This is a genomic window from Citrobacter sp. Cpo065 (assembly GCF_030332805.1).
GTDB classification, from domain to species: Bacteria; Pseudomonadota; Gammaproteobacteria; order Enterobacterales; family Enterobacteriaceae; genus Citrobacter; species Citrobacter portucalensis.
The window spans coordinates 1-57,671 of the sequence record NZ_JAOWHC010000029.1 but is presented as its reverse complement, the minus strand read 5'-3'; the positions used below and the strand labels follow the sequence as shown (position 1 = coordinate 57,671).

The window sequence follows — 57,671 nt, the reverse complement described above, 5'->3', positions numbered from 1 at the left end:
GCCCTCTTTGATCAAGAACAGTGTGACCAGAAAACTCACCACCAGCAAGGCGGCGGTAATACAGAATACCGCTCGTAAGCCAACATGATCGGCGATAAAGCCTCCCATCAGCGGTCCGCCAATGACGCCGCTAATTTGCGCCGTAGAGAGCGTACTCAGCGCCCAGCCGCTGCGCTCGCGTGGAACCTGTGACGCAACCAGCGCCATCGCATTAGGAATATAGCCGGAGGTTAACCCCATCACCCCGCGCAGCAGAAAAAGCTGCCAGACGTTAGTGGCAAATGCCTGTAGCAAAATCGCAATGGCCATCCCCAGTGAGGCCCGCAGCAGCATCAGCTTGCGTCCTTTACGGTCGGCCAGACTGCCCCACATCGGAGAAACAATGGCTGAAATCAGAAAGGTGACGCTGAACGTTAATCCGGACCACATTGATAGCGCTTCATGCGAGGTCACGCCCAGTTGGGAGATATAGAGTGGTAAAAAAGGCAAGATTTGGCTAATCGCCAGTCCGGTAAAAAAACACCCGAACCAAACGGAAATAAGGTTAACTCTCCAGGATTCCATAAGGACTCATAACGATAATTAGCTGAAAACTGCGAGCAGCTTAACAAATTACTTAGCCGAATAAGGGTCTACAGGTGCGATAAATCACAGTTTAGGATTTTATCTTCCCGCTCATCATATTTGTGATATAGCTCACATCAAACCCATAATATAAACAGGGGATTGTGCTTCCCGCGCGATCTGCGTGTATGTCCCCTTCTAATCCCCTGTCATTCGCCAAAACAATCTGCCAGAAGCCGAAGAAACCTGCGTTTTGTCGTGGTAATGTATGTGCTTTGCATTCATGGAATGGGTTTTTAAGATGGCAAAGTTGCGGGTAGGAATCGTATTTGGTGGTAAATCAGCGGAACATGAAGTGTCATTGCAATCGGCAAAAAATATTGTCGATGCCATCGACAAGACTCGCTTTGACGTTGTGCTGTTAGGTATTGATAAACAAGGGCAATGGCACGTCAGCGATGCCAGTAACTATCTGCTCAATTCAAACGATCCGGCGCATATTGCGTTGCGACCTTCTGAGACCAGCCTGGCGCAGGTACCGGGTAAACAAGAGCACCAGTTGATCGATGCACAAAACGGTCAACCGCTGCCGACGGTCGATGTTATTTTCCCGATCGTACACGGTACTTTGGGTGAAGATGGCTCTCTGCAGGGCATGCTGCGCGTGGCGAACCTGCCGTTTGTCGGTTCTGATGTGCTGGGTTCTGCTGCCTGTATGGATAAAGACGTGACCAAACGTCTGCTGCGTGATGCCGGGTTAAATATCGCGCCATTTATTACGCTCACTCGAGCGAATCGCAACAGCATCAGCTTTAGTGAAGTGGAATCCCGCCTGGGTCTGCCGCTGTTTGTAAAACCGGCCAACCAGGGATCGTCCGTTGGCGTCAGTAAAGTAACCAGCGAAGCCCAATACGATCAGGCCGTCGCGCTGGCATTTGAATTCGATCATAAAGTCGTTGTGGAGCAAGGGATCAAAGGCCGCGAGATCGAATGTGCGGTACTGGGCAACGATCATCCGCAGGCCAGTACCTGTGGTGAGATCGTGCTGAACAGCGATTTTTACGCTTACGACACTAAATACATTGACGATAACGGTGCCAAAGTTGTCGTTCCGGCAGCAATTGCGCCAGAGATTAACGATAAGATCCGCGAAATCGCCATTCAGGCCTACCAGACTCTGGGCTGTGCCGGCATGGCGCGCGTGGACGTCTTCTTAACTGCTGAAAACGACGTTGTGATCAATGAGATCAACACGCTGCCTGGCTTTACCAACATCAGTATGTATCCGAAGCTGTGGCAGGCGAGCGGTTTAGGCTATACCGATTTGATCACTCGCCTGATCGAACTGGCGCTGGAACGCCATGCTGCGGATAGCGCGCTGAAAACCAGTATGTAAACCCGTCAGGATGCCTTATAGAGCTATTGGGCATCCTTTGCTTCATCATCTTCAACGCGGCGACGGATGATTAATCCGGCCAGCCAAAAGCTAATCACCCAGGTCACCAGCCCCACCGCATAAGTTTGCCATCCCTGCGCTTCAAAACCTAATAACCCCACCACGCCATTCAGAATAAAGATAAGCCCAATAGCGAAGGCATAGTAGTGCCAGTCTCGGCGGATTTTTACAGGCAGGTTCATAACAGCTCCGGTGGAAATACAACACAGGGAGGCATCCTCGCACATTTCCCCGAGGGCGTCTGTGGCCTGTGCGGAATTTCTTAAATGTAACTCAGTTTAACTTAAGGTTACATAATTGTGACCGCCAACAAAAAACCGAAATCCAGGAATAATCTCTACCTGAAATTACCATCATTCTGATATTGACATTGCCGATCACCTGTCAGACTCACTCTCAGTTCCAGGCATTACGTCAAAAAAAGCAGGTTATTTCCGGAGGTCTTTATGGCTGATTTTACGCTCTCAAAATCCCTGTTTAAGGGCAAGCATCGGGATCCCTCCTCCCTGCCCGGCAACATTGCGTATGCCGTATTTGTGCTGTTTTGCTTCTGGGCGGGTGCACAGATTTTAAATCTGTTGGCCCACGCGCCCGGCATCTATGAAGAACTGATGCAGCTGCAAATGCAGGAGACAGGACGCCCGCGGGTTGAAATCGGTTTAGGCGTCGGTACCCTCTTTGGACTGATCCCCTTCCTGGCCGGAAGCCTGATTCTTGGCGTCATAGCGGCGGTCATGCGCTGGCGTCACCGTCATCATAAAGATGACTGATTCATACACTTCGCCCGACGATCGTCCACCCGTTTAGCAAACCACGCAGTAGTCAGATTACGCGTGATCTTCGGGCTTTCCAGTTGAATGCCCGGCAGCATTTCACGGGGTAACGTTTTCCCGGTCTTCGCTTCCGCCAGCTTATAAACCTTTTCGTACAATGCGGTTTTTTCAAAGGCCAGGCTGTCACCTTTTTGCAGTTGACGGCGGATCTCACTCTCGCTCATCCCTAGCTTCCCGGCCAGTTTACGTACCGCCAGCTCCGTTTTGCCCGGCTCACTGCTGCCATAGAGAATCAGATCCCCGTCCATCGCCAGCTTCACTCCGCTGGCTTTACTGACCGCATTCTGGAAAGCTGCATTGCGGCTCGCATACCATCCGGCATTAAAATCGGCGAAGCGGAAGATTGGCGCACTGTAATTCGCTGGGTAGTTGAGCAGATGATACGTACCGAACCACAACCCACCACGGCGGCTAAACACTTCCTGACGTACCGTCCCAGCCATTTTCCACGGATACCCGCTGGTGTGCTGCTCAGCAAACGCGATACTGACCTGCATTGGACCACCGGTATGTACCGGATTAAGCGATCCGAACAATGTCTGCCCCATCGGCACCATGTTGATGAAATCATCAAAGATGGCGCTAAGCTGTTTTTCCGTCTTCACCGTATCCAGACGCTCGCTGTAGCTTTTCCCCGTTGGCGAGTTAATCTTTAGCGCGGTATGCACGACAAACAGCGGGATATGCATGCGTTCTGCGCGACGGTCAATCTCTTTCCAGGCGATTTTGCTTAAACCAGGAACAGCCGGATCGGCCTGGAAGTTTGACTCCTGCTGCGCAACCGCCAGCACCGAACAGATATTTTCAACCGTTGGTGCCAGCTTCTGGCTTTCAAAGGTCTTTGCCAAATCCTGCGCCCATGCGTCCCGGTCTTTCACGCTGGCGGGCATTTTCTGGCGCACCACGCTCGCCACATCGACGGCTTTCTCCCCTTTTTTTAGCGGCTGCGCGGGTTGACTACTGCATCCCACCAGCACTAATGCTGCCAGACCGGACAAGGGGTAAAGACGGGAAACCGTCGACATAACATCTCCTTTTGTTAACTAAGAGTATGGGTAACTTCCTGAATTTCCTGACCATCAAGCTCGCGCTCAAAGCTGCGCAGACGCTTATAAATAGACATCAGTTCCACTAACGTTGTCCAGGAGTTAATCAAATACTGGAACGAGCCGCGCACCTGGCCAAATACGTTGGTGATTTGCGTCATCAGGCCGAGCGTAATCGTACCGGCAACAATTGACGGAAACAGCAGGAACAAACCGAAAACGTTATCAACCTGCAGGTAAAGAATACGGGCGATATTGAAGTACATATAGTGAAAATAGAGACGGAAGTAGTTTTGCCGTACCGCATGGAACAGTTCACGCACCGTCGGTGGCGTCGCACGGTTGCCATCATCTTCGCCATAGACCAATTCTTTACGATAGGCCGCTTCCACGCGCTGGTTTTTAAACTCCAGCCCGGGAAGTTTTATCCCGACCACGGCCAGTAAACCGGTTCCCATCAGCGACCAGACAATCGCGGCAATCACCAGGCCATAAGGCACATGTCCAACAATCGGCAGGTCAGGAACATGGGCAGAGAGTGTAACCAGTACAGGCAGGAAGGCAATCAGCGTCATAATTGCGTTGATAAAGCTGACGCCCATATCTTCCAGCGTAGAAGCAAAACGCATGGTGTCTTCCTGCACACGCTGCGCTGCGCCTTCGATGTGACGCAAATGCTGCCAGTGTGCCATATAGTGTTCGTTCATCGCGGTACGCCAGCGGAACACATAGTGGCTAACGAAGAAGTTGTTCATCACACCAATGACCACGGCTATCAGCGCAATGCCGAGAAAAACGCCCACTTCATGATAGAACTGCTCAATCTTCACCTTGTGTGGTGCGCTGAGCGCAGTTTGAATCAGGTCATAAAATGGCGCATACCAGGCGTTGACGGCGACGCCGACTTCAACCAGAAACCAGGTCACAAAAATAATCAGCGATGTGCCCAGAATAGACCAGTACTGCCAGCGATGTGGGCTGTAGAGAAACCAGAACAGCGCGAACACCCCGACACAAAGAATGTAGTACGCATAAAAAATCAGGTAATCCAACGACCAGAAACGCGCTGCGCTAATAGGTACGTCTCCCGACGCGCCGGTAATATGTGCAACCCAGGCTCCCCCACCTGCTTGCCAGAATACAACGGCGACGAGTGCCCAAATAAATGCCGAAATAAAGAACGGCCCCGGCTTTGGGAAAAAAGACTTAAACATAGTGCTCTCCTGCTAACTTCTTATCGTTATGACGACTGCTGTGCATTTGCCACCGTAGAGTGCGGAGGCCAGACGGCTTACGCCCAAAAACACAAGCTGAAACCGACAATTGTGACCAAAACCGAGGCACTTAGTTCGCACCTCGGTTATGAAGAATTGTTTCTGTGGTTTTCACACTCGACAACGTTCCAGTATGTGCAGATTATCACAGCGTGAGATCACAAAAGCGAACATCCGCAATCCAGGAAACTCCTGTGTTTACTCATCGTTACGTTTTTCCCACTATCATTGGTTGATAAGCGCTTTGCAATACGCCGATGAGTAGTATAAATACGCATACGCACGACATCCTTTTTCACTTTCTCTAACTCATGGACACCACCGTTGAAACGTAGTCTGCTTTTTTCTGCCGCGCTGTGTGCGGCGTCATTGACATCTGTCCAGGCGGCACAGCCTATAACCGATCCGGTCTTCGCCTCTGATATCGTTGATCGTTATGCCGACCATATATTTTACGGCAGTGGTGCTACGGGGATGGCGCTCGTGGTGATTGATGGTAATCAGCGTGTATTTCGCAGTTTTGGTGAAACACGCCCCGGCAATAATGTTCACCCGCAACTGGATTCCGTAATCCGCATTGCCTCAATTACCAAATTAATGACCAGCGAAATGCTGGTGAAATTACTCGATCAGGGCACGGTCAAACTCAACGATCCATTGAGTAAATATGCACCTCCTGGCGCACGCGTACCCACTTATCAAGGAACACCAATTACGCTGGTGAATCTGGCGACGCATACCAGCGCACTGCCGCGCGAACAGCCAGGCGGCGCGGCCAAGCGCCCGGTGTTTGTCTGGCCAACCCGCGAGCAGCGCTGGAGCTATCTCTCAACGGCAACGCTTAAAGCCGCGCCTGGATCGCAGGCTTCTTATTCCAACCTGGCGTTTGATCTGCTGGCCGATGCGCTGGGTACCGCGTCCGGTAAGCCTTATCCGCAGCTGTTTGAAGAAAAAATCACCCGTCCGCTGGGGATGAAAGACACCACCTTTACGCCGTCCCCCGATCAGTGTCGACGCCTGATGGTCGCGGAAAAAGGTGCCAGTCCTTGTAACAATACGCTGGCAGCGATGGGCAGCGGCGGCGTCTATTCAACGCCTGGCGATATGATGCGCTGGATGCAGCAGTATCTCTCTTCTGACTTTTATCATCGTAGCCAGCAGGCCGACCGGATGCAGACGCTGATTTACCAGCGTACGCAGTTAACTAAAGTGGTGGGAATGGACGTTCCAGGCAGAGCCGATGCGCTTGGTTTGGGCTGGGTCTACATGGCGCCGAAGAATGGCAGACCGGGAATTATTCAAAAAACCGGTGGCGGCGGTGGCTTCATTACCTATATGGCGATGATCCCACAGCAAAACGTTGGGGCATTTGTCGTAGTGACGCGCTCTCCGCTGACCCGTTTTACCAATATGAGCGACGGTATCAACGAACTGGTTGCGGAATTGAGCGGGTACAAGCCACAGGTCATTCCTGCATCCTGATTCAATACTCAAAAGGCAAACGGTTAATGCACACCAGTTTGCCTTTATTCATTTCAATGTAACCGCCTTTACGCAATGCTGCGAGAACCTCAGCGACAACCGAGCGTGAAATTCGTGTGCGTTGGTGAATATAGTTCATAACGCCAATGCGTGAACGAAGGGCTTCATCCCATTTCGTCATAGAGATCAATGTCGCGCGGATCTGATCGTAGGAGTTGTTGCCGATCAACTGCAGATCGCGTAATTCAAGCATGGAGTTTTGCCATGCCAACCAACAAAAAGCTTCACGCCAAAGCTGGCACTCTTCAATTATATTAATTGTTTGCGAGGCGGGTAGATGGTATCCCGTACAATCGCTTTCCGTGATTAATCTGTATTGTATATCTGTTTTTATCACACCATCTGAAAGCCCCATAATAAACGGTGCCTGCGCAATACCGACCAGCACATTCTCCCCTCGCCTCAGGGAAATTACACCATTTAAAATGATAAAGGTATCGTCACTGTTTATATCACTGGAATAAATTATTTCTTTATCGTTATCACACTCAAAGTGTTTGCCATATTTTGACAAACATTTATCAAGCTTACCAAATTCCACAAGCGGTTTATTTGCAGACAACATTTGGGCATCCCTTGCAATAAATGCCCGTCAAATCCGTGACGGGCATTTTTCTGAGTTAGATTATCTTTTCTTTAACAACAAGAGATGTCTTACCAGGTATATTTAACACCAACATTTGCAGACCAGTCTTGATCAACATCGCCACCACCGAGGTAGTTAGCATCGGTGTATGCGCTGAAGTTTTTGGTAAAGCTGAACTGAGTACCCAGTCCAACACGTACCGCAGAACCTTCTACACCGTTGTCGATAGAGTCGCCGTTTACGTCAGAATCGTTGTTAGAGTCGTCGTAAACGTAGGCCAGTTTGAAGTACGGGGTCAGCGCCTGGTCGTCGCTATAAGCGAAGGTATAACCTGCATCGACACCGAGTTCATAACGCATGCTGTCATAAGACTGACCGTCAACTTTCATGTCGTTGCTCAGCTTATAGTCATCACCAGACTGGAACAGACCGGATACGCTGCCGTATGGCGTTACGTAACCTGCGTCACCCAGCTTCAGGTCATAACCCAGTTTCAAGCCAAAGCCCCAGGCATCAGAAGAGGTGCTGCCATCAACATACTGACCGTTGCTCATGTTAGCAGTCAAATCGTTGTTGAAGTGAGAGTAGCTTAAGTTACCGTCAACAAAGATGTTGTTGGCAAAGTGAGCAGAAGAGTAGATGTAGGCAGTCTGGCTATCCTGATCCACCTGACCGGTACGGTCGCTCATATCACCTTTCGCGAAGCCTGCTGCAGCACCGACAATCCACTTAGCGTTGTTACCATCAATTTTGGAATCAACACCGACCATGATGCCGTTAACATCCTGATCGTAGTTAATGGTGCCGTTATCTGCATCGAAGCTACCACCGAAGTAGCTTACCCATGCGCCACCGTTATCAACCAGACCATGACGCGCGTTAGTCAGACGAGTACCAACGGTATCTTGTTCCAGGTTCCAGATATTGGTGTTAGCAGACGGAATGCTCAGCGCCATGTTCGCGTAGTCTGTCAGTTCCATCTGCTGCAGAACAACGGTGTTACCCTGCTGCTGTGCCTGATAGGTGTAAGCACCCAGGTCAGCTTTGTTAGCTGCAGAGAAGGTCGCAGTGCTGTTCGCGTCGTTAACGTAGACCAGCTCGTTACCCTTGTAATCCGCAACAGAACCTGCGCCAGTCGCGTTGTCGATACGGACTTTATAGTTACCAGTTGCCGCCGCTACGTGGTCACCATAGTTATCAACTTCAGACTGATCGCCTGAGGTGTCGGAATCGCCGTTACCGTTGATAGTCAGATGACCATCAGAGTTCATCGCGATCACGCCATAACCGTAGTTAGACTGAGATTTATCGTTAGTGCGATCGTTGGTCAGATCAGCATTCAGCACATAGTCAGTGCTGTTGATGTCGAAAACACCCGCGTTAACATGGTTATAAGCGTCGGTGTAGCTAGTCAGGTTCAGGGTATCAACCTGCAGTGCATTACCGGTACTGTTACCCACATCCAGAACGCCGTTATTAGTGACGTTAATGGTGTTTGCATACAGCGCAGCTTCAAGCACATTCCAGCCAGCAGAAACATCATCGGCGATTGTGACAGTACTGTTGTCGATAGACAGCGTATCCGTCGCAACATGACCATCTTCGTTGATGTTCAGTGCTGAAGCACCAGTCAGAGAGATGGAGTCAGCAACCAGCTCAGAATCACCCACGTTGACGACAGAACCGCTGTTGATGCTCAGGGTATCAATCAGGGAAGTTTTGGTGGTATCCCACTGTGAAGCACCGTTCAGCGTGACGTTGAACAGGCCGCTCTGGTAGACAGCGTTGCCCACTACATGACCATTTTCGTCATAAGAAGTTGTGTCGCTATCAATACCGTAGGTTGAATCCGGCCACAGGCTGTTAGCAGTGATGTCGATCAGCGTAGCGGTGGCTTCAGTACCCGCATCGTAGCTGTCATAAACTCCGTCACCATCGGCGTCAACCTGGTGCACGGACATTGCCGCGCCGACCCACTTACTGCCGTTGTTCAGGGTCAGATCCAGACGGTCAGTACCGTCCCAACCATTGGTATCCAGGTCAGCATCGGTATCACGATAAGTGTCAGCACCGTTCGGGAAGAAGTTCTCATCGAAGTTGCTGGAGAACAGCACATCACCCATCAGTGTGGAATTGTTAAATGTTGCGGTGGTCTGCATCGCGTTATCCGCATTTGGATTAGCAATAACCGCTAATGCAATATCGTCAGCATCCCTGTAATTACCGCTGTAGTCGCTTGCATTGCTGGTGTTACCAAACCAACCGGTGGTGCCTTCGTCAGTCAATGAACCAGAGGTCAGAGTAGAATCGCTGACAGCGATGGTGTTGTTAAACACTTCACTGCTGTTTACGCCAGTGCTGACGGTATTATCGTCAATATCTGCCCACTCGTAACCCTGAGTCAGGGTAATGCCAGCAACGTGAGAGTTGGCGGAGATAGACAGATCAACTTCTTGATCCAGCGTGATAGCCGTACCCAGGTTATAAACGTCGACAACGTGTGTGTCAGCTGCGTCATTATACGTACCGTTGTAGGTGTAATGTTCGTAGTTGTCATCGATAGTTGAGTTGATGACGTTCATCGCCAGGCGATCGTAGTAATAGTCAGTACCCGTACGGTTAGTACAATCCGTGGTCATACATTCGGATGTCACCATACCGTGAATGGTGCTGTTTTTAATCGTCAGGCTATTGTTATTGGTGTTAGTAGACAGCCCATCATCCAGATAATAAGTAGAAATAACGCCGTTGACAGTGGCGTTATTGATTACCGGATAAATATCACCGTTATAAATACTATCGGTATCGTAATTGTTCCAACCGACATATCCATCATAATAGACGCCATCCGCATAGGATGCGTCATTATAATGAGCAAACGTTGTGTAGGTGGTCCCAGAGATATCAGTTGAAGCATTCGCCTGAGAAGTGATTGCCAAAGTGCAGGCTAATGCTAATTGTGAGACTACAAGTTTCTTTTTCCAAGTGTGCATTTGTCATCCCTCCTCAGGGACGTAATATAGTTGATCCATCAATTATCAATGCAAAGAAAACATTTTATGTTTCGCGGGGAAGATTATGCGGTTTCACAAAGGAAAGGTTCAATTATTCTTTGGTTTAAGTCCGATTACGGACAATAGACATGCAAATTATTCGAAACAGCAAATAAACGTAAAAATCATTTTTATTTTAGACAGTTACATGTAAAACCATTGGCAAAACAATATATTGAACTTATGATTAACTTAAAAATTAAACGTCAGTAAATAAATACCGTTAAATCTCGCCACTTAATTAAAAATTAAATTAAACTAAATTCACCATAAAACTAATCACTATTTAAAATAGTCATAATTGCAAAAATAGAGATAACACATAATACCAAGCATTGATAACATCAACATAACCTCGGCATAACGCCAACTTTCGTAACCCCCTCGCCCTCAGGTTCGGGTATACTACGGCCTTCGATTCCACAAACATCAGGCATACCATGACAGACCTAATCCAACGCCCTCGTCGCCTGCGCAAATCCCCTGCGCTGCGCGCTATGTTTGAAGAGACAACACTCAGCTTAAATGACCTGGTGTTGCCGATCTTTGTTGAAGAAGAACTCGACGATTACAAAGCTATCGACGCCATGCCCGGCGTGATGCGCATACCAGAGAAACACCTGGCGCGCGAAATCGAACGTATTGCTAATGCAGGCATCCGCTCGGTCATGACCTTCGGGATTTCTCATCACACCGATGAGACCGGCAGCGATGCCTGGAAAGAAGACGGTCTGGTGGCGCGCATGTCGCGTATCTGTAAGCAGACCGTACCGGAAATGATCGTCATGTCCGATACCTGTTTCTGTGAATACACCTCGCACGGTCACTGCGGCGTATTATGCGAACACGGCGTTGATAACGACTTAACCCTTGCCAACCTCGGCAAGCAGGCAGTCGTTGCCGCAGCAGCGGGCGCAGATTTCATCGCCCCTTCCGCCGCAATGGACGGCCAGGTACAGGCGATTCGCCAGGCGCTGGACGCCGCGGGCTTCACCGATACTGCGATCATGTCCTACTCCACCAAGTTTGCCTCTTCTTTCTACGGCCCGTTCCGTGAAGCCGCAGGCACGGCGCTGAAAGGCGATCGTAAAACGTATCAAATGAACCCGATGAATCGCCGTGAAGCGATTCGCGAATCGCTGCTGGATGAAGCCCAGGGCGCAGACTGCCTGATGGTGAAACCGGCTGGCGCGTATCTCGATATTCTGCGTGATATCCGCGAGCGCACCGAGCTGCCGATTGGCGCTTATCAGGTCAGCGGTGAATACGCGATGATCAAATTCGCGGCGATGGCAGGTGCAATAGATGAAGAGAAAGTGGTTCTGGAAAGCTTAGGCTCGATCAAACGCGCTGGCGCGGATCTGATCTTCAGTTACTTCGCACTGGATCTGGCTGAGAAGAAAATCCTGCGCTAACCACTTTGTTGCCGAATGGCGACTTCACCTTATCGGGCCGACAGTTCCAGGCCCGATAAGTAAAACCCCACCAACAATCACCCTGCCCGATAAAAAGGCTGATCCCCGAGGATCGTCGCCCGGTGCATAATACGCCGCTGCGGCAGATAATCCGCATTGGCATAATGTTGCGTGACGCGATTATCCCAAATCGCCACATCGTTGGGCTGCCAGCGCCAGCGCACCTGAAACTCCGGTTTGGTGATATGGGCGAATAAAAAGCTTAGTAACGCCTCGCTCTCTTTTTCCGTCACATCGACAATTCGCGTAGTAAATCCCTCATTCACAAACAGTGCCTGTTTACCGCTTACCGGATGGGTCCGCACCACCGGATGTAGCAATGGCGGATGTTTCGCCACCGCATCCAGCCAGCGCTGATGCTCCTCTGGTGTCTTGCGGTATTTATATTCCTGGAACGATTTACGGAAATCATGCTCTGCCCGCAGGCCACTCAGCAACTGACGAAACGGCTCAGACAATGCCTCATAAGCAGCAATTCCGCTGGTCCATAGAGTGTCTCCCCCGGCCGATGGCAGCTCTTTTGCTGCCAGAATCGCCCCGGCAGGCGGCGTGTCGATAAAGGTGACATCGGTGTGCCAGTTGTCGTTATCCGGCGGATTATCGTTATGGGTATCCAGCACGATAATTTCCTCTACCCCTTCGGCATGTGGATAGACAGGGTGAATATGCAGATCGCCGAAACGCAGCGCCAGTGCCCGCTGCTGTTGTGGCGTAATCACCTGCTGCCGCAGAAACACCACCTGGTGGCGCAGTACCGCATGATAAAGCTGTTCAAACTGATTATCGCTCAGCGGGCGCGTCAAATCCGCACCAGTGATTTGTGCGCCAATGTACGGCCCCAGCGGGGTAATGCTCAGACGTTCACTCATTGTACTTCTCCATGCCAGGGCGTCAGGCGACGCTGAAGCGCGCGCAGACCCAGTTCTAAAATAAATGCGATAACGGCAATGACCGCGATCCCTGCCAGCACCACATCCGTTGCCAGAAACTCACCGGCTGACTGCACCATAAATCCTAACCCTCGCGTGGCAGCGATCAGTTCAGCTGCCACCAGCGTCGACCAACCCACGCCAAGCCCGATGCGTAACCCGGTGAGGATCTCCGGTAATGCCCCCGGCAAAATAACAAACCACAGCACCTGCGCACGGCTGGCCCCCAGCGACTGCGCGGCGCGCACTCTCACCTGCTGCGCACTTTTCACCCCCGCCAACGCCGACATCGCCACAGGGGCGAAAATCGCCAGATAGATCAGCAGGATCTTGGAGGTTTCACCGATGCCAAACCAAATGACCATCAGCGGTAAATAGGCCAGGGGAGGAACCGGGCGATACAGTTCAATGATCGGATCGAGAATGCCGCGCATCGTAGGACTCAGCCCCATCGCGATCCCAACCGGAACGCCCAGCAGCACTGCCGCCAGCAGTGCGATAACAATACGCGTCAGACTCGCCGCCAGATGTTGCCACAGCGTGGCATCCATAAACCCTTGCGGCCCGGCAATGACGATCAGCTTTTGTAAAACCTGTCCCGGAGGCGGTAAAAACAGCGGACTGATTAACTGCAGCGCCGCCACCGTCCACCACACCGCCAGAATGACGGCCAACGTACCAAGGCTTAAGGTAATCTGCCGCGAGAACGGCCAGCGCCAGTTCAGCACCCGCTGGCGACGGGGTTTATCATTAATCACCACGCTCATGAGAATGCCTCCCGTTGTTCAAAGACCCGACCTAACACGTACTCGCGCATGGCGATAAACAGCGGATCGGACTTAATGCTGCGGCTCGACTCTCCGGCCACAAAGCGACGGGCGAAATTGAGCGGCAGACGTTCCAGTACCCGGCCTGGTCCTGGGGACAGCAATACCAGCTCTGTCGCCATAAACACCGCTTCTTCAATATCGTGGGTAATCAGCAGCACCTGTTTGCCAGTCTCATGCCACAGCTTCAACAGTAGGGTTTGCATCTGCTCGCGGGTAAAGGCGTCGAGCGCACCAAAGGGTTCATCCAGCAGCAACAGCTGCGGATTGGCCGCCAGCGCCCGCGCAATGCCAACGCGCTGACGTTGCCCACCGGAAAGTTGCCAGATAAAGCGTTTTCCCGCGCCCTCCAGCCCGACTTTCTGCAACATCTCCAGAGCAATACGCTGACGCTGCGGCTTGTCCACGCCCGCCAGCTGCTGCCCAAAAGCCACGTTGTCCTGCACGTTACGCCAGGGCAGCAGACCTTCGTTCTGGAACACGACCCCGCGATCTGCCCCCGGACCATCAACCCTGTTACCCGCCAGCGTGATGCTGCCATGCTGATACGGCACAAACCCGGCAATCAGATTTAACAACGTGGTTTTCCCACAACCGGAAGGCCCGAGTACCACCAGCAGTTCACCGCTATCGAGCGTCAGGTTGATATCCTCCAGCGCCGGTTTTCCACCGTAGCTGGCGGCAAGATGAGAGATTTGCAGCATCATCGCCTCCTTATTTATTGCACGAAGCGATCGGTCACGTACTGGCTGTAATCTGTCGCGACAGCGGGGACTTTGCCCTGCTCTTTAAGGAACTGCGCGGTGTCGATAATCGCTTTGTTCACCGGGCCGGTTAGCTCAGCGGTTTGCTGTTGCGGTGTCAGGTAAGTGTTACCTTTCACCAGCCCCGGAACATCCGCCTCCGGTACGCCGCTCAAACGCGACAGTTTGCTGATATTCTCCGGCTGTTTCAGCCATTCATCAGGATTAGCGATATAAGGCTGCTGGGCATCGATAGCGCTTTTGGCAAAGGCTTTCACCACCTCAGGATGCTTCTCGGCAAAATCTTTGCGCACCACCCACACGTCCAGCGTCGGTGCCCCCCACTCGCCAACCTGCGAGGAGTCGGTTAACACCTTTCCGTCTTTTTCCAACGCGCTGACCGCAGGTGCCCAGACATACGCACCATCAATATCTCCGCGCTGCCATGCGGCAATAATCGCCGGTGGTTGCAGGTTCACAATCTCCACCTGGCCGGGTTTAATCCCCCAATGTTTCAACGCCGCCAGCAGGCTGTAATGGGTGGTGGAAATAAACGGCACGGCAATGCGTTTGCCAATCAAATCTTCCGGTTTACTGATGTTTTTCTTCACCACCAGCGCCTCAGAATTGCCAAGCTTTGATGCCAGCAGGAAAACCTCAATAGGCACCTGCTGACTGGCAGCGACCGCCAGCGGGCTGGAGCCAAGATTACCGATCTGCACATCACCGGATGCCAGCGCACGAACGATGCTCGCCCCGCTGTCGAATTTGCGCCAGTCAACGGTCGCCCCGCTCTCTTTGGCAAACGTGTTATCCGCCTGCGCCACTTTGGCAGGTTCGGCGGAGGTCTGATAAGCAACGGTGACGTTCACCGCCTGCGCCTGAAATGCGATGAATGCCAGTACGGCAAGAAATGCGTTACGCGATGAAATAGCCATGATTGTCTGCTCCCCTGTCTTGTTATGGAGGCAGTATTTCGTTGCGGCACATTTTGATAAAGGAATTAAAAATTCTGGCTAAGAACAAAGCGTTTTTAGAAAAAAAGCGGCAATAGTTAGCTATTTCGCTCATTACGGAACGTAGGCCGGATAAGGCGCTTGCGCCGCCATCCGGCAATCAATGCCTGATGCGCTGCGCTTATCAGGCCTACACTCGCTGTAAATTATTGCGATTTTGTTACATTCGTTACATATCCGCGCCACGATGATTGCCAGCGCGGCGCTGGCAGGCATCATAGAGGCCATTGTCAGCAAGAGAGCAATATCATGATTCATGTTGTGCTGGTGGATGACCATGTGGTGGTGCGTTCCGGCTTTGCGCAATTACTCAGTCTCGAAGACGATCTGAACGTTACCGGTCAGTACAGCAGCGCGGCGGAGGCCTGGCCTGCACTTCTGCATGATGATGTCAGCGTCGCGGTAATGGATATCGCCATGCCGGATGAAAATGGCCTGAGCCTGTTAAAACGACTGCGGGCGCAGAAGCCCGGTTTTCGCGCCATTATTCTCAGCATTTATGACTCGCCCACGTTTGTGCAAAGCGCGCTGGACGCAGGCGCCAGCGGTTACCTGACCAAACGCTGCGGCCCGGAAGAACTGGTGCAGGCTGTACGCTCAGTAGGCATGGGCGGCCATTACCTGTGCGCCGATGCGCTGCGTGCACTACGCGGCGGCGAGCAACCCGCGCAGGTCCTGGAGGTTCTGACCCCGCGCGAGCGTGAAGTGTTTGATCTGTTGGTTAAAGGTGACAGCGTAAAAGAGATCGCCTTCAAGCTCGACCTCAGCCACAAGACGGTGCACGTTCATCGGGCGAACGTGCTGGGCAAACTGCAATGCCACAGCACCATCGATCTGGTGCATTTTGCCCTCGACCACCAACTATTGACGGGGCATTAATGTCGCGTAGCCTTCGGCATTGGGTTATTTCTCTGTTTATTCTGCTGGCCTGGGGATCGGGCTGGTTGATGCTGTGGACGCTGGGATTTTACCTGACCCACAACGGCCAGCAGGCGGCGCTATTTCTGCCGCACGGCGTCTATCTCGCGCTGTTAATTCTACTTTCTCGCCGTTACTGGCCCGCGCTGATACTGCCGCCGGTGTTGATGTTGTTCTGGCTGCACAGCGAGCAATTATTGAATGGCTATATCCTGCTGGCTGCGCCGTTAATTAGTCTGATTCCGGCGAGCATCGGCCAGTCATACTGGCACCGCTTTCCCCTTTACTGGCAACGCTTAACGCTGCTGCTGGCCGCCGTAACGCTCACCTCATTGCTCAATACCGCCCTGCTTTCACCGTTTATCCAGAGCCCGGCAACGCTGATTGGCCTGGCGTCGTTTACCGGCGGCGTGTTGCTGACGCCGTTTGTTTATCTGATCTATGAATTTCTGCGCCAGCAGCACCGCTATCATCTGCTCGGGCTGGATACCACCAATCCCCCGCTGCGCACCTCGCTTATCATCTGGTGTAGCCTGTTTTTTATTATTGGCATCGGTACTCAGATGGTGCTGTCGCCGGAGATCGAGCGCCTGTTGCTGATCGTGGTGTTTTTACCAAACGTGGTGATGGCGTGGAAATTTGGCTGGCAGGGCGGCGTGTTGTCAGGATTGCTCGGCAGTATGATGATCACTATCGCCCGGCAAATCGGCGTCGGGTTCAGTAACTTACTGGAGCTGGAGATTTTCCTCGCCACCCAGGCTCTGCTGGGTATAGGGCTGGGGATCGCCATCAGCCGCCAGCAGCATCTGGCGCAAAACCTGCACCATTATCGCCAGCGTCTGGAAACCGAACTGGCGGCGCGTCGCGCGCTGACCGAACAGCTGATCCGCACCGAAGAAAACACGCGCAAAAGCCTGGCGCGGGAACTGCACGACGAAATTGGTCAGAACATCACCGCCATTCAAATTCAGTCGCAACTGGTCAAACGCGCACCGGGTCGTGAGCAAACGCTTGAGGCTGCGAATCAAATCAACGACCTGGCCCGGCGTATTCACCACTCCACCCGTCAGTTGCTACGCCAGCTGCGCCCCCCCGCGCTCGATGAACTGTCTTTTAAAGATGCACTACATCATCTGGTGAATGAATTTGCTTTTGCTGAACGGGGTATTCGCTGCCGTTTTGATTATCAGCTAGAAAATACGCCAGAAAACGAAACGGTGCGCTTCACGCTGTATCGCCTGTTGCAGGAGTTACTCAATAACGTCTGCAAACATGCCGATGCCAGCGATGTGTCGATTACGCTGCGCCAGCGGGAACATTGCTTGTTTCTGGACGTCGCTGACAACGGCGTTGGTATTCTGCCAGAAAAAATTCCCGGTTTCGGTATCCAGGGGATGCGTGAGCGGGTGAGTGCCCTTGGCGGTGAACTGACGCTCGAATCAAACAACGGCACGCGAGTAATTGTTAACCTGCCCACAAATTTGCAACAAACCAGCCGCTAACCAGGAAAAAGTCTTAGTCACTGCGGACTTTCTCTCATCCCCTTTTGCTTTCACTTTCCTATAGTCAGCACAAACGGAGACTGCCATGCATACACGCTCAGCCAGCGAAACAGACCAACAATACCGGGCGCTACGCCCCCGGCTGCTGATGTGTATGGTAATTGGTTACGCCGCGTTTTATCTGACGCGCAAAAGCGTTAACTACGTCCTCCCGGCGCTGCAAACGGATCTGGGTCTGGATAAAGGCGATATCGGCCTGCTTGGGTCACTGTTTTATCTGACCTATGGTCTGTCGAAATTCACCGCCGGGCTGTGGCACGACAGCCACGGACAACGCGCGTTTATGGGTATTGGTCTGTTTGCCACCGGCGTTTTAAACGTGCTGTTCGCCTTTGGTGAATCTCTGACGCTGCTGTTGGTGGTCTGGACGCTGAACGGATTTTTTCAGGGCTGGGGCTGGCCGCCCTGTGCCCGACTACTGACCCACTGGTACTCGCGCAACGAACGTGGCTTCTGGTGGGGCTGCTGGAATATGTCGATCAACATCGGTGGCGCCATTATCCCGCTGATTAGCGCTTTTGCCGCCCACTGGTGGGGCTGGCAGGCGGCCATGCTGGCACCGGGGATAATCAGTATGGCACTGGGAATCTGGCTCACCCTGCAATTGAAAGGTACGCCCCAGGAAGAAGGATTACCCACGGTTGGGGAATGGCGGCATGACCCGCTGGAGCTACGTCAGGAGCAGCAAAGCCCGCCGATGGGGCTGTGGCAAATGTTGCGCACTACCATGCTGAAAAATCCGATGATCTGGCTGCTCGGCGTGTCGTATGTGTTGGTCTATTTGATCCGCATTGCGCTCAACGACTGGGGCAACATCTGGCTGACGGAAAGCCACGGCGTAAATCTGCTCAGCGCTAATGCCACGGTGATGCTATTCGAAGTTGGCGGTTTGCTGGGGGCGCTGTTTGCCGGATGGGGATCGGATCTGCTGTTCAGCGGTCAGCGTGCGCCGATGATTTTGCTGTTCACGCTGGGGCTGATGGTTTCCGTCGCCGCGCTGTGGCTGGCACCAGTGCACCACTACGCGTTACTGGCAGTGTGTTTCTTTACCGTGGGCTTTTTTGTGTTTGGCCCACAGATGCTAATTGGCCTCGCAGCCGTTGAATGCGGACACAAAGCGGCGGCAGGTTCAATTACCGGTTTTCTCGGGCTTTTCGCCTATCTGGGGGCCGCGCTGGCGGGTTGGCCGCTGTCGTTGGTCATAGAACATTACGGCTGGTCGGGAATGTTCAGTTTGCTCTCGGTTGCCGCTGTCTTTATGGGTTTATTGCTGATGCCGTTGCTCATTGCGGGCATTACCCCTTCTCTCAGTCAAAGGATAAAACAATGAAACTGACGCTTACCTCTACCCTGATTGCTTCCGCTCTGACGCTGGCGGCCTTCAGCAACGCAGCCCAGGCGCAGGGCCGTCTGGTGGTGTATTGCAGCGCCACCAACGAGATGTGCGAAACCGAAACCAAAGCCTTCGGTGAAAAATATGATGTGAAAACCTCATTCATTCGCAACGGCTCTGGCAGTACGCTGGCGAAAGTGGATGCAGAGAAGAAAAACCCGCAGGCGGATGTGTGGTACGGCGGTACGCTGGATCCGCAATCCCAGGCCGGTGAAATGGGTCTGCTGCAGCCGTATAAATCACCAAACCTCGAACAGATCATGGAGAAATTCCGCGATCCCGCGAAGGTCAAAGGTAACCTCTCTTCGGCGGTTTACGTCGGTATTCTGGGCTTTGGCGTCAACACCCAGCGCCTGAAAGAGAAAAACCTGCCGGTGCCAAAATGCTGGAAGGATCTGACCAAACCGGAATATAAAGGCGAAATCCAGATTGCTGACCCGCAAAGCTCCGGTACCGCCTACACCGCGCTGGCGACCTTTGCTCAACTGTGGGGTGAAGATCAGGCCTTTGATTACCTGAAACAGCTCAACGCCAACGTCTCTCAATACACCAAATCCGGCATTGCCCCGGCGCGTAACGCCGCCCGCGGCGAAACGGCTATCGGCATTGGCTTCCTGCACGACTATTCGCTGGAAAAAGAACAGGGCGCACCGCTGGAGCTGATTTCTCCATGCGAAGGCACCGGTTATGAAATCGGCGGCGTCAGCATCCTGAAAGGTGCGCGCAACATCGACAACGCCAAACTGTTCGTTGACTGGGTGCTGTCGAAAGACGCGCAAGAGCTGGCGTGGAAGAAAGGCAAATCCTATCAGATCCTGACCAACACCACTGCCGAGACCTCTCCTAACTCGCTGAAGCTCGACGACCTGAAGCTTATCAATTACGACATGGATAAGTACGGCTCGACTGACGTACGTAAGGCGTTGATCAATAAGTGGGTTAGCGAAGTTAAGATGGGTAAATAAGCCCACGTTGCGTTCATTTGCCGGGTGCGGTCTAAACGCCTTACCCGGCCTACATTACCGGAAACGCTATGTCACACACACTTGCACTCCATCCCGTGAAAAAACGGGATGCGATATTTCTTTGGGTTTTGCTCGGCTGGCTGGCGTTTGCCCTGCTGCCTAGCTGGAGCCTGGACTACGGTCTGCTGGAGTCTACGCGGGAAGAAATACTCGCCGCCTACGGCTGGTCGCAGTTCAATATCAGTTGGCTGTGGTATCTGCTGCCAAGCCTGCTGCTGGTGCGCCCATTCCATGAAGCCAGGCGCGAACAGCGCAGCCGCCATTGTCTTGACGCGGGTTGGGCATTTTTCTGTATGGCCTTTATTGTCGCCAGCGCCACCCTTGAGGGTCGCGGCTTAGGCTATGCCACCATCGTGCTGTTTGTGGCGCTTGGCGCAATCATGACCCTGGCGCTCACCCGCCTCGAATGGCTGGGCGGTGACCGTTTCGTCATCGGCTCGCTTACCGCGATTGTCGCGCTGATCGGTATTTTTATCGTCTGGCCAAGCATCGCCATTTTCATTCCGATGTTCACCAACGACGCCGGGGAATTTGCCCCGCTGGCGTTTATGAATGTGCTGTCGCAGGCACATATCATTCAGGTGATCCTCAACTCGATTATGCTGTCGATTGCCGTCGGCGTCGGCTGTACCTTCTTTGGTCTGGTACTGGCTATCTACACCACCCGTATCGCCAGACGTAGCGCCATAATCGGACGTATCTTCTCGATTTTGCCGATCGTCACTCCGCCGTTTGTCGTCGGTTTAGGCGTCACGCTGATGATGGGACGCTCCGGTTACATCACCGAGTTTATGGTCGAATGGTTTGGTTTAACCAACACCAACTGGCTGTATGGCTTTACCGGCATCTGGCTGGCGCAGGTTCTGGCCTTTACGCCGATGGCGTTTATGATCCTCGACGGAGCAATCAAAACCATTCATCCGTCGCTGGAAGAAGCGTCATACACCCTGCGTGCCAGCCGCTGGCAGACCTTTAACGGCGTGTTTGTCCCGCTGCTAAAACCCGCACTGGCTAACGCCTTTTTGATTGTGGTCGTGCAGTCGCTGGCCGACTTTAGTAACCCGCTGGTGCTCGGCGGTAACTTCGACGTGCTGGCAACGCAAATCTACTTCTACATCACCGGTTCGCAGCTTGACTACCAGGCCGCCAGTACGCTGGGTGCCTTCCTGCTGCTGTTTTCGCTGCTGGTGTTCTGCGTGCAGTATATGTGGATTGGTAAACGCTCATACGTCACCGTTTCCGGCAAATCCTACCGGGGCGACGTACAGCCGTTGCCGGTAACGCTGGTATGGAGTGTGGTCGCGCTGCTGGCAATGTGGATTGCCTTTAACGCCCTGCTCTACGGCAGCATTTTCTATGGTAGCTTCACCGTCAACTGGGGCGTGGACTACACCCTGACGCTGGCGAACTTTACCAAACTGTTCGGTCAGGGGATGAGCGACGGCGCGTGGCCTTCACTGCTCGACACCCTGCTCTACGCCGGGATTGCCGCGCCGATCACCGCGATCTTCGGCCTGCTGATCGCATGGATCGTGGTGCGCCAGCAGTTTAAAGGTAAGAAGACCATCGAGTTCACCACCATGCTGTGCTTTGCCGTTCCGGGCACCGTCGCGGGCGTGTCGTACATTCTGGCCTTTAACAGCGCCCCGGTGTACCTCACTGGTACGGCGGCGATTGTCATTATCTCGATGGTAATGCGTAACGTCCCGGTCGGCATTCGCGCGGGCATCGCGGGCTTGGGCCAAATCGATAAATCGCTCGATGAAGCCTCACTCAGCCTGCGCGCAGGTTCCCTGCGTACCATTACGCACATCCTACTGCCGCTGCTGCGCCCGGCGATCCTCTCGGCGCTGATTTACAGCTTTGTGCGCGCCATTACCACCGTTAGCGCCATCGTGTTCCTCGTCACGCCGGATACCCGCGTAGCGACGGCCTACATCCTGAACCGCGTGGAAGATGGCGAATACGGTGTAGCGATTGCCTACGGTTCCATTCTGATCGTGGTGATGCTGGCGATTATTTTCATCTTTGACTGGCTGATCGGTGAATCACGTACCTCCCGTTCAAAAGCCAAAAACCAGGCGTAATGGAGCGTACTATGACTCAGAAAAATTTCGTTGAACTGCGCAACGTCACTAAACGATTTGGCAGTAATACGGTAATCGACAATATCAACCTCACCATCCCGCAGGGGCAAATGGTGACGCTGCTCGGCCCGTCCGGCTGCGGCAAAACCACTATTTTGCGCCTGGTTGCCGGGCTGGAAAAACTGAGCGAAGGGCAAATTTTCATTGATGGCGAAGACGTCACCCATCGCTCTATTCAGCAGCGCGATATCTGCATGGTGTTTCAGTCCTATGCCCTGTTCCCGCATATGTCGCTGGGAGAGAATGTCGGTTATGGCCTGAAAATGCTCGGCGTACCGCGCGCAGAGCTGAAAGCCCGCGTCAAAGAGGCGTTGGCGATGGTGGATCTGGAAGGATTCGAAGACCGCTTTGTCGATCAGATCTCCGGCGGGCAGCAGCAGCGCGTGGCGCTGGCCCGCGCGCTGATCCTCAAGCCGAAAGTGCTGCTGTTTGATGAGCCGTTGAGTAACCTCGACGCCAACCTGCGTCGCAGCATGCGCGACAAGATCCGCGAGCTGCAAAAGCAGTTTGATATCACCTCGCTGTACGTCACCCACGATCAGAGCGAAGCCTTTGCGGTTTCTGATACCGTGCTGGTGATGAACAAGGGACACATCATGCAGATCGGCTCACCGCAGGATCTTTACCGCCAGCCCGCCTCCCGCTTTATGGCGAGCTTTATGGGCGATGCCAACCTGTTCCCGGCAACCTTCAGCGACGGATACGTTGATATCTACGGCTATCATCTGCCGCGCCCGCTGCACTTTGGTACACAGGGTGAAGGGATGGTCGGTGTGCGCCCGGAAGCGATCACACTCAGCGATCGCGGCGAAGAGAGCCAGCGCTGCGTGATCCGCCATGTCGCCTATATGGGGCCGCAGTATGAAGTGACGGTGGAATGGCACGGGCAGGAGATTTTATTGCAGGTCAACGCTACGCGTCTGCAACCGGACGTCGGCGAGCAGTATTATCTCGAAATCCATCCGTACGGCATGTTTGTTCTGGCGGATGCGGCATAACGTTTTGTGGCTTTGTAGGCCGGATAAGGCGCTTGTGCCGCCATCCGGCAATGCCTGATGCGCTGCGCTTATCAGGCCTACAATGAACGATGTAGGCCCGATAAACCCTCAGCTGCGCGCTTTTAGCGCGGCGATATCCGCAGGCGTGGTGCGACAGCACCCGCCAATCAACCGTGCGCCAGCGGCCTGCCACTGCGGCAGATAATCCGCCAGCTGCGCACAATGCTCACCGTGATGATGCCAGGTTTTGCTCACCGCATCGTACTGCTCGCCCGAGTTCGGATACACCACCAGCGGCAGCGCCGTTAAGCCGTGTAAATGCTGCAACGCAGCGGTGGTGTTTTCCAGCGCAATGCAGTTAATGCCTAGCGCCACCACCTGCGGATAACCCGCCAGCAACGCAACCACGTCACGCAGCGGCGTACCGTCGCTCAGGTGCTCGCTGTCGCGCAGGGTAAATGAGAACCACGCCCGCGCACGCGGATATGCGGTCAACAGCTCAGCCAACGCCTCAATCTCGGCAAAATTCGGCAGGGTTTCACAGGCCAGCAGATCGGCCCCGGCATCCAACAAGGCTTCCACGCGCGGGCGATGAAACGCCTGAAATGCCTCAACGCTACAATGATAATCGCCACGGTATTCAGAGCCATCCGCCAGATACGCGCCGTAAGGCCCGACGGATCCCGCCACCAGCAGCGTTCCCGCCTGCGGGTTCTCTGCCAGATACGCTTCACGGGCTTTACGCGCCAGCTCCACGCTTTTGCCAATCAGCGCTTTCGACTGCGCTTCATCCAGACCTCGCGCGGCGAAGCCCGCCGGCGTCGCCTGATAGCTGGCAGTGATCGCGCATTGCGCCCCCGCCCGGTAGTAATCAAGATGCACTTCGCGGATAAGCTCCGGGTTTTCTACCAGCACTTTGGCTGACCACAGGCTGTCGGCTAAGTTACACCCTCGCGCTTCCAGCTCCGTCGCCATCGCGCCATCCAGCAGCAGGATATCCTGTTTATCAAGGAGAGCGCGTAACGGATTATTCTGCGACATGTTCTGGCTCCTGTTTTGCGTTTCGGGGTTGAGTAAGGAAATAAGCACCATAGCACAACGCAACAAACGGTAACCCGCACCACAACGCAATTCTCTGCGCTGGATCGAATGCCAGCCCTACACAGGCCACCAGGCACAGCACAAAACCTAATACCGGCACCAGCGGATACCACGGCGCGCGATAATGTAATTCACTCAATGCCTTACCTTGTTGCAGATGACGGCGACGAAAAACAAAATGCGAGGCGCAGATACTCAGCCACACCGCCACCACCGCAAACCCGGAGATTGCCGACAGCGCAACAAATACAGTGTCCGGGGCCACCACGCTGGAAAACAGCGCCAGCACACCACCGAGCATACTGACCGACAGCGCCGTCAGTGGAACGCCGTTTTTCGTTACTCGCGCAAAACAGGCCGGTAGCGTACGTTCATTCGACAGCGACCACAGCATGCGCCCGGAGGCATATAACCCGGAGTTCGCTGCAGAAAGAATAGCCGTCAGGATCACGAAGTTAAAAATATCAGCGGCGTACGGGATCCCTACTTTCTCAAACACCAGCACAAACGGGCTTTTCTCCACGCCCGCCTGCTGCATCGGGATCAGCGCCGCCAATACAAACACGGTGCCGATAAAGAAAATAATCAGTCGCGCGATGGTAGTACGAATCGCTACCGGGATAACTTTGCGCGGGTTTTCCGTTTCACCGGCGGCAATGCCGATAAGCTCGGTACCCGAAAAAGCAAAGTTCACTGCAACCATAGTCATCAGAATCGGTAAGCCACCGTGCGGGAACCAGCCTTCCGCCGTGATATTACTCAGCCCCGGCGCGGGCGAGCCATCCTGCATCGGAATAAAGCCGAAAATCGCCGCCCCACCGAGGATGATAAAGGCGATGATAGTGACCACCTTGACCAGGGAGAACCAGAACTCCCCTTCGGCAAAAAAGCGCGTGGAGATAACATTCAGACCAAAAATAATCGCGCAGAACACCACGCACCAGACCCATACCGGCACCTGTGGAAACCAGTACTGCATACAGAATCCGGCGGCGGTAAAGCTCGAACCCAGCGCCACGGTCCAGGTCAGCCAGTAGAGCCAGGCCACGGTATACCCGGTAGCCGGACCAAGATAGCGCGCGGCATAAACGTGAAACGCCCCGGTCTCCGGCATCGCGACCGACAGCTCGCCCAGACACTGCATAACCAGCCAGACCACCAGCGCGCCAATCAGATAGGCCAGCAGCGTTCCCGCCGCTCCAGTGGTGGAAATGATGTACCCGGTATTGAAGAATAATCCTGTGCCAATCACGCCGCCCAGGGAAAGCATAATCAGGTGACGCGTTTTCATTGTGCGCTTCAGTGGCGCATTTTGTTGTGTTGTTTGCATATAACCTTCTAAACGTATGGACATCTAAACATCCAAAGAAGGTTTGTTATACCGCGTTTGTTAACAGAATGCAAAGTCAACCCTGCACCAGACGCAGATGCCCGCGCCGGGCGCTTAATAGCGGGTGGGGATTAATAATCAGATACAAAAAGGGCCGCCAGCTCATAACGCCTCCGTTGCCATGTTTTATCTAAACTTTGGCAACACAGTTGACTGACGGCGTTAACCCGGAAGTGGGAATCAAATCTCCCCACTCCCACAACCGGATGAGTGCTTAAGCACCGCTGGCAGGGATCGGCATCTGTGATTTGCGGCTCATCAGAATAAATACCGCCAGGCCTGCCAGCAAAATGCCCGGCGCAGAAGCCGCCATCACCCCTACCGTTCCGGTACCGAGCGCTAACATTTTCCCTGCCAGCAGCGGGCCGCTCATCGCCCCCAGACGCCCGACTGCGACGGCGGTTCCCACGCCTGTGGCGCGGATCTGCGTGCTGTAAAACAGCGGCGCCAGCGCATACAACACGCTTTGCCCGCCGGTGGCGAACATCCCCGCCACAAATCCCGCCATTAGCATGCCGCTCAATGACGACACCGTACCCAGCGCCAGCAGTGAAGCCAACATCCCGGTGTAGATCAGCAGCGACATCACCACCGGGCGCAGTTTATCCATTAACGCCCCGAGAATTAACGTGCCGCTGGCCGCGCCAATTTGCAGAGCAAACATTACGCCTGCCGCCTGCGATGGTCGAAAGCCCTGCTCCACCAGCAGCATCGGCAGCCAGTTGATCAGCATATACACCACCAGCAGGGTGAAGAAATAGCACAACCACAGCAGCAGCGTGGCACTCGCCGTCGCTGGCGCAAACAGGGCACGCAGCGGTGCGGCGGCCACTTGCGTTTGTTGGGTATAAACCTGTGATTCCGGCAGCCAGCGCATCAACAGCGGCACGAGCAGCAGCGGGATCACCCCGCCTACCCAGAACACCGTTTGCCAGGCGGAGGCCAGGCCGCTAAACCCGAGCGCTGCCGCCAGCGCCGCGCCAATCGGCACACCGCAGTACATCAGGCTCACCGCCGTACCGCGAAAACGCGGGCCCGCCGCCTCGGAAGTCAGCGCGATCAGATTCGGCAACGCCGCGCCCAGCCCGACGCCGGTCATCAGACGGGCAAACACCAGCGATGAGAAATCCCAGGAAATCGCCGTCGCCAGCGAGAACAGGCCGAACAGCGCCACAGAGGCAATGAGAATACGCTTGCGGCCATAGCGGTCGGCCAGCATGCCGCCCACCAGCGCGCCGGGCAGCAGCCCGAGAATGCCCGCACTGAAGATCCAGCCCATCTGCATTTTATCCAGCGCAAACGCGTGGGCGATACCGACGGCAGCGATACCGGCGGCCTGTAAATCCAGCCCTTCCATCAGGGCAACTAAAAAGCAAAGCCCAACGGTCAACGTCAGGCGGTAAGATGCGGGGGTACGGGTCGTCATAAGATGTCCCTCTGAGGTCACGATGCAGGTGAATCGCGGCTGATACGTTGCCAGCCGCGTAATCATTTTTATTTGCGGTTGCGCAGGTCCAGCGCTACGTCGACGATCATATCTTCCTGGCCGCCCACCATCCGACGTTTGCCCAGTTCCACCAGAATATCTACCGCGCTCAGGTCATAGCGTGCTGCCGCCACTTCGCAATGACGCAGGAAGCTGGAGTACACCCCGGCATAGCCCAGCGCCAGCGTTTCACGATCCACCCGCACCGGGCGGTCTTGTAGTGGGCGCACTAAATCGTCGGCGGCGTCCATCAGTGCGTAGAGATCGGTGCCGTGCTGCCAACCAAGCTTATCCGCAGCGGCGATAAATACCTCCAATGGCGCGTTGCCCGCGCCTGCGCCCATCCCGGCCAGGCTGGCGTCGATACGGTCACACCCCTCTTCTACCGCGGCAATGGAGTTCGCCACCCCAAGACTCAGGTTGTGATGCGCATGCATTCCGGTTTCTGTTTCCGGCTTCAGCACCGCTTTCAGTGCGCGGAAGCGGGCGCGAATATCGCTCATGTTCATTGCGCCGCCGGAATCGACCACATAAATACAGGTCGCGCCGTAGTTTTCCATCAGCTTCGCCTGCTGCGCCAGGTTCTCCGGTGTGGTCATATGGCTCATCATCAGAAAACCGACGGTATCCATGCCAAGCTCACGCGCATACTGAATATGCTGGGCCGACACATCCGCTTCAGTGCAGTGGGTCGCCACGCGCACTACCCGTGCGCCGGCCTGATATGCATTTTTCAGGTCATGAATAGTGCCGATACCCGGCAGCAACAGCGTGGCAATTTTGGCATGCTTCACCACGTCCGCCGCCGCTTCAATCCACTCCAGGTCGCTGTGCGCACCAAAGCCGTAGTTAAAGCTGGAACCTTGTAAACCGTCGCCGTGGGCCACTTCAATAGAATCAACCCGTGCGTCGTCCAGCGCTTTGGCTATCTGGCGCACATTCTCCAGCGAATATTGATGACGAATAGCGTGCATACCGTCGCGCAGGGTCACGTCAGAGATATAGAGTTTTTTACCGTTCATGCTGCTTCTCCTGCCTGACGAGCGAGGGACTGCGCCATCTTCTCAGCGGTCGCCAGCGCGCTGGAGGTCATAATGTCGAGGTTGCCCGCGTAGGCTGGTAAATAGTGCGCCGCGCCTTCCACTTCCAGATACACCGCGGTTTTCAGCCCAGAGAACTGGCCGATACCCGGCAGATTCACCGGTTTATCTTCCGGGATGACTTCAAACTGGACACGCTGTTTCAGGCGATAGCCCGGCACGTAGGCCTGCACCGCCGCCGCCATCTCATTAATCGACGCTTCAACTTCAACCTCAGAGGATGCTTCGCTCAGCACATACACCGTGTCACGCATCATCAGCGGCGGCTCGGCCGGGTTAAGGACAATAATGGCTTTGCCTTTTGCCGCGCCGCCGACCACTTCAATCGCCTTCGAGGTAGTTTCGGTAAACTCGTCGATATTGGCGCGGGTACCCGGCCCCGCCGATTTACTGGCGATCGAGGCGATAATCTCGGCGTAATGGACTTTTGCCACGCGAGAAACTGCCGCCACCATTGGGATGGTTGCCTGTCCGCCGCAGGTCACCATATTGACGTTCTGCTGATCAACGTTGGCTGCCAGATTCACCACCGGCACGCAGTAAGGACCGATTGCCGCGGGCGTCAGGTCGATCAGGCGGATGCCTGGTTTAACGGCACGTAGCGCGGCGTCGTTCTTCACATGCGCGCCTGCGCTGGTGGCGTCAAACACAATGTCGATATCGGCGAATTCCGGCATGGCGATAAGCCCTGTCACCCCTTCATGGGTGGTGGCAACGCCCATGCGTCGAGCACGCGCCAGGCCATCAGATTCTGGATCGATACCGACCATCACAGCCATTTCCAGATGCACGCCGTGACGCAGAATTTTTATCATCAAATCGGTACCGATGTTGCCGGAGCCGATAATGGCGACTTTACGCTTACTCATGACTGACTTCCTTTTGTAACCGCCGCTGAAAAGGTGGCGGCGACTGAACCAATACCGTCGATATGGGCTTCGAAACGATCGCCCGCATTCACCGCCACCATCGGACCTAACGCTCCGGTGAGAATAATGTCTCCGGCACGCAGCGGCTCGCCGAGGCTGGCCATTTTGCGCGCCAGCCAGACGGCGGCGTTGATCGGATGTCCCAGGCATTCGCTGCCGCGCCCGCTGGAGACCTCTTCGTTGTTGCGCGTCATTTTCATCGCGCAGTTTTTCAGATCTAATCCTGCCGGACGCTGTGCCGGACCGCCGAGCACATACACGCCACAGGAGGCGTTATCCGCCACGGTATCAACAAATTTGATCGACCAGTCGCGGATACGGCTGCCGACCACTTCCAGCGCGGGAAGTACCCACTCTATGGCGTTGTAAAGCTCGTCAAAAGTGGTGTCGGTATTGGGCAGATCGCGGTTCAGCACCAGCGCAATTTCGGCTTCAATACGCGGTTGCAGCACACGGGAAAACGGGATGGTTTCGTTATCGCCATAACACATATCAGCAAACAGCGTACCGAAGTCCGGTTGATCGACACCCAGCTGTTGCTGCACTTTCGGGTGCGTCAGCCCCACTTTGCGCCCGACCACGCGACGCCCGCGCGCCACGTCGTACTGTACATTGATGCGCTGAATGGCGTAGGCCGCTTCGGCGTTATCCACACCAATTAATTCACGCAGCGGGGCGATGGCTTCCCCTTTTTCTTCAGCCTGACGTAAATCGGCGGCTAGCTGCTCAAGATTACGATTCGTCATGTCCGTTCCTTAAGGGCGTGTGAGGAAATTCAGCACCAGCTGGTTAAAGGCATCCGCATGTTCCCACTGCGCCCAGTGCCCGCAGTCGCGGTAGATATGCAGCTCAGAACCGGCAATTCCGGAGAGCAGGCGCAGACCGGCATCCATCGGTACAAAGCGGTCATTGCGTCCCCAGACAATCAGAGTCTGAGCTTTGATTTCACCCAGACGCGGGCTGAAATCCGGGAACTGTTTCGGGTTGGCCTCCAGGCTCTGGACAAAGTTTTCCAGGTGATCGCGACGCGACAGCATGTTATTCAGGCGTGCCTCAAACAACGCCTCGGTCAGGTCGCTGGTGTCGAAGACAAAGATCTCCATCATCAGCTTCAGATTCTCGATGGTCGGCTCGCGATACAGCTGATTCAGGCGCTTGATACCTTCGGTCGGCATCGGGGTAAACAGGCTCATGCCGCCCGTTCCGCCGCCCATTAGCACCAGTTTGCCCACGCGCTCCGGCCAGCTCAGGGTAAACGCCACAGCACTGTGACCGCCCATCGAGTTACCCAGCAGGTGGACTTTTTGAATATCCAACTGATCGACCACGCTTTTCAGGATGCGGGCGTTGAGATCGGATCGCGAACCGCGGTTAACGATCCCATCGCTTTTGCCCCAGCCAGGACAATCCAACAGGATCACCCGGTATCCGGCCTGTACCAGCGGATCGATATTGCGGCTGAAGTTTGCCCAGCCCGTCGCGCCAGGACCGGATCCGTGCAGCAGCACGACGGTCTCTTCACCCTGCCCACAGTCATTGAAATGCACGCGTAGGGTTTCGCCTGCTTCCTGCACCTCCAGAAAACGACTGGTAGCGGCTTCGGTTTGCGGTTGGTAATTCATGATGTTCTCCTGCATATTCAGTTCTGTTTTAGTTCTGCGTAGTGGCGCTCAGGGAGCCGAATCCGGCGATCCACTCCGGGATCGGGCGGTAATAACGGCCTTCGCTGCGCCAGTTGCCAAAGGCAGAAATGGCGGCAAAGGCGGCAACCCAGGTTTTAACTTCGTGCGTTGATTTGCCCGCCATCGCGGACAGCTCTTCGTTACTGACCGCGTCCAGCTCCTGCAAACGCCCCTGCTCAAGCAGGGACATAAAACGGTTATCCCAGACAGGGTTAAGCGGGTGTAGCGTGTTTTGATCGACCACAAACTTCTCGGCGGCGCTGATCACCCGCTGCTGGCGCAGCTCGCGCTCGTTTTCAGGTAACTGTTTGCCGCTGCCGAGCAGGCGGTCACGCATATGGGTATCAGCCTTCGCCAGCTCCGGTACCGGCGGCTGATGCGACAGACCACCGGAGCCTAAAAACAGCACGCGCTTATTCAGCGAGCTGGCGAAACGGCCAATCGCTTCACCGAGCATGCGGGTACGCTGAAAGCCCGGCAGCGGCGTTGCGACGCCGTTAATAAACACTGGCAGCACCGGCACCTTATCCAGGCCGCCGAGCAAAAACTCCAGCGGCTGCGCGAAGCCATGATCGACCTGCATGTTGTAGGACACGGCGAGATCGATACCGCTTTTCATTACCGCGTGGGCGCAGGCTTCAGCCAGATCTGTCGGCACCGGTAATTCCCCCGCCGCACTACCAAAATCGCCGATCGCTGTAGCTCCAACGCCTAAACAGAACGGCGGCATCACGTCGTAGAAAAATCCGTTGTAGTGATCGGGGGCAAACAGCACGACCAGTTCAGGTTCGAACGCCGCAATACGTGCCCGAGCACTGGCGATCACGCCGTTAACCTCGTCGAGCACAGCCTGTGCCGGGTCGACATAGCCCACCAGCGGCGAGTGGGAAAGACAGTGAAGATAAGCGTGCATATCAGGCAACCTTTTCAACAGGAATGTCGGCAGTAGCGCGAGTGAGCGTCATCACCGACGCCAGTTTATTCAGGGTGCTGCCCAGGGTTTGCGGAATGGCGATGGCGGCCACGAAGCGGTCCGGGCGCATGACTACCAGCGCGGCGTTGTGCTGGGCAAACCACGCGCGCAGGCGGTTTTGCGTATCGCCTATGCGGGTAACGCCGTCGTGGTTATCCTGATCGGTATGTATCTGCGTATCCGGCACGACCTGGATAAAACGCGTCCCCAGCGCCTGCCATTGTTGGATCTGCGCCTCGCTCATGCCCCATAGTGGGTTACAGCCCCAGCCAATCACCGCGAAATTCGGTCCGATGACGTTGTCGAGCAACGTCACTTCGCCCGATTCCAGCGTCACCTTCGGCTGGATAAACATCTTGCCGACCGGTGAAGTTTTCGCGTCGCCTTCACGCACCAGCGCCCCGGCGTGGTACTGCGGCATCGGCTTAAACCGCATTTCAAGGAAGTAGCGTTTGACCGGCGGAATATAGTTCAACAGCCAGGAAACACCATCGCGTACCGCGCCGTGCCAGCGTTTGGGCGGCGCAAGTACGTTGCCAGCGGTCACGGAGAGGTCGATCATCGCTTTGGCGTGGTCGCGGCGTTCCTGCTGGTAGGTATCCAACAGCGCATCGTCGGCTTTACCGTTAATCACCAGTGCCAGTTTCCACGCCAGGTTGAAAGCATCGCGCATGCCGCTGTTGTATCCCTGACCCTGCCAGACCGGCATAATGTGCGCCGCATCGCCCGCCAGCAGCACGCGGTCAATACGAAAACGTTCGGCCAGACGAGCATTATGGGTATACACGCGCTGGCGGATCAGCTCGACGTTGTCCGGGTTCGGCAGCACTTTGCTCAGTAACTGGCGCATATTCTGCGGCTCGCTAAGCTGCGCTTCGGTTTCCCCCGGCATAACCATAAACTCAAAACGGCGCACCGCGTGCGGCAGCGCGGCGGAGACATACGGGCGCACCGGATCGCAGCACAAATACACATGCGGCGTGCTGAGCGGATCGTTGGCGATATCCACCACAATCCACTGATTCGGCGCGGTTTTACCTTCAAACGGCACGTTCAGAGAACGTCTGACGTTGCTGCCGCCGCCGTCGCAGGCCACCAGCCACTGAGCCTTCACCGTTTCACGTTGACCGTCTGGCGCTTTCAGATTTAGCGTCACTTCGCCGTTTTGTTGGCTGAAGGCCTCCAGCTCGCGGGAGAACAGGCAGCGCACGTTGGGAAAACGCGACAACCCTTCCAACATCACCGCGTCCACCTGCGGCTGAATAAACGCATTACGACGCGACCAGCCAAATTCGTCGGTCATCGGCTGGATATCAGCAAAGCAACGGCCTTTTGGGGTGAGAAAGCGCATTGCGTGCCACGGTGTGGTGTGCGGCAAAACGTTCTCGACCAGCCCCACAGACTGCATAGTGCGCAGCGCTTCATCGTCAATGCCGATGGCGCGAGGATAGTCGATCAGCGTGTCGAGCTTCTCCACTACCAACACCTCAATGCCCATCTGCCCAAGATAGTTGGCCATCATCAGCCCTACCGGACCAGCACCGGCAATCGCCACCTGCGCGGTATGCTGCACAGCGGGTTGGATATCCGGGTTTTTTGTTGTCATTTCAGAACCTCACGACTCGGACAAAACGCAATTGTGGCCCCTGGTGAGGCGCAATTTGTTTTGTTAAAAATATGTGAATAATTTTTGTTGTGCGGTCAGTATAGAAGCGAGTTTTTGCGCTACAATCAAAACATGCCAGGATGTGCACTAAGTGCACAACGTTGTTTTACCTGTAGATTTGTCAATGAATATGAAAAATGACGAGAGCACTGAGTACAAAACCGTACGCGGATTAACGCGCGGATTAATGTTATTAAATATGTTAAACCGGCTCGATGGTGGGGCCAGTGTTGGCTTGCTTGCTGAGTTAAGCGGCCTGCATCGCACCACGGTCAGACGGCTGCTGGAAACCCTGCAGGATGAGGGTTACGTCCGGCGCAGCCTGTCCGATGACAGCTTTCGCTTAACCATTAAAGTCCGCCAGCTCAGCGAGGGGTTTCGTGACGAGCAGTGGATTTCTGCACTCGCCGCCCCGCTGCTGGGAGATTTGCTGCGCGAGGTCATCTGGCCGACCGACGTTTCCACGCTGGATGTGGACGCGATGGTGGTACGTGAAACCACCCACCGTTTCAGCCGTCTGTCGTTTCACCGGGCGATGGTAGGGCGTCGTTTGCCACTGCTGAAAACCGCATCCGGCCTGACCTGGCTGGCATTTTGCCCGGAGAATGAACGGCAGGAACTGATTGAAATGCTTGCCTCCCGATCGGGAGAAGAGTTCCAGCTTGCGCGCGAGCCGCTGAAGCTCAATGCCATTTTGACCCGCGCGCGAAAAGACGGTTTTGGGCAGAACTTTCGCGGTTGGGATCAGGAGGAGAAAATCGCTTCTATCGCCGTCCCCATCCGCAGCGAACAGCGGGTGATCGGCTGCCTGAATTTGGTGTATATGGCCAGCGCCATGACCATCGAACAGGCCGCGGAAAAGCATCTTCCGGCCTTACAAAAGGTGGCGAAACAGATAGAGGACGGCGTCGAATCGCAGGAGATTTTGGTTGCCGGGAGGTGAGATGGATCACAGTTATGCGGATCATCTGATTGATAGCTGGCATAACTCACTATCCGGCCGATAAAACTCTGTGACCCCTTGCCCAAAAAATATCTTCATTACATAGTGTGCATTCGTTTTCTGCCAGGAGGCTGCATGTTAAAGGTCATTGCTGAGGATTTCATCAAACCTGAGTATATTGAAACTGTTCTCCCGTTGTATCGTGAGCTAATAGCGGCAACGAAGAAAGAACCGCACTGCATTGCTTACGACCTCTATATTGATGAAAAAGATCCGGGGCATTTTATTTTTATCGAAGAATGGCCAAACCACGCGGCTCTCGATGAACATTGTGCCAGCGAGCATTTCCAGCGACTTGTACCATTAATCGATCAATACACGCGCCAGGAAGCACGTTACATACTGATGGATGACGTGGTAAATCCGGCAGTCTCGTGATAATGAAGAAAGTAGTTGGAATACTGTTAATTATGTTTTTGGCAGAATGCTCAACACCAGGAAAGACAGTCTTTTACTTCCCTGGTCGCTGAGGGCTTAAAGCCTCTTCAAAAGAGGCTTTAAGCTTTGCAACAATGCATCCCACGGATTACAAAACGGAATCATCACTGTTCCAGATATTAAGCGCATTTTTACGAGGCCATTTTCATCGCGGCACCAATAACTGCCATACACATACTGCTCGCAAGTAAAACAATAAACCAATATATATAATTATTAAACTTTGTAAATAACCAGATAAATCTAAGCAATGACAATGCAGCAATAGAAATAGAAGACACAAACATTGTAAATATATAAATACCAGAAATTATCCATCCTGCTTCTTCGTAAATACTCTTCATTGTAAAAATAAGGATAGATAAGTAAAATGCTGATAAAGCAAGCCCGCTCAGAAAATCATAATAATCGATGTATGTGATGTTTTTATCTTTCTGCGGAAGAGCTATAAACTTTTCAAATTTCTCATTGTCTACTCGTGACAAAAACCGATTAATTAGCGGAGTAAACATCACTAAAATCATCACCAAATGAATGAATAGTAAAGAAAGTTTAATTCTGTCATCAACCGATTCATTCTGTGGCCAGATAGATATTATTTCATAATCCATTTTTGCAAGGAGAAAAAAGCAAATGGCCGATGGTATATATTCAGAAGATATAGCTTTCCATATTTTTTTAAAAATCACTTATATTACCCCATTAGTTATACCGGTGAATCACTATTAGTTAACCGTGCTACTAATCTGCAAATAGTTGGCGATCATATTTATTTAATACGGATAATATATACCTATTCAGAAACGGATTGCTACCTACTAATTTTATCACTACATACCTGAATCACGTAAATTACACATATCAAAAAAAAACCGAAACCCGCTCCTGGAAAGCGCGGCGTTCCGGTTTTTATTCAGTCCGAAGGGTTTCAGACTTTAAGCAGTTTCACCGTCGCGTCGATGTCGACTTCATCTTCCGAGAAGATCAGCGTCGTGCCCTGGAAGGTAGTGATGGCCAGCTTTTTCAGCGTGCGCATTTCACCAGGCTTCACGTCTGATTTCGGTCGGATGCTGTTCATCAGCACGCCGACAGACAGCACAGCATTTTCTTTGTCGATACGGGTCTCTACAGGGACTTCTTCGCTGTAGACCAGGAATGACTTGATCGAGGTGAGCTTCAGACGCTCGCCTGCGATATAGATGTACTTGCTGTCTGGTATGACTTTTACCGCGTAGGCAGACAAGCCTTTGTTATTGGTGGTGGGCTCAAAAGTCACCGCTGCGTCTTTCTTGATCAGCTCAGGATTAGCAACCTTAATCACATGAAAATAGCGGTTGTCGCCGTTTTCATCTTTGATAAATCCAAAGCCTTTATCTTTAAACCACGTTGTGATTGTTCCGTTCATTGCTGTTTCCGCCTGATTAAACCTATTACTCGTAGAGTATACCTACTCAATTTGCGCGCAGTGTAAAACACAGGCCATGTCTTTGGCTACTCGTTACCCCAACGATTGAGGAACTCCGCAATATCATCGATACGCTGAGCGTCGACACCTGCCACAGTTGCCATCTCCTGCTGCGCTTCTTCGCTGATCTCTTCGTTGTTCATCAAACGAGTGATCAGCTGCTGGAAGTAGTCCGCCAGCGCGTCACGTTCTGTGTCGCTCACCGGCTTTGCGGCCTCGGTCGCGTACTCGTCGGCGATATCATAATATTTTAGCGGAATGTCGTTGTTCATCAGTTGCTCCGGGGTAAATGCGTGTGCCAGCAGTTGCCTGCCGCGTCTGGTGTGAATGATAGCATTCTTATTTCATGGTTCGCGATCTGTTTTATTGGTCACTATGCATTACATATATCAATAATGTTTTCCGGCACAACTTCGCATTTAATAAACCTTTCCGTATTTAAATAACAGCATTCTTATTCAGTTCGATATAATAGCTATTTATTAAATAACGAGCCACCAAGGAAATATTAATTTACTTTAATTACATTATCGACATCTGTAATCCGCAGTTGGCCCAATCCCATCGCTAGTCGCCCATTTGCCCACATTCATCTTCTGGACAACACTCTACGATGACACCACTGACCCAACACGTGGAGCAAACACCATGAACATCACGCAAATCCGTAACGCTACGCAGCACATCACTTTTGGTGGCAAAACCTTTCTGATCGACCCTATGCTGGCGGCAAAAGGTACTTATCCGGGATTTGCCGGAACGGCACGCGCCGAGATCCGCAACCCGACCGTTGATCTGCCCGTCGATATAGACACCCTGCTCAACGTTGATGCGCTGATCGTGACCCATCTGCATGAAGACCACTGGGATGAAGCTGCGGCTCGTGTCGTACCGAAAGACAAACCGATTTATGTGCAAAACGATCGCGATGCGCAGGTACTGCGGGAACAAGGTTTCACGCAACTGACCGTACTGACGCAAAACACTGCGCTTGGTGATATCACCCTGCGTAAAACCGGCGGCCAGCACGGTTCGGATCGCGCTTACGCCATCCCGCAAATGGCTGAGCGTCTGGGTGATGCCTGCGGAGTTATCTTCCAGCATCCGGCGGAAAAAACGCTGTATCTGGTCGGGGACACCATCTGGCGCGACGAGGTGGAAACCAACATGCGGACTTTCCAGCCAGGCGTGGTCATTCTGAACGCAGGCTTTGCTCACGTTATCGGGTTTGGCCCAATTATCATGGGCGCGGAAGATGTGCTAAAAACCCACTTCACGCTGCCCGAAGCACAAATTGTGGCGACCCACATGGAGGCGATTAACCACTGTCTGCTGACCCGCGCGGCCTTGAAAGAGTACGCCTGCGACAACCAGATTGCGCAATTCGTTAACGTGCCGGAAGATGGCGAAACCCTGACGTTTTAAACTCCACAGAGGACTCGTATGCAACCGCTTAACGTCGCCATTGTTGCCGTGGAAGATTTCAGCCCGTTTCACTTCTCGGTGCCGTGCATTATTTTCAGTGACAAAGTGACGGCGAAAAAGCGTTTTGAGGTGCAACTGTGTGCAGAACAGCCGGGCATCGTTTCCTCGCAGGATGGCTTCTCCATTAACGCAGCCTACGGCTATGAAGCGGTGGAGGCCGCCGACATTGTGGTGATCCCCTGGTGGGGTACCACGGCACATCGGCCACCACAAAGCCTGCTTGATGCGCTCAATCGTGCGCGACAAAACGGCGCGCAGATTGTTGGGTTATGCCTGGGTGCGTTTGTCCTCGGCTACGCCGGTCTGCTGGATGGCAAACGGGCGGCTACGCACTGGGAGTTCGAGCAGGATTTTCAGGCCCGCTTTCCGGCAGCTCATCTGGATATCAACGCGCTGTACGTGGATGACGACGGTATTATTACCTCGGCAGGCACCGCCGCTGCGCTGGATTGCTGCCTGTACGTCATCCGCCAGCGTTTTGGCAGCACGGTGGCGAATCAGATTGCCAGACGGATGATTGTGCCGCCACATCGCGAGGGCGGCCAGGCACAGTTTATCGAGCAACCGGTGGCGAAAAATACCAAAGATCAGCGCATCAACGTCTTGCTCGACTATTTGCGCCAGCATCTCCATGAATCACATAATCTTGACGAGCTGGCGCAACGGGTGATGATGAGCCGTCGCACCCTCACCCGTCATTTTATGAAGGCCACAGGGTCAAGCGTGGCCGAATGGTTGATTGCCGAGCGCCTGCGCCGTAGCCAGACGTTGCTGGAGTCCAGCCAGTTACCCGTTGAACGCATCGCGGAACAGGTTGGTTTTCAGTCGCCCGTCACCTGGCGCCAGCATTTTAAATCCCACTTTGGCGTTAGCCCGGCTGAATGGCGTAAAACCTTTCGCGGCGATTAGCCTCTTTTTTGCGCCAGCCAGATGGTGTGCCCGGTGCAGTGCGGATCTTCCATCACCATCTCGACCACCGCAAAACCGTGTGCTGACAGCAGTGCGCGGTATTCATCCGGCGCGAGGCTGGCGTGAAACAGCGGCTCACCTTCAAATTGCCCCATCGCGATGCCGTTGTCCGTACCGCTGGTAAACATCAGCGCGCTACCGGGATGGCTGAGGCGGTCAAAAATCGGGAACATTTTTTGCTGGTCCTGCTGAGTTAAATGGAAAAAGCTGTCCCAAGCGATCAGTCCATCGAAAGTCTCATTGAGTGCCAACTCGCGCATATCCTGTTCCAGCCAGCGCTGTGCAGGATAAGTGTTTCGGGCCCGCGCCAGCATCGCCGAGGAACCATCAACGCCGGTAAGCTGAAAACCTTGCTGGATAAAATAACCGGCGATCGGCTGACCGTTGCCGCAGCCAATATCCACAATGCTGCCCTGCCCGCCCATCACGGAAATAAATTTATCGAGCCAGCTTTTCTCGAACAAGGTGCGCGAGCGCTGGCTGGCAAAAGCATCCGTATGGCGTCGGTAGATGGACAGAATATTTTTTGCCGCAGAATCGCTCACAATGTCCTCGCTTTTTTCTTCTGTTAGGTATAACGGCGATAAATCCTTCAGCACGCTATCCTCAAACCCTGGAATGCGCCTCGCAGAACCCATGCGCAAATCCCCCAAACCCGTCCCGCTGTGGCATCATAGCGCACAGATAACGTCATGACAGGGGTGATAAACGTGAAACCGGTAACGCTATACGATGTGGCAGACCATGCAGGTGTCTCTTACCAGACCGTCTCTCGCGTCGTGAACCAGGCCAGCCACGTTTCCGCAAAAACCCGACAGAAAGTTGAGGCCGCGATGGCGGAACTCAATTACATTCCTAACCGCGTTGCACAGCAGCTGGCTGGCAAACAGACGCCACTGATTGGCGTTGTGACGGCAAACCTTGCCCTGCATGCCCCCTCACAAATCGTTGCTGCCATAAAATCCCGCGCCGACCAGTCCGGTGCCAGCGTGGTGATCGCCATGGTCGAGCGCAGCGGCGTTGAGTCCTGTAAAGCCGCGGTCCACAATCTGCTTTCTCAACGCGTAACCGGGCTTATCATCAACTATCCGCTGGATGAAGAAGATGCCATTGCCGTGGCAGCTGCCTGCGGTACGGTGCCGGTGTTGTTTCTCGATGTCTCTGACCTGACGCCAATTAACAGCGTGATTTTCTCTCATGACGACGGCGCGCGCCTTGGCGTTGAACATCTGGTGCAGCACGGACATCAACGGATCGCCCTGCTGAGCGGGCCGCACACTTCCGTTTCGGCAAGGCTTCGGCATGCGGGCTGGCACAAGTATCTGGCACATTACCAGCTACAACCCGTTGTGGAGCTGGAAGGCGACTGGAGCGCGATGTCTGGTTTTCAGCAAACGATGCACATGCTGAATAACGGTAACCTCCCTACCGCCATGCTGGTCGCTAACGATCAAATGGCGCTGGGCGCGATGCGGGCAATCAGTGAGTTCGGTCTGCGAGTTGCGGTGGATATATCGGTAATTGGCTACGATGACACCGAAGACAGCGCCTGTTACATCCCACCGCTGACCACCATCAGGCAGGATTTTCCGTTGCTGGGTGAAACCAGCGTCAACAGGCTATTGCAACTCCCCCGTGGCGGCTCCAGCGTGGGTAACCAACTGCTTCCCGTCACCCTGGTCAAGCGCAAAACGGTTCTGCCTCCCGATACGCAAACCACCACTCCCCAGGCGCTGGCTGATTCACTGATCCAGCTGGCGCGGCAAGTTTCTCAGCTCACCCCCAAATTGTGAACGCATAACAATTGTGTGAGTCAGTTCACTTATTGAACGCCCCATCCTTTACAGCAAGGAGCGCTTGTTCGTATTTTGATTGAAATTGTGAGCGAGTAACAAATTTAAACAGGATACCGTTATGAACCTGAACACAGATTCACTCTCCGCTGTTCTGGCCCGCCGCGACTGGGAAAATCCCGGCGTCACGCAGCTCAACCGGCTGGAAGCACATCCGCCATTCTGTAGCTGGCGCTCAGCGGATGATGCACGTACCAATCAGCGTTCGAGTCAGTTACGCTCGCTGAATGGCCAGTGGCAATTTGCCTGGTTTGCCGCGCCGGAGGCTGTCCCAGAAAGCTGGCTGACAAGCGATCTGCCACAGGCAGACATCATCAACGTCCCCTCTAACTGGCAGATGGCCGGTTATGATGCGCCAATTTATACCAACGTCACCTACCCAATCCCGGTGAATCCTCCGTACGTTCCGGCACAGAACCCGACGGGATGTTACTCGCTCACATTTAATGTTGAAGACGCGTGGTTAGAGGAAGGCCAGACGCGCATTATTTTTGACGGCGTGAACTCCGCGTTTCATCTGTGGTGCAACGGTCGCTGGGTCGGCTACGGTCAGGATAGCCGTCTGCCCTCTGAGTTTGATCTTAGCGATTATCTGCTGCGCGGCGAAAACCGTCTGGCTGTGATGGTGCTGCGCTGGAGCGACGGCAGCTATCTGGAAGACCAGGACATGTGGCGCATGAGCGGTATTTTTCGCGATGTCTCCCTGCTGCATAAGCCCACTACGCAAATCCGCGACCTGCGCATTAATACCCGTTTTAATGACAACTTCAGCCGCGCCACGCTGGAAGCGGAAGTCAGAGTGGCGGGCAACGAGAGCGAAGATTTACGCGTCACCCTGCAATTGTGGGAAGGTGAAACGCTCACCCGCGAAACGACCTCACCGCTCGGCAGTGAGATCATTGATGAGCGCGGCGCTTATCATGACCGGGTGACTCTGCGTCTGAACGTCGAAAAACCGGCGCTATGGAGTGCCGAAACGCCCAATCTGTACCGCGCCGTTGTGCAGTTACACACCGCGGGCGGAGTACTGATTGAAGCGGAAGCCTGTGACGTTGGTTTTCGTCAGGTTTGTATCGAAAACGGCCTGTTGCTGTTAAACGGCAAGCCGCTGTTGATTCGCGGTACCAACCGCCATGAGCACCATCCGGTCAACGGCCAGGTGATGGATGAGGCGACGATGGTGCAAGACATCATCCTGATGAAGCAGAATAACTTCAACGCCGTGCGCTGTTCCCATTACCCGAACCATCCGCTGTGGTACACCCTGTGCGATCGTTACGGCCTGTATGTGGTCGACGAAGCCAACATTGAAACCCACGGCATGGTGCCGATGAATCGCCTCACCGACGATCCCGTATGGTTGCCTGCCATGAGCCAGCGCGTCACGCGCATGGTGCAGCGCGATCGCAACCACCCGAGCATTATCATCTGGTCGCTGGGCAATGAATCCGGCCATGGCGTCAATCACGACGCGCTCTATCGCTGGATAAAATCAGAAGACCCGTCACGTCCGGTGCAGTACGAGGGCGGTGGAGCTGATACTGCCGCCACCGACATTATTTGCCCGATGTACGCCCGCGTCGATCAGGATCAGCCCATCCCCGCAGTACCCAAATGGTCGATTAAAAAGTGGCTGTCGATGCCCGGCGAACAGCGTCCGCTGATCCTTTGTGAATACGCCCACGCTATGGGCAACAGCTTTGGCGGCTTCGCCAAATACTGGCAAGCGTTCCGTCAGTATCCGCGCCTGCAGGGCGGATTTGTCTGGGACTGGGTGGATCAGTCGCTGACCAAATATGATGAGAACGGCAAAGCATGGTCAGCCTACGGTGGCGATTTTGGCGACACGCCTAACGATCGTCAGTTTTGCATGAACGGGCTGGTGTTCGCCGATCGCACTCCGCATCCGGCGTTATATGAGGCCAAACATGAACAGCAGTTTTTCCAGTTCACGTTACTGCCGGGCGCTGAACGCCAGATTGAAGTGACCAGCGAATATCTGTTCCGCCGCAGCGATAACGAAGTTCTGCACTGGTCGATTGCCCTGGACGGCAACCCGCTGGCCGCCGGAGAAATCGTTCTGGATATCGCCCCACAGGGCCGCCAGGTGATTACCCTGCCGAACGTTCCGATGCCGGACACCGCAGGCGAACTGTGGTTGACGGTGCGCGTAGAGCAGCCTCAAGCATCCGCATGGTCAGAAGCCGGGCATATCAGCGCCTGGCAACAGTGGAAGCTGGAAGAGAAGCTCAGCCTGGTACGTCCATCACACGCCAGCAGCGCACCACAGCTGGATGTTAGTGAGAGCAATTTTACCGTGCTGGCCAACAACACACGCTGGCAATTCGATCGTCAGTCCGGCCTGCTAACACAATACTGGATTAGCGATGAAGCCCAGTTGGTAAGCCCGCTTACTGACCAGTTCACCCGCGCGCCGCTGGACAACGACATCGGCGTGAGCGAGTCAACCCGCATCGACCCTAACGCCTGGGTTGAACGCTGGAAGGCCGCCGGTCACTATCAGGCTGAAGCAACGTTACTGCACTGTGCTGCCGATACGCTGAGCAATGCGGTACTGATCACCACCGAACATGCGTGGCAGTATCAGGGTGAAACGCTGTTCATCAGCCGAAAAAGCTACCGTATTGACGGCAATGGTGAAATGCAGGTAACGGTGGATGTCAACGTTGCCAGCGGTACGCCGCATCCGGCCCGCATCGGCCTGAGCTGCCAGCTGGCGCAGGTTGCGGAGCGAGTGAACTGGTTAGGTCTCGGCCCGCATGAGAACTACCCGGACCGTCTGGGCGCCGCCTGTTTCGATCGCTGGGATCTGTCGCTTGATGAGATGTACACCCCGTATGTTTTCCCGAGCGAAAACGGTCTGCGCTGCGGTACGCGCGAACTGTACTACAGTGCGCACCAGTGGCGCGGAGACTTCCAGTTCAACATCAGCCGCTTTAGCCAGCAGCAACTGATGGAAACCAGCCACCGCCATCTGCTGCAACCTGAGGCAGGCACCTGGCTCAATATTGATGGCTTCCATATGGGCGTCGGCGGCGATGATTCGTGGAGTCCTTCCGTGTCGCCGGAATTCCAGCTGAGCGCCGGACGCTACCACTTCCAGTTCGTCTGGGGCCAAAAATAATAATATAAGCAGGGCAGGTTGATACCTGCCCGCATTTATAGGAAGTCTGTTATGTATTATTTAAAAAACACTAACTTTTGGATGTTCGGCTTTTTCTTCTTCTTTTACTTTTTTATTATGGGTGCGTATTTCCCCTTCTTCCCTATCTGGTTACACGATGTAAACCATATCAGTAAAGGCGATACCGGCATCATCTTCGCCTGTATCTCGATGTTTTCTTTGTTATTCCAACCAATTTTCGGACTACTGTCCGATAAGCTTGGCCTGCGTAAACATCTGCTGTGGGTAATTACCGGCATGCTGGTAATGTTTGCCCCGTTCTTTATTTACGTATTTGGCCCATTATTGCAGGTTAATATTTTACTGGGTTCAATTGTCGGCGGGATTTACCTTGGCTTTATTTACAATGCCGGTGCCCCAGCGATTGAAGCCTATATTGAAAAAGCCAGCCGCAGAAGCAACTTTGAATTTGGTCGCGCGCGCATGTTTGGCTGCGTGGGCTGGGCGCTGTGCGCCTCGATTGCCGGAATTATGTTCACCATCAATAACCAATTCGTCTTCTGGTTAGGCTCTGGCTGTGCGGTCATTCTGGCATTGCTGCTGTTATTTTCAAAAACAGATGCCCCCTCTTCTGCAAAAGTCGCGGATGCGGTAGGCGCCAATAACTCGGCATTCAGCCTGAAGCTGGCGCTGGAGTTATTTAAACAACCGAAACTTTGGTTCCTCTCCCTGTATGTGGTCGGCGTTTCCTGTACTTACGATGTGTTTGACCAGCAGTTCGCCAACTTCTTTACCTCGTTCTTTGCCACCGGCGAACAGGGCACCCGCGTGTTTGGCTACGTCACGACCATGGGTGAATTACTCAATGCCTCGATCATGTTCTTTGCGCCGCTGATTGTAAATCGCATTGGCGGGAAGAACGCCCTGCTGCTGGCAGGTATGATTATGTCGGTAAGGATTATTGGCTCGTCATTCGCCACCACTGCGCTGGAGGTCGTTATCCTCAAAACGCTGCATATGTTTGAGATACCATTCCTGATCGTCGGCTGCTTCAAATACATCACCAGTCAGTTTGAAGTGCGCTTTTCGGCCACGATTTACCTGGTGTGTTTCTGTTTCTTCAAACAGTTAGCAATGATTTTCATGTCAGTTCTGGCCGGGAAAATGTATGAGAGTATTGGTTTCCAGGGAGCTTATCTGGTGCTGGGGATTATTGCGCTGAGCTTCACGCTGATTTCCGTATTTACCCTTAGCGGTCCGGGACCGTTTTCCCTGCGGCGTCGTCGCGAAAGCGTCGCGCAGTAAAAGCCTCTTTGCCGGATGCACCACTCACGTGGTTAATCCGGCCTACGATACTAAAAGGCCCGGTAAGCATTGCGCCACCGGGCATCACACGATGTTACTCTTCGATCGCCTGACGGATTTGCTGCAGCGACGCCGGATCGTCAATGGTCGTCAGATCGCCGGGATCGCGACCTTCACAGATCGCCTGAATTGTGCGACGCAGCATTTTACCGGAGCGCGTTTTCGGCAACTGCGACACAAACCAGACGTGCGCCGGGCGGCCAAAATTACCAATCTGACTGTCCACCAGCGCCATAATCGCCTTCTCTTCCGAATGTGCGATGTCGCGATCTTCAAGGCTGTCGCTCTGCTTAGGAATGACAAACGCGACCGCGACCTGCCCCTTTAGCGCGTCCTTCACGCCGACCACAGCCACTTCGGCAACGTTCGGATAGCTGGAAATACTCTCCTCTATCTCACGCGTCCCCAACCGATGCCCGGCCACGTTGATGACATCATCCGTACGGCCAAGGATGAAGTAATAGCCGTCCGCATCGCGAATACCCCAGTCAAAGGTGGCGTACACCTGACGAGAAAACAGCGACCAGTAGGTATTCACAAACCGCGCGTCATCACCCCAGATAGTCTGGATACAGCCCGGCGGCAGCGGCCCTTCAATCACCAGCATGCCCTTTTCATTCGCTTCGCAGGGCTCACCGGTTACCTCATTGAGCAACTGCACGTTATATCCGTACATCGGCACGCCTGGGCTGCCCAGCCGTGACGGGCGGTCGTCCAGCCCGCGAGCGATCGCCATAATCGGCCAACCGGATTCAGTCTGCCAGTAGTTGTCGATAACCGGGACGCCCAACGTTTCCGTTACCCAACTGGCGGTCGGTTCATCCAGCGGCTCACCCGCCAGATACAGCACCTCCAGCGAGGAGAGATCGTGATTGCGGATTTGCGCGGTCGGGAATTTCTTCAGCACGCGGATGGCGGTTGGGGCGGAGAACATCCGGCTGACCTGATACTTCTCAACAATTTTCCACCATACGCCACAGTCTGGATACGTTGGCAACCCTTCGTAAACCACTGTCGCCATCCCCGCCAGCAGCGGGGCATACACGATATACGAATGCCCAACAACCCAGCCGATATCCGACGCGCAGAAGAACACACCGCCCGCTTTACCGCCGAAAATGGTGTCCATCGAGGTCGCCAGCGCGACCGCGTAGCCGCCAACGTCGCGCTGGACGCCTTTCGGTTTACCGGTTGTCCCGGAGGTGTAGAGAATGCAGGACGTTTCGTTCGACTCCAGCCAGGCAACCGGTACCCGTGCGCCGAGATGCTGCTGGCGCAGCGTGGCAAAGTCGAGGTCTCGCCCCTCTACCCGCGCCATTTTCGCCAGACCGCGATCGACTAATACCACATGACGCGGCTGATGCTGCGCCTGATCGATCGCATCATCGAGCAGCTTTTTATACGGCAGGACTTTACCGCCGCGCGCCCCGGCATCCGCCGACACGATAACCACCGGTCGGGCGTCGTCGATACGCGCCGCTACGCTGTGCGAGGCGAAACCACCGAACACCACCGAATGGATCGCCCCTATACGTGCGCAGGCCAGCAGCGTAATGTGCGCCTCGGCGATCATCGGCATATAAACCAGTACCCGATCGCCACGCTGTACGCCCAGCGACAACAACATCGCCGCCGCGACGTTCACTTCGTCATACAGCTGACGAAAGGTAAACGTGCGTTCTTCTTCGGTTTCTGATGACACAGCAATCAGCGCCAGCGCGTCAGGCTGTTTCTCCAGCCAGCGGTCAATGGCGTTGTGGCACAGATTGGTCGTACCACCGCAAAACCAGCGGGCAAACGGCGGGTTACTGTGGTCCAGTACCTGCGTATACGGCTGCTGCCAGTCAATACGCTGGGCCTGCTCGGCCCAGAACGACTCCGGCTGCGTAATAGAACGTTGATAAAACTCGCTATAAGACATAATGCTCTCCTGTTGAACTTACGCCTTGCCGCACGCAGGTTTAGATTACATAAAGGTCCATATACTCATTGACCGGCATCTGCTCCAGGCGAGTTCTGTCCAGGGAGACATCCAGGATGCGCTGCTGCTGACGGGTCGGGAACTGACGCGCCAGGTTAATTTTGAACTTCTCGACCAGCTTCGGCATACCGTCGTTACGACGGCGCGCGTGGCCGATTGGGTATTCCACTACCACTTCTTCAAAGCGTGAGCCGTCGGTGAATTCAAGCGTGATGGCATTCGCGATGGCGCGTTTTTCAGGGTCGTGGTAATCGGCAGTAAAGGCCGGATCTTCGAAGCAGTTAATCTTTTCACGCAGTGCATCAATGCGTTTATCCTGCGCCACGCCGTCTTCGTAATCTGCCGCCGTTAAGCGTCCGAACAGCAGCGGGATAGCCACCATGTACTGGATGCAGTGGTCACGATCCGCCGGGTTATTCAACGGGCCTTTTTTATCGATGATGCGGATACAGGCTTCGTGCGTACGAATGGTCACTTTTTCGATATCGGCAGCGGTCTTACCTGCAGCCTGTAACTGCTCGTACAGCGACATCGCCGCTTCTACCGCGGTCTGCGAGTGGAACTCTGCCGGGAAGGAAATTTTAAACAACACGTTTTCCATCACGTACGAACCGTACGGTCGCTGGAAGCGGAAAGATTCGCCTTTGAAAGAGACATCATAGAAGCCCCAGGTTTTCGCCGTCAGTGCAGATGGATATCCCATTTCACCGGTTTTCGCCATCAGCGCCAGACGTACAGCACGTGAGGTGGCATCGCCAGCCGCCCAGGATTTACGCGTGCCGGTATTCGGCGCATGACGATAGGTACGCAGCGACTGACCGTCGACCCACGCCAGCGAGACGGCGTTGAGAATTTCATCCCGGTTCAGGCCAAGCATCTCGGCAACCACCGCCGTGGAGGCGACTTTTACCAGCAGGACGTGATCCAGACCGACGCGGTTGAAGGAGTTTTCCAGCGCGATACAGCCCTGAATTTCATGGGCTTTAATCATTCCGGTTAACACTTTTTTCATGGTTAACGGCGCTTTACCCACCGCCACCGCATTGCGCGACAGCCAGTCAGCCGTCGCCAGAATACCGCCGAGGTTATCGGAAGGATGACCCCATTCTGCGGCCAGCCACGTGTCGTTAAAGTCCAGCCAGCGGATCATCGCACCGATGTTAAACGCCGCCTGCACCGGATCGAGCTGGAACTGGGTACCTGGTACGCGCACACCGTTCGGGACGACGGTACCCGGTACAACCGGCCCCAGCAGTTTTTTACAGGCCGGATATTCCAGCGCTTCCAGGCCACAGCCAAGGGTATCAAGCAGGCAATAATGCGCGGTGTCATACGCCACCTTCGAGGTGATCTCGTAGTTCATGACATAATCAACGATATCAACGATTTCACGGTCAAATTCAGGGCGGACGTTCGAAATATGTGCAGACATAGGGTACATTTCCTGTTTTTTATCTTTAGAGGTTTTGCATTAGCAACGTTTTTCAATCGAGACAAATACGCGATCTTCCGGGCCGGTATAGTTGGCGGAAGGACGGATAATTTTGTTGTCCTGACGCTGTTCGATGATGTGCGCCGCCCAGCCAGTGACGCGGGCGATAACGAACAGCGGTGTGAACATTTCCGTGGGGACGCCCATCATGTTGTAAGAGACTGCCGAGAACCAGTCGAGGTTAGGGAACATCTTTTTCGTTTCCCACATCACCTCTTCCAGACGGTCGGCAATGTTGTACATTTTCAGCGAACCGCCCTCCTGAGAAAGCTGTTTCGCCACACGCTTGATCACCTGATGGCGCGGGTCGGCGATGGTGTAAACCGGGTGACCAAAGCCAATCACCACTTCTTTATTTTCAACGCGTTTACGGATATCTGCTTCGGCTTCATCCGGCGTTTCATAGCGTTGCTGGATCTCCAGCGATACTTCATTCGCTCCGCCGTGTTTCGGCCCACGCAGTGCGCCAATCGCACCGATAATCGCGGAGTACATATCAGAGCCAGTTCCCGCAATCACACGCCCCGTGAAGGTAGAAGCGTTAAACTCGTGCTCGGCGTACAGCACCAGCGAAATGTGCATCGCCTTTTCCCAGCTTTGTGATGGCTTTTCACCATGCAGCAAATGCAGGAAGTGACCGCCAATAGAATCATCGTCGGTCTCCGGCTGAATGCGCTCGCCGTTATGGCTGTAGTGATACCAGTACAGGAGGATAGAACTGAGCGAAGCCAGCAGTTTGTCGGCAATATCGCGTGCGCCGGAGACGGTATGTCCTTCTTTTTCCGGCAGCGTACAACCCAGCGCGGAAACACCAGTGCGCATCACGTCCATCGGATGCGAGGCGGCAGGCAGCGCTTCCAGTACGGTACGCACGTTAGCGGGCAATCCGCGCAGCGCTTTCAGTTTGCTTTTATAGGCGGTGAGCTCATCGCGGGTGGGTAATTTCCCGTGAATCAGCAGATGCGCAACTTCTTCAAATTCGCACTGTTGTGCCAGATCAAGAATATCGTAGCCACGATAGTGCAGATCGTTACCGCTTTTACCCACGGTACATAAGGCAGTATTTCCGGCAGCGACGCCTGACAGCGCAACCGATTTTTTGGGTTTAATGACATGGGTACTATTTTGCAGGATCGTTGTGTCGCTCATGTTGTCCTCGTCATTATTGTAATATGTAGGGTACTAATTTATTGCCGGATGGCGGCTACGCCTTATCCGGCCTACGACGGTTACTTTTTTGTGTACAACGCGTCGAGTTTCTCTTCGAACTGGTAGTAATTGATGCTTTCGTACAGCTCGTTGCGCGTCTGCATAATGTCGATAACGTTCTTTTGCGTACCTTCCTGACGCAGCACGTTGTAAACCTTCTCCGCCGCGCGGTTCATGGCGCGGAAAGCTGACAGCGGGTATAGCGCCATCGCAACGTTCGCGCTGCGCAGTTCATCGGTGGTAAACAGCGGTGTGGCGCCAAACTCAGTGATGTTGGCGAGAATTGGTACCTGTACCGCATCGGCAAACTGGCGGTACATCGCAAGTTCGGTAATGGCTTCCGGGAACAGCATGTCAGCGCCCGCTTCGACATACGCCTGGGCACGATCGATGGCAGCCTCTAATCCTTCCACCGCCAGCGCATCGGTCCGCGCCATAATCACAAAGTTGGGATCGGTGCGCGCATCAACGGCTGCGCGGATCCTGTCGACCATCTCTTCTTTCGAGACGATCGCCTTGTTCGGGCGATGACCGCAGCGCTTGGCGCCGATCTGATCTTCAATATGCAGCGCAGCAGCACCCGCTTTGGAAATCGACTTGACGGTACGCGCCACGTTGAATGCAGACGATCCAAAACCAATATCCGCATCCACCAGCAATGGCAGCGGGCAAACATCCGTAATGCGACGAATATCAGTCAGCACATCATCAAGGGTAGAAATGCCGAGATCCGGCAGACCCAGCGACCCCGCAGCGACACCGCCGCCGGAGAGATAAATCGCTTGATACCCGGCACGTTGAGCCAGCAGAGCGTGGTTGGCGTTGATGGTGCCAACGATTTGTAATGGGTTTTCTTTAGTGAGCGCAGCGCGAAACGCCAGCCCTGGGGAGTGTAGAGACATATCCCGTCCTCTTGTTATCAACTTGTTATCGTTCGTTGATATTTCTAAAGCAAGGGGTATGCCAGGGAGCTTATTTTCTCTTCAATTTAATTTTTTATCTTTTAAAACAACAGATTAAATCCAATGTTTCTATTTTTGTTGCACAAAAGCGTGTCAGCTATCGTTTCATGAAACGTTCCTTCACGTTTCATTGCAACATTTATGAAACACAACTAAACCCTACTACTCGGTTCCTTAATTTTTGGGGTTAGTTATGGCAGATACGCATCTACCGCCGCGAGTGAACGACGATAAACCGGTTATCTGGACAGTCTCGGTCACCCGCCTGTTTGAACTGTTTCGCGACATCAGTCTGGAGTTCGACCATCTGGCGACCATCACCCCCATTCAGCTTGGTTTCGAAAAAGCGGTGGCCTATATCCGTAAGAAGCTGGCCACCGAGCGTTGCGATGCCATCATTGCGGCAGGCTCCAACGGCGCATATCTGAAAAGCCGTTTGTCTATTCCGGTGATCCTGATTAAACCCAGCGGATTCGACGTGCTACAGGCACTGGCAAAAGCGGGAAAACTCACCTCGTCAATTGGCATCATTACCTATCAGGAACCCCTCCCGGCGCTTCTCGCGTTTCAAAAAACTTTCAATTTGCAGCTTGAACAGCGTAGCTATATCACCGAGGAAGATGCTCGTGGGCAAATCAACGAGCTGAAGGCTGGCGGTACACAAGCGGTAGTTGGTGCGGGGTTGATTACCGATCTGGCAGAAGAAGCAGGCATGACCGGCATCTTTATCTATTCGGCGGCCACCGTGCGCCAGGCCTTTGTCGATGCGTTGGATATGACCCGCCTGACATTACGCAGAAACGGTCAGTACGCCTCTGGCGATACGTTGCGCACTCGCTACGCGCTCGGAGATATGCGCGGTCACTCTGCGCAGATGGAACAGGTACGGCACACCATTATGCTGTACGCCCGTTCGCGTGCGCCGGTCCTCATTCAGGGCGAAACAGGAACGGGTAAAGAGCTGGCCGCACAGGCCATTCACCGTGAGTTTTTCACCCGTCAGGAGAATCGGCGCGGTAAACCCTCACCGCCGTTTGTTGCCGTCAACTGCGGGGCAATCACCGAGTCATTGCTGGAAGCGGAGCTGTTCGGCTATGAGGATGGCGCCTTTACCGGCTCTCGCCGAGGGGGACGCGCGGGCCTGTTTGAAATCGCTCACGGCGGAACCCTGTTTCTTGACGAGATAGGCGAGATGCCGCTGCCGTTACAAACCCGACTGCTGCGTGTGCTGGAAGAAAAAGAGGTTACCCGGGTCGGAGGACATCAGCCGATTCCGGTCGATGTCCGGGTGATTAGCGCCACGCACTGTAATCTGGAACAGGAGATGAAGCAGGGAGAGTTTCGTACCGATCTGTTTTATCGCCTGAGCATTTTACGCCTCAAGCTGCCGCCGCTGCGCGAACGGTTGCCCGATATCCTGCCATTAGCGGAAGGCTTTTTAAAACAGTCGCTGGCGGAACTGGACGTGCCGTTTTCTGAGCCTGTTCGCAAGGGGCTGGGATTAAGTCAGCCGACGTTGCTGAATTATGGCTGGCCGGGGAATATCCGCGAACTGCGTAATATGATGGAGCGTCTGGCACTGTTTTTAAGCGTCGAGCCGCAGCCAGAGCTGAATGTGGATTTTTTACAACAGCTGTTACCGGAACTGGCCATTGTTGCAGACTCACCGCAAGCATCGTCATTGCTGACGCCGCAACAGGTGTTGGCACAATTTGATGGTGACAAAACTGCCGCCGCGCGGTATCTCGGAATTAGCAGAACCACGTTCTGGCGCAGGCTAAAAGAAAAACCGCCGGTACAATGACCGGCGGGTATCGTGTCTTTTACAGTAGCGCGTTATTTTTTCTTGTAAATATTCGCTGTGCCATGGATTTTGTTATCCGTTTGGCCGGAGGTTAATACCACCACGTCAGCACCTTTCTCTTCAGCTTTCTTCAAAAGGTCTTCTTTAGCATCCGAAGTAGAGACTTCATTACTCGTTGAAATATCACCGATTTTTGTATACTGAGACTCAACCTTTTCAAACTCAACCTTCGTCATAAATTCCGCGGCGTACGCGTTGGTCACAACAAAAGCTAACGCACCAATAAGTACTTTAATTCCAGTTTTCATATAAAAGCTCCAGATTTTGTTATATATGCCATCATCGACCCCTGAACATTCGACATGCGAGTCAAGGATGATTAATAAGTAGTTCAGCCTGGCAAAAAGATCCAGAGCAGGCGGAAATATAAAGAGATTTTGCGAATCGTTGATAACAGAAAACCTGTGCCGTCGCGTTATCTGACGCGCCAGGTTTGCACAAAATAATCTATGAAGTCATTTGCAAATCTCAGCGCGTTTCACTGCGCAGTGTGAGTGAATACGCAGAATGATGAACACACTAAAATTATAGTGTTAGCTGTCACTTAAGCGCTTACTAATGGAAATGTTGTCTATGGAACCTCTGCACGCCGTCGTTCTCACCATCAGCCTGTTTGTTTTAACCTTTTTTAACCCCGGCGCAAACCTGTTCGTGGTAGTACAAACTAGCCTGGCATCCGGACGACGCGCAGGTGTGATGACCGGTCTGGGTGTTGCCTTAGGTGATGCGTTTTACTCCGGCCTTGGGCTCTTTGGTATGGCAACGCTAATCACCCAGTGTGAAGAGATATTTTCATTGATTAAGATTGTCGGCGGCGCCTATCTGCTGTGGTTTGCCTGGAACAGCATCCGCCATCAGGCCACGCCGCAAATGCCCACTCTACAGCAACCGCTTTCCGCTCCCTGGTATGTGTTTTTCCGCCGTGGATTACTAACGGATTTATCAAATCCGCAAACCGTACTGTTTTTTATTAGTATCTTCTCGGTCACCTTAAGCGCAGACACGCCTACGTGGGCCAGACTGATGGCCTGGGCAGGCATTGTGTTGTCTTCCGTTATCTGGCGTATTTTTCTCAGCCAGGCATTTTCTTTGCCTGCCGTGCGACGGGCGTATGGTCGCATCCAACGCGTTGCCAGCCGGGTGATTGGCGCAATAATAGGTGTTTTCGCGCTAAGACTTATTTATGAAGGTATTAGCCATCGATAAGAGAGTTTAACTTGACCATCGTGAGGTAATTGTCCGTAATACCGCCTGAATTTTTAATCGCAGGTGAGTGGCAGTGAGATGGAACAGGTTGAACCGGTAAACGACACATTACTCCTTACAGAATGGCAGGCGCTGATACGACAAACATCGCCTGAAGTTCACTTGCTCCTCACATCGTTAAGCGATGAAGAGATCCGCCATTTAGTGACCGTTTTTTATGACTATATGCTCTCCCATGCCCAGAGCGCATTGTTCCTCAATACAGAACAGGTCAGTACCCGCCTCAGCGGCAGTATGTTTGACTGGTTACGCAGCGTGCTTGGCAGCGCGCACGAAGATCTACCGCAGCTGCTGGCCAAACAGCGAGAAATTGGCGTGGTGCATGCCCGTATCGGCCTGCCCATCGATCTGGTAAACCGCGGCGCGCGTAAGCTCAAGGATGAGCTGTATCGGGTATTGAAAACCAAAGCTGACGACTCGTCTTCCCTGTTGAGCAATGCTATCTGTTTCAGCAGCCTGGCAATGGATACTGCGCTGGAGGCCATGACCGTCTCCTATTCCCCAAGCCACCAAAACTCTCTGCATACGCAGGAGCAGTATCGCCTGCAGACCATTTACGATGACGTTAACGTCGAGCGCGAACGGCAAATTCGCTCATTTACCGACTGGGAAAATCAGTTTATCTATAACATCGCCATCGGTATGCCTTTCGGTGAGATGGTATTTCTGGCGAATTCTGATTTTGGTATGTGGTTCTCACATAAAGGAAAACACATTCTCGGCAACAGCAATCTGTTGAAAGAAATGGAATCGCTGATAGCAGAGATCGACAACCGCATGACGACCACCTTTTCGCATCAGCATCAGCATCAGCCAACAGAACCTGAGAGGATGAGCCTGTTGCAGGATGTCCGCCAGCTATCGGCAAAAATCCATTTCCTGCTCGCCTCAATGTTTGACGCACTGGTTAAACAGGAAAATGGTAAAGACTCGCTGACCCAGTTACTTAACCGCCGCTTTATTCCAACCATCATGCGGCGTGAGATTTCGTTAGCGTTACATGCGCGGAAGCCCTTCACCCTGGCGATGCTGGATATCGACTACTTTAAGCAAATTAACGACAACTATGGGCATAATACCGGCGATCTGACGCTCAAAAACGTCGCAGCGGTCATTTATGATCATATCCGTAGCAGCGATTACGTGTTTCGCTATGGTGGTGAAGAATTTATGATCCTGCTCGTCGAGTCAGACAAGTCGCAGGCCAGTATTATCCTCGAAACGCTGCGTATGAAGATTGCCGAGATGTGCATGGCGGCATCGGCGGCAGAATCATTTTCTATTACCGTCAGCATTGGCATCGCCGAATATGACTATCATCCCGACTATAAACAGTTGGTTGATAAAGCCGATCGCGCGCTTTATCTGGCGAAAAGTAATGGCCGCGATCGCATAGAGGTATATCAGGAATAACCTTCTCCGCCACAGAGAAATAAATACCCCGTTCAGGGTATTTATCTGATCGGCGATAAATACCGAGCTGTTATTTTTATTCAGGCCTATTGGCATGATGAAAATAACAGCCACGTAATAAGATGTAAATCAAATACACCAAATCTGAATAGCGCTAGCATATCCCGGTGATGACGCCTTCTGAATGCAGAAGGGGAAATATGAGGGATAGTATAAAACCATGAACGGGAAGAAAAGAACGCGCTGGCAGCGCCGTCCAGGCACGATCGGAGGCAAACTGCCGTGGAATGACTGGCGCAACGCCAGCAGCTGGCGAAAAGCCACCCAGTTTCTCCTGCTGGCTATTAATATTTATATTGGCGTAACGTTCTATTACTGGGTCCGCTATTTCGAAACCGCCGGCACCAGCGTCTATATTCCAAGGCCAGGTGGTATTGAGGGATGGCTACCAATCGCGGGTTTGATGAATATCCGCTATACGCTGGAGACTGGTTTTCTTCCGCCTATCCATGCCGCCTCCATGCTGCTGTTAGTTGCGTTTATCCTGATTAGTCTGTTGTTAAAAAAAGCCTTCTGTTCGTGGTTATGCCCGGTGGGCACGCTGTCCGAACTGCTCGGCAATCTGGGGAAAAAAGTATTTGGTCGCAACTTCACGCTGCCGCGCTGGCTGGATATCCCGCTGCTCAGTCTGAAGTATTTGCTGCTGAGTTTCTTTTTGTATATCGCCCTGTCGATGCCTGCACAGGGGATTCAGTATTTTCTAATGTCGGCCTATGGCATGATTATCGACGTGAAGATGCTCGATTTCTTTCGCCATATTGGCTCCGCTACGCTCATCTTTGTTGTCGTTATCAGTGTCCTGAGCCTGTTTATTCGCAATGCCTGGTGCCGCTATCTGTGCCCTTATGGTGCGCTGCTCGGTCTGTTCTCGCTGCTCTCGCCGTTTAAAATCCGCCGTAACGCAGACAGTTGCATCGACTGCGGAAAATGCGCGAAAAACTGCCCGTCGCATATCCCGGTCGACAGACTGATTCAGGTGCGTACCGTGGAATGCACTGGCTGCATGACCTGCGTTGAATCCTGCCCGGTGGCCTCAACGCTGAGCTTCTCACTGCAAACACCACCAGGGGCGCAAGACAACGGTAAACCGTTATGGCGACAGAGGACGCTATCAGGTGTTGCCATGACGCTACTGGTGCTTGGCATTCTGTTTGCCACCATTGGTTATGCCGTTTATACCAATGTCTGGGATACGCCAGTGCCCGATCATATGTATTTCCAGCTGATCCCGAAGGCAAAGATGATCGGCCATTAATTTTTATATCATTATGTTCAAAACCCTGCCAATTCTGGCAGGGTTTCCCGCCTGTCCTGCCATTTTAAGACAATTGAACTTGTGCCATCGCGCTCTCGTTTATACAACCTTAAATATCATCTGTAATAATTTTTCTATTTTGTTATGGGCGACTGGGATCAAAATAATGAACGGGATAACATCATGACTAAAATAAAACTGGCACTGCTATTACCTCTGTTTCTGGCAGGTTGTACGATGAATGACGGGGAATTAAGAAACGCTTACGCTCAGCATTATCAGCAACCTACCGCTTATGTAGATGCTTATAAACAGAAAATAGCCAGTATGGATATTCATGCGCTGGCCCAATATGCCGCCGCAGAAGATAAGAAAAAAATGCGCGGGCAGCCAAGACTGAAAATCGACGAATTTATTACCATTGAGAACGTGCAGGCGAAAGGAAATCGGGTGGTCTACGATTACTCACTGTCCGAAAGCTGGCTGGCGCTGTCCGCAGATAAACAGCGCGAGAAGCAGACCAATATGAATAAAGACCTGATCTACCGTACCTGCTCGCTGGAAACGGTACGTCTGGCGCAGGCAAAAGGGCTGGAAGAAGAACATAACTATTACAGCCAGTACCCAGACAAAGTCGCCTTTACGCTGAGAACCAGCGCGCAGATTTGTCTGCAGAACGGTTTTACACAATAGCCGCAATCACAAAGCCTGATGCGCTGCGCTTATCAGGCC

At 53.6% G+C, this 57,671-nt stretch carries 50 protein-coding genes (1 of these 50 running past the window's edge); 22 read left to right on the top strand and 28 right to left on the bottom strand.

The window, feature by feature from the left end; translation table 11 throughout:
• Positions 1-564, bottom strand: partial view of a multidrug efflux MFS transporter gene (locus OGY68_RS06305; protein ID WP_008783902.1) — the 5' end (the start) only. The gene continues 633 nt to the left of window position 1, outside the view; the window shows 564 of its 1,197 coding nt (coding positions 1-564); the start codon lies at positions 562-564; the stop codon falls past the left edge of the window.
• A gap of 301 nt (positions 565-865) precedes the next feature.
• Between OGY68_RS06305 and ddlA the strand changes: the two genes are divergently transcribed.
• Positions 866-1,960: a D-alanine--D-alanine ligase gene (gene ddlA, locus OGY68_RS06300; RefSeq protein ID WP_032944316.1), complete on the top strand. Its 1,095-nt coding sequence runs from the start codon at positions 866-868 to the stop codon at positions 1,958-1,960.
• 23 nt (positions 1,961-1,983) lie between these two features.
• Here the strand turns inward: ddlA and OGY68_RS06295 are convergent, their stop codons facing one another.
• On the bottom strand, positions 1,984-2,202 hold the full coding sequence (locus tag OGY68_RS06295; RefSeq protein WP_003830949.1) for a DUF2754 domain-containing protein: 219 nt from the start codon (positions 2,200-2,202) through the stop codon (positions 1,984-1,986).
• Positions 2,203-2,466: 264 nt separating this feature from the next.
• On the opposite strand from OGY68_RS06295, the gene OGY68_RS06290 reads away from it, so the two are divergent.
• A complete protein-coding gene (locus OGY68_RS06290; RefSeq protein WP_032942507.1) occupies positions 2,467-2,790 on the top strand; it encodes a DUF2755 family protein in 324 nt (107 codons plus the stop codon).
• Here OGY68_RS06290 and OGY68_RS06285 read toward each other — a convergent pair.
• Positions 2,775-3,878, bottom strand: a complete 1,104-nt coding sequence (locus OGY68_RS06285; protein ID WP_048214809.1) for a DUF1615 domain-containing protein — start codon at positions 3,876-3,878, stop codon at positions 2,775-2,777. The two genes, OGY68_RS06290 and OGY68_RS06285, sit on opposite strands and share 16 nt — an antisense overlap.
• Positions 3,879-3,892: 14 nt before the next feature.
• Entirely contained in the window at positions 3,893-5,113 is a 1,221-nt protein-coding gene (gene sbmA / locus OGY68_RS06280) for a peptide antibiotic transporter SbmA (protein ID WP_057067136.1), read from the bottom strand.
• Positions 5,114-5,497: 384 nt separating this feature from the next.
• On the opposite strand from sbmA, the gene ampH reads away from it, so the two are divergent.
• Positions 5,498-6,655: a D-alanyl-D-alanine-carboxypeptidase/endopeptidase AmpH gene (gene ampH / locus OGY68_RS06275; RefSeq protein ID WP_003830945.1), complete on the top strand. Its 1,158-nt coding sequence runs from the start codon at positions 5,498-5,500 to the stop codon at positions 6,653-6,655.
• A 1-nt stretch (position 6,656) separates the two neighbouring features.
• On the opposite strand, the gene iprA is transcribed toward ampH, so the two are convergent.
• Both iprA and ehaB read right to left on the bottom strand, forming a co-directional pair.
• Complete coding sequence (iprA, locus tag OGY68_RS06270) at positions 6,657-7,280, bottom strand: hydrogen peroxide resistance inhibitor IprA (RefSeq protein WP_003830944.1); 624 nt, start codon at positions 7,278-7,280, stop codon at positions 6,657-6,659.
• Positions 7,281-7,369: 89 nt separating this feature from the next.
• Positions 7,370-10,294 carry an autotransporter adhesin EhaB gene (gene ehaB, locus OGY68_RS06265; RefSeq protein ID WP_286580755.1) on the bottom strand — a complete coding sequence of 975 codons (2,925 nt, stop codon included), beginning with the start codon at positions 10,292-10,294 and terminating at the stop codon, positions 7,370-7,372.
• A gap of 500 nt (positions 10,295-10,794) precedes the next feature.
• Between ehaB and hemB the strand changes: the two genes are divergently transcribed.
• Complete coding sequence (hemB, locus tag OGY68_RS06260) at positions 10,795-11,769, top strand: porphobilinogen synthase (protein WP_003830941.1); 975 nt, start codon at positions 10,795-10,797, stop codon at positions 11,767-11,769.
• Between the two features lie 77 nt (positions 11,770-11,846).
• Here the strand turns inward: hemB and tauD are convergent, their stop codons facing one another.
• Genes tauD through tauA form a run of 4 tightly spaced genes read right to left on the bottom strand, consistent with a single transcriptional unit; the run spans position 11,847 to position 15,266 of the window.
• Positions 11,847-12,698, bottom strand: a complete 852-nt coding sequence (tauD, locus tag OGY68_RS06255) for a taurine dioxygenase (RefSeq protein WP_057067134.1) — start codon at positions 12,696-12,698, stop codon at positions 11,847-11,849.
• Positions 12,695-13,525: a taurine ABC transporter permease TauC gene (gene tauC / locus OGY68_RS06250; RefSeq protein WP_008783892.1), complete on the bottom strand. Its 831-nt coding sequence runs from the start codon at positions 13,523-13,525 to the stop codon at positions 12,695-12,697. The genes tauD and tauC overlap by 4 nt, the downstream gene beginning before the upstream one ends.
• Complete coding sequence (gene tauB / locus OGY68_RS06245; protein ID WP_057067133.1) at positions 13,522-14,289, bottom strand: taurine ABC transporter ATP-binding subunit; 768 nt, start codon at positions 14,287-14,289, stop codon at positions 13,522-13,524. The genes tauC and tauB overlap by 4 nt, the downstream gene beginning before the upstream one ends.
• Positions 14,290-14,303: 14 nt before the next feature.
• A complete protein-coding gene (tauA, locus tag OGY68_RS06240; protein ID WP_057067132.1) occupies positions 14,304-15,266 on the bottom strand; it encodes a taurine ABC transporter substrate-binding protein in 963 nt (320 codons plus the stop codon).
• A gap of 327 nt (positions 15,267-15,593) precedes the next feature.
• Here tauA and OGY68_RS06235 point away from each other — a divergent pair, with 327 nt between their 5' ends.
• From OGY68_RS06235 to fbpC, 6 genes are all read left to right on the top strand, one after another.
• On the top strand, positions 15,594-16,223 hold the full coding sequence (locus OGY68_RS06235) for a response regulator transcription factor (protein ID WP_008783889.1): 630 nt from the start codon (positions 15,594-15,596) through the stop codon (positions 16,221-16,223).
• Positions 16,223-17,764: an MASE1 domain-containing sensor histidine kinase gene (locus OGY68_RS06230; RefSeq protein WP_032942497.1), complete on the top strand. Its 1,542-nt coding sequence runs from the start codon at positions 16,223-16,225 to the stop codon at positions 17,762-17,764. The genes OGY68_RS06235 and OGY68_RS06230 overlap by 1 nt, the downstream gene beginning before the upstream one ends.
• 85 nt (positions 17,765-17,849) lie before the next feature.
• Positions 17,850-19,154, top strand: a complete 1,305-nt coding sequence (gene uhpC / locus OGY68_RS06225; protein ID WP_003830933.1) for an MFS transporter family glucose-6-phosphate receptor UhpC — start codon at positions 17,850-17,852, stop codon at positions 19,152-19,154.
• The gene (locus OGY68_RS06220) at positions 19,151-20,182 is read left to right on the top strand and encodes an ABC transporter substrate-binding protein (protein WP_057067130.1); all 1,032 of its coding nucleotides are present in this window, start codon (positions 19,151-19,153) and stop codon (positions 20,180-20,182) included. Before uhpC ends, OGY68_RS06220 begins: the two co-directional genes overlap by 4 nt.
• Before the next feature lie 68 nt (positions 20,183-20,250).
• Complete coding sequence (locus tag OGY68_RS06215; protein WP_057067129.1) at positions 20,251-22,329, top strand: ABC transporter permease; 2,079 nt, start codon at positions 20,251-20,253, stop codon at positions 22,327-22,329.
• 11 nt (positions 22,330-22,340) lie between these two features.
• Entirely contained in the window at positions 22,341-23,387 is a 1,047-nt protein-coding gene (fbpC, locus tag OGY68_RS06210; protein WP_286616893.1) for a ferric ABC transporter ATP-binding protein, read from the top strand.
• A 108-nt stretch (positions 23,388-23,495) separates the two neighbouring features.
• Here fbpC and mmuM read toward each other — a convergent pair whose 3' ends face one another.
• The 9 genes from mmuM to OGY68_RS06165 form a co-directional block, all read right to left on the bottom strand.
• Entirely contained in the window at positions 23,496-24,428 is a 933-nt protein-coding gene (gene mmuM, locus OGY68_RS06205) for a homocysteine S-methyltransferase (protein WP_057067128.1), read from the bottom strand.
• Entirely contained in the window at positions 24,415-25,818 is a 1,404-nt protein-coding gene (gene mmuP, locus OGY68_RS06200) for an S-methylmethionine permease (protein ID WP_001373486.1), read from the bottom strand. Before mmuP ends, mmuM begins: the two co-directional genes overlap by 14 nt.
• A 274-nt stretch (positions 25,819-26,092) precedes the next feature.
• Positions 26,093-27,304 carry a 3-(3-hydroxy-phenyl)propionate transporter MhpT gene (mhpT, locus tag OGY68_RS06195; protein WP_020996588.1) on the bottom strand — a complete coding sequence of 404 codons (1,212 nt, stop codon included), beginning with the start codon at positions 27,302-27,304 and terminating at the stop codon, positions 26,093-26,095.
• A 68-nt stretch (positions 27,305-27,372) separates the two neighbouring features.
• Positions 27,373-28,386: a 4-hydroxy-2-oxovalerate aldolase gene (gene mhpE / locus OGY68_RS06190; protein ID WP_032942491.1), complete on the bottom strand. Its 1,014-nt coding sequence runs from the start codon at positions 28,384-28,386 to the stop codon at positions 27,373-27,375.
• On the bottom strand, positions 28,383-29,333 hold the full coding sequence (mhpF, locus tag OGY68_RS06185) for an acetaldehyde dehydrogenase (protein ID WP_057067127.1): 951 nt from the start codon (positions 29,331-29,333) through the stop codon (positions 28,383-28,385). The genes mhpE and mhpF overlap by 4 nt, the downstream gene beginning before the upstream one ends.
• Positions 29,330-30,139 (bottom strand): 2-keto-4-pentenoate hydratase, encoded by an 810-nt coding sequence (gene mhpD / locus OGY68_RS06180; protein ID WP_057067126.1) that lies wholly within the window; start codon positions 30,137-30,139, stop codon positions 29,330-29,332. The genes mhpF and mhpD overlap by 4 nt, the downstream gene beginning before the upstream one ends.
• Positions 30,140-30,148: 9 nt before the next feature.
• Positions 30,149-31,015, bottom strand: coding sequence for a 2-hydroxy-6-oxonona-2,4-dienedioate hydrolase (mhpC, locus tag OGY68_RS06175; RefSeq protein WP_057067125.1), 867 nt, complete (start codon positions 31,013-31,015; stop codon positions 30,149-30,151).
• Between the two features lie 28 nt (positions 31,016-31,043).
• Positions 31,044-31,988, bottom strand: a complete 945-nt coding sequence (gene mhpB / locus OGY68_RS06170) for a 2,3-dihydroxyphenylpropionate/2,3-dihydroxicinnamic acid 1,2-dioxygenase (RefSeq protein WP_057067124.1) — start codon at positions 31,986-31,988, stop codon at positions 31,044-31,046.
• Position 31,989: 1 nt separating this feature from the next.
• Complete coding sequence (locus OGY68_RS06165; protein ID WP_057067123.1) at positions 31,990-33,654, bottom strand: bifunctional 3-(3-hydroxy-phenyl)propionate/3-hydroxycinnamic acid hydroxylase; 1,665 nt, start codon at positions 33,652-33,654, stop codon at positions 31,990-31,992.
• Positions 33,655-33,844: 190 nt separating this feature from the next.
• Between OGY68_RS06165 and OGY68_RS06160 the strand changes: the two genes are divergently transcribed.
• Together OGY68_RS06160 and OGY68_RS06155 are read left to right on the top strand one after the other, a co-directional pair.
• Positions 33,845-34,657 carry a DNA-binding transcriptional regulator gene (locus tag OGY68_RS06160; RefSeq protein ID WP_048226474.1) on the top strand — a complete coding sequence of 271 codons (813 nt, stop codon included), beginning with the start codon at positions 33,845-33,847 and terminating at the stop codon, positions 34,655-34,657.
• A 135-nt stretch (positions 34,658-34,792) separates the two neighbouring features.
• Complete coding sequence (locus tag OGY68_RS06155) at positions 34,793-35,095, top strand: putative quinol monooxygenase (protein ID WP_008783873.1); 303 nt, start codon at positions 34,793-34,795, stop codon at positions 35,093-35,095.
• Positions 35,096-35,286: 191 nt separating this feature from the next.
• Here OGY68_RS06155 and OGY68_RS06150 read toward each other — a convergent pair whose 3' ends face one another.
• From OGY68_RS06150 to OGY68_RS06140, 3 genes are all read right to left on the bottom strand, one after another.
• Positions 35,287-35,844, bottom strand: coding sequence for a hypothetical protein (locus tag OGY68_RS06150; protein WP_239693729.1), 558 nt, complete (start codon positions 35,842-35,844; stop codon positions 35,287-35,289).
• 239 nt (positions 35,845-36,083) lie between these two features.
• Positions 36,084-36,560: a cold-shock protein gene (locus OGY68_RS06145; protein WP_057067092.1), complete on the bottom strand. Its 477-nt coding sequence runs from the start codon at positions 36,558-36,560 to the stop codon at positions 36,084-36,086.
• Between the two features lie 86 nt (positions 36,561-36,646).
• Positions 36,647-36,892 carry a DUF2543 family protein gene (locus OGY68_RS06140; protein ID WP_057067091.1) on the bottom strand — a complete coding sequence of 82 codons (246 nt, stop codon included), beginning with the start codon at positions 36,890-36,892 and terminating at the stop codon, positions 36,647-36,649.
• 376 nt (positions 36,893-37,268) lie between these two features.
• On the opposite strand from OGY68_RS06140, the gene OGY68_RS06135 reads away from it, so the two are divergent.
• Both OGY68_RS06135 and OGY68_RS06130 read left to right on the top strand, forming a co-directional pair.
• A complete protein-coding gene (locus OGY68_RS06135) occupies positions 37,269-38,045 on the top strand; it encodes an MBL fold metallo-hydrolase (RefSeq protein WP_057067089.1) in 777 nt (258 codons plus the stop codon).
• Positions 38,046-38,063: 18 nt separating this feature from the next.
• Complete coding sequence (locus OGY68_RS06130; RefSeq protein ID WP_057067087.1) at positions 38,064-39,014, top strand: GlxA family transcriptional regulator; 951 nt, start codon at positions 38,064-38,066, stop codon at positions 39,012-39,014.
• Here OGY68_RS06130 and OGY68_RS06125 read toward each other — a convergent pair.
• A complete protein-coding gene (locus tag OGY68_RS06125) occupies positions 39,011-39,619 on the bottom strand; it encodes a class I SAM-dependent DNA methyltransferase (protein WP_502873527.1) in 609 nt (202 codons plus the stop codon). The genes OGY68_RS06130 and OGY68_RS06125 overlap by 4 nt on opposite strands.
• 165 nt (positions 39,620-39,784) lie before the next feature.
• On the opposite strand from OGY68_RS06125, the gene OGY68_RS06120 reads away from it, so the two are divergent.
• The 3 genes from OGY68_RS06120 to OGY68_RS06110 all read left to right on the top strand — a co-directional run bounded on the left by OGY68_RS06120 (position 39,785) and on the right by OGY68_RS06110 (position 45,377).
• Positions 39,785-40,867: a LacI family DNA-binding transcriptional regulator gene (locus OGY68_RS06120; protein WP_057067084.1), complete on the top strand. Its 1,083-nt coding sequence runs from the start codon at positions 39,785-39,787 to the stop codon at positions 40,865-40,867.
• 121 nt (positions 40,868-40,988) lie between these two features.
• Positions 40,989-44,072: a beta-galactosidase gene (locus OGY68_RS06115; RefSeq protein WP_275382829.1), complete on the top strand. Its 3,084-nt coding sequence runs from the start codon at positions 40,989-40,991 to the stop codon at positions 44,070-44,072.
• Between the two features lie 51 nt (positions 44,073-44,123).
• Positions 44,124-45,377: an MFS transporter gene (locus OGY68_RS06110; RefSeq protein ID WP_057067081.1), complete on the top strand. Its 1,254-nt coding sequence runs from the start codon at positions 44,124-44,126 to the stop codon at positions 45,375-45,377.
• A 94-nt stretch (positions 45,378-45,471) separates the two neighbouring features.
• Here the strand turns inward: OGY68_RS06110 and prpE are convergent, their stop codons facing one another.
• The 4 genes from prpE to prpB all read right to left on the bottom strand — a co-directional run bounded on the left by prpE (position 45,472) and on the right by prpB (position 51,021).
• Complete coding sequence (gene prpE / locus OGY68_RS06105) at positions 45,472-47,358, bottom strand: propionate--CoA ligase (RefSeq protein ID WP_057067078.1); 1,887 nt, start codon at positions 47,356-47,358, stop codon at positions 45,472-45,474.
• Between the two features lie 40 nt (positions 47,359-47,398).
• Complete coding sequence (locus tag OGY68_RS06100) at positions 47,399-48,850, bottom strand: bifunctional 2-methylcitrate dehydratase/aconitate hydratase (protein WP_057067077.1); 1,452 nt, start codon at positions 48,848-48,850, stop codon at positions 47,399-47,401.
• A gap of 39 nt (positions 48,851-48,889) precedes the next feature.
• A complete protein-coding gene (gene prpC, locus OGY68_RS06095) occupies positions 48,890-50,059 on the bottom strand; it encodes a bifunctional 2-methylcitrate synthase/citrate synthase (protein WP_057067076.1) in 1,170 nt (389 codons plus the stop codon).
• Positions 50,060-50,139: 80 nt separating this feature from the next.
• Positions 50,140-51,021 (bottom strand): methylisocitrate lyase, encoded by an 882-nt coding sequence (prpB, locus tag OGY68_RS06090; RefSeq protein ID WP_003830903.1) that lies wholly within the window; start codon positions 51,019-51,021, stop codon positions 50,140-50,142.
• Between the two features lie 253 nt (positions 51,022-51,274).
• Between prpB and prpR the strand changes: the two genes are divergently transcribed.
• Positions 51,275-52,885: a propionate catabolism operon regulatory protein PrpR gene (gene prpR / locus OGY68_RS06085; RefSeq protein WP_057067073.1), complete on the top strand. Its 1,611-nt coding sequence runs from the start codon at positions 51,275-51,277 to the stop codon at positions 52,883-52,885.
• A gap of 32 nt (positions 52,886-52,917) precedes the next feature.
• Here prpR and yahO read toward each other — a convergent pair whose 3' ends face one another.
• On the bottom strand, positions 52,918-53,193 hold the full coding sequence (gene yahO / locus OGY68_RS06080; protein ID WP_032942474.1) for a DUF1471 family periplasmic protein YahO: 276 nt from the start codon (positions 53,191-53,193) through the stop codon (positions 52,918-52,920).
• Positions 53,194-53,518: 325 nt separating this feature from the next.
• Between yahO and OGY68_RS06075 the strand changes: the two genes are divergently transcribed.
• From OGY68_RS06075 to OGY68_RS06060, 4 genes are all read left to right on the top strand, one after another.
• Entirely contained in the window at positions 53,519-54,151 is a 633-nt protein-coding gene (locus tag OGY68_RS06075; protein ID WP_008783857.1) for a LysE family transporter, read from the top strand.
• 78 nt (positions 54,152-54,229) lie between these two features.
• The gene (locus tag OGY68_RS06070) at positions 54,230-55,624 is read left to right on the top strand and encodes a diguanylate cyclase (protein ID WP_057067071.1); all 1,395 of its coding nucleotides are present in this window, start codon (positions 54,230-54,232) and stop codon (positions 55,622-55,624) included.
• A gap of 220 nt (positions 55,625-55,844) precedes the next feature.
• Positions 55,845-56,939, top strand: coding sequence for a 4Fe-4S binding protein (locus OGY68_RS06065; RefSeq protein WP_057067068.1), 1,095 nt, complete (start codon positions 55,845-55,847; stop codon positions 56,937-56,939).
• 183 nt (positions 56,940-57,122) lie between these two features.
• Entirely contained in the window at positions 57,123-57,632 is a 510-nt protein-coding gene (locus OGY68_RS06060; RefSeq protein ID WP_223849070.1) for a hypothetical protein, read from the top strand.
• The last annotated feature ends 39 nt before the right edge of the window (positions 57,633-57,671 follow it).

Coding starts and splice junctions, on each gene's coding strand:
- ddlA (WP_032944316.1), top strand. CDS start 866: ATGGCAAAGTTGCGGGTAGGAATCGTATTTGGTGGTAAATCAGCGGAA.
- OGY68_RS06295 (WP_003830949.1), bottom strand. CDS start 2,202: ATGAACCTGCCTGTAAAAATCCGCCGAGACTGGCACTACTATGCCTTC.
- OGY68_RS06290 (WP_032942507.1), top strand. CDS start 2,467: ATGGCTGATTTTACGCTCTCAAAATCCCTGTTTAAGGGCAAGCATCGG.
- OGY68_RS06285 (WP_048214809.1), bottom strand. CDS start 3,878: ATGTCGACGGTTTCCCGTCTTTACCCCTTGTCCGGTCTGGCAGCATTA.
- sbmA (WP_057067136.1), bottom strand. CDS start 5,113: ATGTTTAAGTCTTTTTTCCCAAAGCCGGGGCCGTTCTTTATTTCGGCA.
- iprA (WP_003830944.1), bottom strand. CDS start 7,280: ATGTTGTCTGCAAATAAACCGCTTGTGGAATTTGGTAAGCTTGATAAA.
- ehaB (WP_286580755.1), bottom strand. CDS start 10,294: ATGCACACTTGGAAAAAGAAACTTGTAGTCTCACAATTAGCATTAGCC.
- hemB (WP_003830941.1), top strand. CDS start 10,795: ATGACAGACCTAATCCAACGCCCTCGTCGCCTGCGCAAATCCCCTGCG.
- tauD (WP_057067134.1), bottom strand. CDS start 12,698: ATGAGTGAACGTCTGAGCATTACCCCGCTGGGGCCGTACATTGGCGCA.
- tauC (WP_008783892.1), bottom strand. CDS start 13,525: ATGAGCGTGGTGATTAATGATAAACCCCGTCGCCAGCGGGTGCTGAAC.
- tauB (WP_057067133.1), bottom strand. CDS start 14,289: ATGCTGCAAATCTCTCATCTTGCCGCCAGCTACGGTGGAAAACCGGCG.
- tauA (WP_057067132.1), bottom strand. CDS start 15,266: ATGGCTATTTCATCGCGTAACGCATTTCTTGCCGTACTGGCATTCATC.
- OGY68_RS06235 (WP_008783889.1), top strand. CDS start 15,594: ATGATTCATGTTGTGCTGGTGGATGACCATGTGGTGGTGCGTTCCGGC.
- OGY68_RS06230 (WP_032942497.1), top strand. CDS start 16,223: ATGTCGCGTAGCCTTCGGCATTGGGTTATTTCTCTGTTTATTCTGCTG.
- uhpC (WP_003830933.1), top strand. CDS start 17,850: ATGCATACACGCTCAGCCAGCGAAACAGACCAACAATACCGGGCGCTA.
- OGY68_RS06220 (WP_057067130.1), top strand. CDS start 19,151: ATGAAACTGACGCTTACCTCTACCCTGATTGCTTCCGCTCTGACGCTG.
- OGY68_RS06215 (WP_057067129.1), top strand. CDS start 20,251: ATGTCACACACACTTGCACTCCATCCCGTGAAAAAACGGGATGCGATA.
- fbpC (WP_286616893.1), top strand. CDS start 22,341: ATGACTCAGAAAAATTTCGTTGAACTGCGCAACGTCACTAAACGATTT.
- mmuM (WP_057067128.1), bottom strand. CDS start 24,428: ATGTCGCAGAATAATCCGTTACGCGCTCTCCTTGATAAACAGGATATC.
- mmuP (WP_001373486.1), bottom strand. CDS start 25,818: ATGCAAACAACACAACAAAATGCGCCACTGAAGCGCACAATGAAAACG.
- mhpT (WP_020996588.1), bottom strand. CDS start 27,304: ATGACGACCCGTACCCCCGCATCTTACCGCCTGACGTTGACCGTTGGG.
- mhpE (WP_032942491.1), bottom strand. CDS start 28,386: ATGAACGGTAAAAAACTCTATATCTCTGACGTGACCCTGCGCGACGGT.
- mhpF (WP_057067127.1), bottom strand. CDS start 29,333: ATGAGTAAGCGTAAAGTCGCCATTATCGGCTCCGGCAACATCGGTACC.
- mhpD (WP_057067126.1), bottom strand. CDS start 30,139: ATGACGAATCGTAATCTTGAGCAGCTAGCCGCCGATTTACGTCAGGCT.
- mhpC (WP_057067125.1), bottom strand. CDS start 31,015: ATGAATTACCAACCGCAAACCGAAGCCGCTACCAGTCGTTTTCTGGAG.
- mhpB (WP_057067124.1), bottom strand. CDS start 31,988: ATGCACGCTTATCTTCACTGTCTTTCCCACTCGCCGCTGGTGGGCTAT.
- OGY68_RS06165 (WP_057067123.1), bottom strand. CDS start 33,654: ATGACAACAAAAAACCCGGATATCCAACCCGCTGTGCAGCATACCGCG.
- OGY68_RS06160 (WP_048226474.1), top strand. CDS start 33,845: ATGAAAAATGACGAGAGCACTGAGTACAAAACCGTACGCGGATTAACG.
- OGY68_RS06155 (WP_008783873.1), top strand. CDS start 34,793: ATGTTAAAGGTCATTGCTGAGGATTTCATCAAACCTGAGTATATTGAA.
- OGY68_RS06145 (WP_057067092.1), bottom strand. CDS start 36,560: ATGAACGGAACAATCACAACGTGGTTTAAAGATAAAGGCTTTGGATTT.
- OGY68_RS06140 (WP_057067091.1), bottom strand. CDS start 36,892: ATGAACAACGACATTCCGCTAAAATATTATGATATCGCCGACGAGTAC.
- OGY68_RS06135 (WP_057067089.1), top strand. CDS start 37,269: ATGAACATCACGCAAATCCGTAACGCTACGCAGCACATCACTTTTGGT.
- OGY68_RS06130 (WP_057067087.1), top strand. CDS start 38,064: ATGCAACCGCTTAACGTCGCCATTGTTGCCGTGGAAGATTTCAGCCCG.
- OGY68_RS06115 (WP_275382829.1), top strand. CDS start 40,989: ATGAACCTGAACACAGATTCACTCTCCGCTGTTCTGGCCCGCCGCGAC.
- OGY68_RS06110 (WP_057067081.1), top strand. CDS start 44,124: ATGTATTATTTAAAAAACACTAACTTTTGGATGTTCGGCTTTTTCTTC.
- prpE (WP_057067078.1), bottom strand. CDS start 47,358: ATGTCTTATAGCGAGTTTTATCAACGTTCTATTACGCAGCCGGAGTCG.
- OGY68_RS06100 (WP_057067077.1), bottom strand. CDS start 48,850: ATGTCTGCACATATTTCGAACGTCCGCCCTGAATTTGACCGTGAAATC.
- prpC (WP_057067076.1), bottom strand. CDS start 50,059: ATGAGCGACACAACGATCCTGCAAAATAGTACCCATGTCATTAAACCC.
- prpB (WP_003830903.1), bottom strand. CDS start 51,021: ATGTCTCTACACTCCCCAGGGCTGGCGTTTCGCGCTGCGCTCACTAAA.
- prpR (WP_057067073.1), top strand. CDS start 51,275: ATGGCAGATACGCATCTACCGCCGCGAGTGAACGACGATAAACCGGTT.
- yahO (WP_032942474.1), bottom strand. CDS start 53,193: ATGAAAACTGGAATTAAAGTACTTATTGGTGCGTTAGCTTTTGTTGTG.
- OGY68_RS06075 (WP_008783857.1), top strand. CDS start 53,519: ATGGAACCTCTGCACGCCGTCGTTCTCACCATCAGCCTGTTTGTTTTA.
- OGY68_RS06070 (WP_057067071.1), top strand. CDS start 54,230: ATGGAACAGGTTGAACCGGTAAACGACACATTACTCCTTACAGAATGG.
- OGY68_RS06065 (WP_057067068.1), top strand. CDS start 55,845: ATGAACGGGAAGAAAAGAACGCGCTGGCAGCGCCGTCCAGGCACGATC.
- OGY68_RS06060 (WP_223849070.1), top strand. CDS start 57,123: ATGACTAAAATAAAACTGGCACTGCTATTACCTCTGTTTCTGGCAGGT.